The sequence below is a fragment of the Streptomyces sp. NPDC097107 genome (assembly GCF_044762405.1).
In the GTDB taxonomy this organism is placed as follows: domain Bacteria; phylum Actinomycetota; class Actinomycetes; order Streptomycetales; family Streptomycetaceae; genus Streptomyces; species Streptomyces thinghirensis.
The window spans coordinates 1-55,454 of record NZ_JBIWEF010000012.1; the positions used below are offsets into that span (position 1 = coordinate 1).

The following is a 55,454-nucleotide window of genomic DNA, read 5'->3' on the forward strand; positions in this document are numbered from 1 at the left end:
CATCGACCGGACCACCTACAAAGCCACCATCAACATCAACATGCTCACGAGCACCCCTTGACGCCTCCAGCCCCGCCCTAACTGAACGGCGTTGGTTCTAGTGGTCGTCGCAACACCCCAGTTCAGGGGACGCGATGGACTTCACGATTCGAGAGACCGGACGGGGCGGGGGCGTCGTCTGACCCGTGAGCGGGAGGCATACTCCCAGCTCATGAAGCAGGGCTACAGCAACACGGAAGCCCGCCGCGTCCTCGGTATCAACCGGCGGACCGGCAAGAGATGGCGCAACGGCTGGCATACGCCGAACAGCGGGAAGCCGAAGCCTCCGATCCACATGGCGGCTTCGGCTTCTTCCGGCCCATCCAGGTACCTGCGCGAAGAGGACCGCATCCACATAGCCGACCGGCTGCGGGAGAACGCCTCGATCCGGCAGATAGCCGCTGAGCTGGGCCGCAGTCCCTCCACCGTCAGCCGGGAGATACGCCGCAACGGAGCGCTGTGGCGGGGCAAGGACTGGGTCTACCGTCCACATGCCGCCCACCGTCGCGCCGAACAGCGACGTCCGCGCCCCAAGCCGGGCAAGATCGGCGAGAACCCCGAGCTGCGGGACTTCATCCAGCACCACCTCGAACGTCGCTGGAGCCCCGAACAGATCTGCCAGGCTCTCACGGCACGCTTCCCCGACCGGCCGGAGATGCACTTGACCCACGAGACCATCTACCAGGCCCTCTACGTCCAGGGCCGCGGAGAACTCCGCCGCGAACTGACCAAAGCCCTCAGGACCGGGCGGACGATGCGCCGGCCACACCGGCAGTCCTACAAACGTCTGCCCCGCAACATCCGGGACATGGTGATGATCAGCGAGCGACCCGCCGAAGCCGCAGACCGCGCCGTTCCCGGGCACTGGGAAGGCGACCTGATCATCGGCAAGGGCGGTAAATCCGCCATCGCTACGCTCGTCGAGCGCAGCACCCGCTACGTGATGCTCGCCCACCTCCCCGGCGAGCACAACGCCGCCGCCACTCGCGATGCCCTGGTCACGACCGTGCGGACGCTCCCGCCGCACCTGCGGCGGTCCCGGACCTGGGATCAGGGCTCGGAGATGGCCGCCCACAAGACATTCACCCTCGCCACCGACATGCCGGTCTACTTCTGCGACCCCGGCAGCCCCTGGCAGCGCGGCTCGAACGAGAACACGAACGGCCTGCTCCGACAGTACTTCGCCAAGGGCACCGACCTGTCCGTCCACACTCGCGAGCACCTCGACGCGGTGGCCGCTGAGCTAAACGGCCGCCCCCGCAAGACGCTCTCTTGGCAAACCCCAGCTCAGCGGCTCTCGAAGCTGCTCAACGCCATGGCCTGACCCAGAGGCATCATGGAGGCGTGGACATCGAACTGCTCTACTTCACCGGCTGCCCGAACTGGACCACCGCCCAGGAGCACCTCACCGAGGCCCTCGCCGCAGTGGGCCGCTCCGAACAGGAGGTGAAGCTCCACGCTGTCGAAACGAGCGAGGAAGCGGAGGCACTGCACTTCCCCGGCTCTCCCACGATCCACATCGACGGCCATGACCCCTTCCCAGCCGCCTCCGAGACCTTCGGCTTGACCTGCCGCGTCTACTCAACGCCGGGTGGCCTCGCCGGCGCACCCACCGTCGATCAACTCGTCCAAGCGCTCACCCACACCTCATAAGATCGTCGCAACACCCACCGGTGTTGCGACGATCCCTGGAATCCGCCACCCGGTTCCGGGGCCTTCTCAGCGGAGCGCTACGGCAACTGCGCCGTCCGCGCCTCCCGCCGGTTGTCCCTGAAGTTGTTCACCCTGCGAGCCGTGGCGAACAGGGGAATCACCGCGCCCATCACCAGCTGCAGCGCACACCCCGTCTGCAACAGCAGCTGTCCGCTCGGCGCGTCGAAGGCCCAGCCGGCCAGCAGGCCCATCGACAGGACGATCCACGAAAGCATCGCCACCGCGAGGCGTCCCCGCGGCTTCGGGTACTCGACCCGGCTCACCATCAGCCATGCCGTGCCGAGGATGGCCAGCAGCGTCGCCACGAAGGGCAGCTCCAGCAGCACGATCGACACCACCGTCAGCGCCCCGAACGGCGACGGCATGCCCTGGAAGGTGCCGTCCTTGACGGTGACGCAGGAGAACCGCGCAAGCCGCAGCACCACCGCCAGCAGCACCACGATCGCCCCCACCGCCGCCACCCGCTGGTACGCGTCGTCCGCGACCATGCCGTAGACGAGGACGAAGTACGCCGGCGCCAGCCCGAAGCTGATCAGGTCGGAGAGGTTGTCCAGCTCCGCGCCCATCGGCGAGCTGCGCAGCTTGCGCGCGACCAGGCCGTCGCACAGGTCGAAGATCGCCGCGCACAGCATCAGGATGACCGCGGTGGCCGCGCTGTGCCGGGCCATGCCCGACTCGTCGCTGCCCATGAGGTGCGGGATCAGGATGCCGGTGGTGGTGAAGTACACCGCCATGAAACCGCACGTGGCGTTGCCGAGCGTGAGCGTGTCCGCTATCGACAGGCGGAGCGAGAGGGGCATCTCCTCCTCGTCGTCCACCTCGTCGGCCTCGGGTACCCACCCGGCCTGGGTCTGTGGATCAACCACGGTCAATGCGAGTCACCCCAGCCACCGTCTTCTGACCCACCTCGACATCCACCTCGACGCCCTCCGGCAGGTACAGGTCGACGCGCGAGCCGAAGCGGATCAGCCCGACCCTCTCGCCCTGCTCGACCTTCGTGCCCTGCGGCACGTAGGGCACGATGCGGCGGGCCACCGCGCCGGCGATCTGGATCATCTCGATGTCACCGAGCTCGGTGTCGAAGTGCCACACCACCCGCTCGTTGTTCTCGCTCTCCTTGTTGAAGGCGGGAACGAAGCCACCGGGGATGTGCTCGACGGACGTCACCGTGCCCGACAGGGGCGCACGGTTGACGTGAACGTTGAGCGGGCTCATGAAGATCGCGACGCGGGTGCGGCCGTCCTTCCACGGCATGATGCTCTGCACCACACCGTCGGCGGGCGAGATGACCCGGCCCTGGGTGATCTCGCGCTCGGGGTCGCGGAAGAACCACAGCATCCCCGCCGCGAGCGCGGTGGCGGGGACGGCGACGGCCTTGGCGGCGCCGGAGCGGCGGGCACGGAGGAAGCTGACGGCTGCGGTGGCGACGGTCGGCAGAAGCCACGGCGATGCTCCGCGCGCGAGGCGTACGCCGGCCAGGCTGTCGCGAGATGCAGAGGTTTGGCTGTGGGGCATGGATGACCTTCGTAGCGGATGATGCCGCACACTGACGGGGGACGGCGGCTTTCCGGCGATCGTAGCGGCTCTCCGCCGCAACTGGGTAAGCCAGGAAGCCGAGTCGGCGGCCGAACACTGCCTACGGGGTGTGACCTTCTTCTCCAAGAAAACACCCCGTATCCGGACATCTAACCCTGGAATCGATACTCTTCGAGCAGTCGGCGGCCGATGATCATTTTCTGGATCTCGGCGGTGCCTTCACCGATCAGGAGCATCGGGGCCTCTCGGTAGAGGCGCTCGATCTCGTACTCCTTGGAGAAGCCGTAACCACCGTGGATCCGGAAGGCGTCCTCCACGACCTCTTTGCAGTACTCGGAGGCGAGGTACTTGGCCATCCCCGCTTCCAGGTCGTTTCGTTCGCCCGAATCCTTTTTGCGTGCAGCGTTCACCATCATCGCATGCGCCGCCTCCACCTTGGTAGCCATCTCCGCGAGCTTGAACTGAATGGCCTGGTGCTGGGCGATCTGCTTGCCGAAAGTGTGACGCTGCTGGGCGTACTGGACACCCAGCTCGAAGGCACGCTGGGCGACACCGCAGCCACGGGCCGCGACGTTGACGCGGCCGACCTCTACGCCGTCCATCATTTGGTAAAAACCTCGGCCGGTGGCGCCGCCGAGCACCCGATCGGCCGGAATGCGCAGGCCGTCCATGATGAGCTCGGTGGTGTCGACGCCCTTGTAGCCCATCTTGTCGATCTTGCCGGGGATGGTGAGGCCGGGGCGGACCTCGCCGAAACCGGGCTCCTTCTCCACCAGGAAGGTCGTCATCGACTTGTGCGGCGCCGTGCCGTCCGGGTGACCCTCGTCACTCTTCACCAGAACGGCCACCAGCGACGACGTACCGCCGTTCGTCAGCCACATCTTCTGACCGTTCAGGACGTACTCGTCACCGTCCCGCACCGCCTTCGACGTGATCGCCGAGACGTCCGAGCCCAGCGCCGGCTCCGACATCGAGAAGGCGCCCCGGATGTCCCCCGCGGCCATGCGGGGCAGGAAGTGGTCCCTCTGCTCCTGCGTGCCGTGCTGCTTGAGCATGTACGCCACGATGAAGTGCGTGTTGATGATGCCGGACACCGACATCCAGCCGCGGGCGATCTCCTCCACGCAGAGCGCGTAGGTGAGGAGCGACTCGCCCAGGCCCCCGTACTCCTCCGGGATCATCAGGCCGAACAGGCCCAGTTCCTTCAGCCCGTCGACGATGTCCTGCGGGTACTCGTCCCGGTGCTCCAGCTCCGTCGCGACCGGGATGATCTCCTTGTCCACGAAGTCCCGGACGGTGGAGAGGATCTCCCGCTGGATGTCCGTGAGGCCGTGGGTCTGGGCGAGGCGGCTCATCTACTTCCCCTGTTCCTTCAGCTCGGGGCGGCCCGGCTGCTCGCCGCCGCGCTCCTTGATGTACGTCTCGGTGGGCACCATCACCTTGCGGCGGAAGACGCAGACCAGCGTGCCGTCCTGCTTGTAGCCCTTGGTCTCCACGTGGACGATGCCGCGGTCGCTCTTCGACTTGGACGGCCACTTGTCGAGCACGGTCGTCTGGCCGTAGACCGTGTCGCCGTGGAAGGTCGGCGCCACGTGCTTGAGCGACTCGATCTCCAGGTTGGCGATCGCCTTGCCCGAGATGTCCGGTACCGACATGCCCAGCAGGAGGGAGTAGACGTAGTTCCCGACCACCACGTTCCTGCCGAAGTCGGTCGTCTTCTCGGCGTAGTTGGTGTCCATGTGGAGCGGGTGATGGTTCATGGTGAGGAGACAGAACAGGTGGTCGTCGTACTCCGTGACCGTCTTGCCCGGCCAGTGCTTGTACGTCGCCCCGACCTCGAACTCCTCGTAGGTGCGTCCGAACTGCATGGCCGTCACGCCTCCGGGATCTCGAACTTGCTGGTGCGCCGCATACCGGCGGCGCGTCCCTTGCCCGCGACGACCAGGGCCATCTTGCGGCTGGCCTCGTCGATCATCTCGTCGCCGAGCATCGCGGAGCCCTTCTTGCCGCCCGCCTCGGACGTGCAGTACTCGTACGCGTCCAGGATCAGCTCGGCGTGGTCGTAGTCCTCCTGGGACGGCGAGAAGATCTCGTTCGACGCCTCGACCTGGCCCGGGTGCAGCACCCACTTGCCGTCGAAGCCGAGCGCGGCGGCGCGCTGCGCGACCTCCCGGTAGCCGTCGACGTTGCGGATCTGGAGGTAGGGGCCGTCGATCGCCTGGAGGTTGTTGGCGCGGGCGGCCATCAGGATCTTCATCAGGATGTAGTGGTAGGCGTCCGCCGGGTAACCGGGCGGCTGCTCGCCCACGACCAGCGACTTCATGTTGATGGACGCCATGAAGTCGGCCGGGCCGAAGATGATGGTCTCGACGCGCGGGGAGGCCTGTGCGATCTCGTTGACGTTGTTCAGGCCCTGCGCGTTCTCGATCTGCGCCTCGATGCCGATGCGGCCGACCTCGAAGCCCATCGTCTTCTCGATCTGGGTGAGGAGGAGGTCGAGGGCCACCACCTGCTGGGCGTCCTGGACCTTCGGCAGCATGATGCAGTCCAAGTTGGGGCCGGCGCCCTCCACCACCGTCACGACGTCGCGGTACGTCCACTCGGTCGTCCAGTCGTTGACGCGCACCACGCGGGTCTTGCCGGTCCAGTCACCCTCGTTGAGGAACTTGACGATGGTGTGCCGCGCCTCCGGCTTGGCGAGCGGCGCGCACGCGTCCTCCAGGTCGAGGAAGACCTGGTCGGCCGGGAGGCCCTGGGCCTTCTCCAGGAAGCGCGGGTTCGAGCCGGGCACCGCCAGGCAGGAACGCCGGGGGCGAAGGCGGTTGACCGTGGTCATGCGGGGACCTCCAGGGGGTCGAGCTTGTTCGCTTTGCGGATCTCGTCGACGATGCGGCCGATGATCCCGGTGATGTCGAAGTCCTTCGGTGTGAAGACCGCGGCCACTCCGGCGGCCCGCAGCGCTTCGGCGTCTCCGTTCGGGATGATGCCACCGGCGATCACCGGAATATCTGTGGCACCGGCCACATGCAGCCGTTCCAGCACGTCCGGCACCAGCTGGGCGTGCGAGCCGGAGAGGATGGACAGGCCCACCGCGTGCACGTCCTCGGCCAGCGCGGCGTCCACGATCTGCTCCGGGGTGAGCCGGATGCCCTGGTAGACCACCTCGAACCCGGCGTCGCGGGCCCGCACGGCGATCTGCTCGGCGCCGTTGGAGTGGCCGTCCAGACCGGGCTTGCCGACCAGGAAGCGCAGCTTGCCGACGCCGAGGTCCTTGGCGGTCAGGTCCACCTTGCGGCGCACCTGGGACAGTGCCGAGCCCTCCTCGGCGGGGATCGCGACCGGTGCCGACGAGACACCGGTCGGCGCCCGGAACTCACCGAACACCTCGCGCAGCGCCCCGGCCCACTCCCCGGTCGTGACGCCGGCGCGGGCGCACTCCAGGGTGGCCTCCATGAGGTTGTCGGTGCCCTTGGCGGCCTCCTTCAGCCTCTCCAGTGCCTTGCAGGGGCGCGGGTGGTTGAAGGGTGGCTGGTAGCGGGTGTCGCGCCAGTTCTGGAGCGAGGCGATGACGCGGGCCTCCACCGCCGGGTCGACCGTCTGGATCGCGGTGTCCAGGTCGGCGGTCAGCGGGTTCGGCTCGGTGCCCTCGAAGGCGTTGACACCGATGATCTTCTCCTGGCCCGACTCGATCCGGGCCCGGCGCTCGGCGTGCGAGGCGACCAGTTGCGACTTGAGGTAGCCGGACTCGACGGCCGCCATCGCGCCGCCCATCTCCTGGATGCGCTCGATCTCGGCGAGCGACTCCTCGACCAGCTCGCCGACCTTCGCCTCGACGACCTTCGAGCCCTCGAAGAGGTCGCCGTACTCCAGCAGGTCGCTCTCGTAGGCCAGCACCTGCTGGATGCGCAGCGACCACTGCTGGTCCCACGGCCGGGGCAGGCCCAGCGCCTCGTTCCAGGCCGGCAGTTGCACGGCACGCGCGCGTGCGTCCTTGGAGAGGGTGACCGCCAGCATCTCCAGCACGATCCGCTGGACGTTGTTCTCGGGCTGGGCCTCGGTCAGTCCCAGGGAGTTGACCTGGACGCCGTAGCGGAAGCGCCGGTGCTTGGGGTCCTCGATGCCGTACCGCTCGCGGGTGACGCGGTCCCAGATGCGGCCGAAGGCACGCATCTTGCACATCTCCTCGACGAAGCGGACGCCCGCGTTGACGAAGAAGGAGATACGGCCGACCACGTCGCCCATCCGCTCCCGCGGCACCTGGCCGGAGTCGCGCACGGCGTCCAGCACGGCGATCGCGGTGGACATCGCGTACGCGATCTCCTGCACCGGCGTGGCGCCCGCCTCCTGCAGGTGATAGCTGCAGATGTTGATCGGGTTCCACTTCGGGAGGTGGGAGACCGTGTACGCGATCATGTCCGTCGTCAGGCGGAGGGACGGCCCCGGCGGGAAGACGTGCGTTCCCCGGGACAGGTACTCCTTGACGATGTCGTTCTGGGTCGTGCCCTGGAGCCTGGTGACGTCCGCGCCCTGCTCCTCGGCGACGACCTGGTAGAGCGCCAGCAGCCACATGGCCGTGGCGTTGATGGTCATCGAGGTGTTCATCTGCTCCAGGGGGATGTCCTGGAACAGCCGGCGCATGTCACCGACGTGCGCGACCGGCACCCCGACCCGGCCCACCTCGCCGCGGGCGAGGATGTGGTCGGAGTCGTAGCCGGTCTGGGTCGGCAGGTCGAACGCGACCGACAGACCCGTCTGGCCCTTGGCGAGGTTGCGCCGGTACAGCTCGTTGGACGCCTCGGCCGTGGAGTGACCGGCGTAGGTACGCATGAGCCACGGCCGGTCCTTCTGACGCTCAGTCATGTGTGGCCTCCGCCGTCCTCAGATGTTCCGGAAGCGGTTGATGGCGTCGACGTGCTGGGCGCGCTTCTCCTCGTCGCGCACGCCCAGGCCCTCCTCGGGCGCCAGGCACAGCACGCCGACCTTGCCCTGGTGGGCGTTGCGGTGGACGTCGTGGGCGGCCTGGCCGGTGTCCTCCAGGGAGTACACCTTGGAGAGGGTCGGGTGGATCTTGCCCTTGGCGATGAGGCGGTTGGCCTCCCAGGCCTCGCGGTAGTTGGCGAAGTGGGAGCCGATGATGCGCTTCAGGGACATCCACAGGTAGCGGTTGTCGTACTCGTGCATGTAGCCCGAGGTCGAGGCGCAGGTGGTGATGGTGCCGCCCTTGCGGGTGACGTAGACGCTCGCGCCGAAGGTCTCGCGGCCGGGGTGCTCGAAGACGATGTCGATGTCCTCGCCGCCGGTGAGTTCGCGGATGCGCTTGCCGAAGCGCTTCCACTCCTTCGGGTCCTGGGTGTGCTCGTCCTTCCAGAACCTGTAGCCCTCGGCGTTGCGGTCGATGATCGCGTCGGCGCCCATCGAACGGCAGATGTCCGCCTTCTGCTCGCTGGAGACGACACAGATCGGGTTGGCGCCGCCGGCCAGCGCGAACTGCGTGGCGTACGAGCCGAGACCGCCGCTCGCGCCCCAGACGAGCACGTTGTCACCCTGCTTCATGCCGGCGCCGTTGCGGGAGACCAGCTGGCGGTACGCGGTGGAGTTGACCAGGCCCGGGGCGGCGGCCTCCTCCCAGCTGAGGTGTCCCGGCTTGGGCATCAGCTGGTTGGACTTGACGAGGGCGATCTCCGCCAGGCCGCCGAAGTTGGTCTCGAAGCCCCAGATGCGCTGCTCAGGGTCGAGCATCGTGTCGTTGTGGCCGTCGGACGACTCCAGCTCGACGGAGAGGCAGTGCGCGACGACCTCGTCGCCGGTCTGCCAGGCGTTGACGCCCGGGCCGGTGCGCAGGACGACGCCGGCCAGGTCCGAACCGATGACGTGGTACGGCAGGTCGTGGCGCTTGGTGAGCTCGCTGACCCTGCCGTAGCGCTCCAGGAAGCCGAAGGTCGACAGGGGCTCGAAGATCGAGGTCCACACCGAGTTGTAGTTGACCGAGGAGGCCATGACGGCGACCAGGGCCTCACCGGGGCCCAGCTCGGGCAGCGGGACCTCGTCCAGGTGGAGCGACTTGCGCGGGTCCTTGTCGCGGGTTTCGAGGCCCGCGAACATCTCGGTCTCGTCCTTGTGCACGGTGATCGCGCGGTACGACTCGGGGAGCGGCAGGGCGGCGATGTCGGCCGGCGTGGAGTCGGTCGCCTGGATCGCGGCCAGGATGTCCTTCATGGTCACGGTGTTGCCTCCGGCGTCGAGCGCCCGTGAGGGAGGGGCGCTTGAGGGTTGCGTCGGTGCTGCTGAGGGGCGGGTGAGAGGGTGCCGTCGGTTCGGCGGCGGTGCTGTTCGGCGGCGCTTTGTGGCGCGGAGGGTGCCTGTGACGCAGGCGCCGGGCACGCAGACGATCGCTTGCGGGGACAGCCCGGACACCTTCAACGTATGACACCGCGTGTCACCCCGCAAGGCACTGAGTGCCAGAACCTGCTCTCAGATGAAATCTTTACCCGACAGATGAGCGATGATCGATCGAACGGGGGGTGCGAGGACTGCGAAAAGGGGCATTGACATGCGAAAACGGCCACCCGAAGGGTGGCCGTCGTCACCTACGGGACAGGGCCGGTCAGCGCTCCTTGAGCGCCTGCTCGATGGTGCGCATGACCTCGTGCAGCGGCGCGTCGGTACGCGCGACCGTCACCAGCACCTCACCCTGCACGGAGGCCGAGGAGGCGCCGGCCCGTGCGGAGGACGCCGTGTCGCGCCCGGCGCCGATGCCCGTGCCGAACGTCTTCCGTACGATCGCGAAGGCGTGGTCGAGCTGGGTCTCCACGTCCCCCTGCCCACCCGCCCGCAGCCAGCGCCGCAGCACGTGGTTGTGGGCGGTGACCACGGCCGACGCGGCGACCTCGGCCAGCAGCGGATCGTCGTTGGCGTCGTCGTCGTGGGCGTGCTCGTCGAAGTGGCCGAGCAGGTAGCGGGTGAAGAGGCGCTCGTAGCGGGCCACCGAAGCGATCTCCGCCTCACGCAGGGTGGGCACCTCGCGCGTCAGCTTGTAGCGGGCGACCGAGATCTCCGGCCGGGCCGCGTACATCTTCATGACTTCCTTGATGCCCCGGCACACGGTGTCGAGCGGATGCTCGTGCGCGGGCGCCGCGTTGAGCACCGCCTCGGCGCGCACCAGGGTGTCGTCGTGGTCCGGGAAGATCGCCTCTTCCTTGGAGCGGAAGTGCCGGAAGAAGGTCCGGCGGGCGACCCCGGCGCGGGCCGCGATCTCGTCGACGGTGGTCGCCTCGTACCCCTTGGTCGCGAACAGCTCCATCGCGGCCGCTGCCAGCTCCCGGCGCATTTTGAGCCGCTGGGCGGCGGCCCGGCCGCCGGCCGCGCTCTCCGGCGCGTCGGGCGTAGCTGGTGTACGTGAGGACCTGGCGGGCTGGGACATGACCCGAACGTACTGCATGTGCGCGCAACCATGCGCGTGACCGGGGATTCCCCCGTCCGCGGAGGGCGGGGGAATCCCGGCGGGATCGAGCAGTCCGCCCCAGTCCTCCTCGGACCGGAACCAGTCGCCGGGACCGGACTCAGCGGCGGGCATATTCGCGGAAGCCGCGGCCCGTCTTGCGGCCGAGGCAGCCCGCGGCGACCAGGTGTTCCAGGAGCGGAGCCGGGGCCAGGCCCGGGTCGCGGAACTCGCGGTGCAGGACCTTCTCGATGGCGAGCGAGACGTCGAGACCGACCACGTCCAGCAGCTCGAAGGGCCCCATCGGGTAGCCGCCGCCCAGCTTCATCGCCGCGTCGATGTCGTCGAGCGTCGCGTAGTGCTCCTGCACCATCTTCACGGCGTTGTTGAGGTACGGGAACAGCAGCGCGTTCACGATGAACCCGGCCCGGTCGCCGCAGTCCACCGCGTGCTTCCTGACCTTGGCGCAGACCTCGCGGACGGTGGCGTGCACGTCGTCCGCCGTCAGCACCGTACGCACCACCTCGACCAGCTTCATGGCCGGCGCCGGGTTGAAGAAGTGCATGCCGATCACGTCCTGCGGACGTGAGGTGGCGCGGGCGCAGGCGACGACGGGCAGGGAAGAGGTGGTGGTGGCCAGCACCGCGCCCGGCTTGCAGACCTTGTCCAGCGTGGCGAACAGCTGCCGCTTCACCTCCAGATCCTCGGCGACCGCCTCCACCGCCAGGTCGACGTCGGCGAAGTCGTCGTACGTACCCGTCGGCGTGATCCGCTCCAGCGTCTGCGCGGCGGCCTCGGCGGTCAGCCTGCCCTTGTCGACGCCGCGCGCCAGGGACTTGCCGATCCGGGCCTTGGTCGTCTGCGCCTTCTCCGCGCTGCGGGCGGCGAGCACGACCTCGTACCCGGCCTTGGCGAACACCTCGGCGATGCCGGACGCCATGGTGCCCGACCCGGCGACGCCCACCGCGCGGACGGCACGGCCGGCCACCGCGCTGTCACCGGTGCTCCGGGTCAGCGCGTCCGGCACGACGACCGCGCTGCCCGGCGCCTCGTAGGTGTAGAAGCCGCGTCCGGCCTTGCGGCCCGTCAGGCCCGCCTCGCTGAGCTGCTTCAGAATCGGCGCCGGGGCGTGCAGACGGTCGTGGGAGGCGGTGTACATGGCCTCCAGGACCGTGCGCGCGGTGTCCACACCGATCAGGTCCAGCAGGGCCAGCGGGCCCATCGGCAGGCCGCAGCCGAGCCGCATCGCGGCGTCGATGTCCTCGCGGGAGGCGTAGTTCGCCTCGTACATCGCCGCGGCCTGGTTGAGGTAGCCGAACAGCAGGCCGTCGGCGACGAAGCCGGGCCGGTCGCCGACCGCGACGGGCTCCTTGCCGAGGTCGAGCGCGAGGTTGGTGACCGCCGTGACGGCGCCCGGCGCGGTCAGCACGGAGGAGACCACCTCCACCAGCTTCATCGCCGGAGCCGGGTTGAAGAAGTGCAGGCCGAGCACCCGCTCCGGACGGGACGATTCGGCGGCCAGCCGCGTGACCGACAGGGCGTTGGTGCCGGTCGCGAGGATCGTCTCGGGGCGCACGATCCCGTCCAGCTCCCGGAACACCTGCTGCTTGATCTCGTACGACTCCGGGGTCACCTCGATCACCAGGTCGGCGTCGGCCGCCGCCCGCAGGTCGGTGGAGGTGCGGACGCGGGCGAGGGCGTCGGCGCGCTCCCGCTCGGTGAGGCGCCCGCGCTCGACGGCACGGGCGGTGGAGGACTCCAGCGCGGCGACGGCCGTCGCGGCCTGCGCCTCGCTGATGTCGATGCCGACGACGTCGCGGCCGGCCCTGGCGAGGACCTCGGCGATGCCGGTGCCCATGGTGCCGAGGCCGACGACGGCGATGGTCTGGAGGGGGGACAGAGGGGTGTCGGACAGGGGAGTGGCCATCGCGGGACTCCAGGAATGAGGGTGACGACGGGAACGCGCCCGGATGCGCCTGGGGCGCACCGGGTGCGTGAGGAATGGAGTGCGGGTGTTGCCGGGCTGACTGGCGCACACGCCCGGTGCCGTCGTTCGGGGCGTGCACACGCCCGTACGGCGGCGGTCTCCGACCGGCCCTGTCCCGAGGCCGAGTCGTACTGCGGTACCTGAATCCGGTACCGAACCGACTGCTCTCTGCTCTCACGACGGCCGCGTCACCAGACCGCCGCGAGGAGTACCGCGAGTGGGTAACTCGCTCGTCTGAGATTAACTCGCGGGTAACGAGCGCGCCAGCCCCCGGTGTTCGTGATGTACGTCCCACCCGGCCCGTGACGCACCCAGGGGTGTCGTTTGGATCCTGCCGGGGTCGCGGGGCCCGGCACGCCCATCTGCGGCGTTGTCGTCGTTGCCAGAGCTCCCCCCTGTCGCCCTCCTCCGCCTTGCGGAGCGCACGCACCAGGCCCCGCTCGGGTCGGTCGCAACGCACCGTTGCGAGGAGCCGGCCTGATCCAAACGACACCCCCTAACCTCGGTGTCATGGACGAAGAGTTGCGAACGCTCACGGAGCGTTTACGGGCCGAGTCGGCGGCCTCGGGCACGCCGGGAACCCCGGCGGCGTACGACCGTCTCGTGGCGACCGGGGACCCGGACGAGCTGGCCGCGGTGCTCACCGAGCCCGGGCACCCGCTCTGGGCCCGGGAACTGGCCGCGTTCCGGCTCGGCGTGGCGGGGGACCGGCGGGCCTTCGAGTCCCTCGTGCTGCTGCTGAACCACCGCGACCCGCCGCGCTGTGCCTCCGCCGCCCACGCCCTCGCCAGGCTCGGCGACCCCCGCACCGCCCGCGCCGCGGCCGCCCTCGCCACCAACGAACTGCGGGTCGCCTACGCCCTGCACCCGGTGCGGCTGCTGGTCGAACTGAGGGCTCCCGAGGCCGTACCCGCGCTGATCACCACGCTGGAGCGGCGGCTGCGCCCGCACGACCCCTACCGGCGTGTGGCACTCGCGTGTGTGGACGGGCTGGGCACGCTGGGCGACGACCGTGCCGCTCCGGTTCTGAACGACGCCCTGGCCCACCCCACCCTGGCGGAGGCGGCGGTACGGGCGCTGGCGCGGATCCCGGGACAGCGGTGAGCCGTCAGCCGCCGAGACGCCCGGCGTACCTCACCTCGGGCACCGCCACCCCGTCCACCTCGAACGGCTCCTCGGCCCCGTCGGCGCGGAATCCCGACCGTTCATAGAAGCGCCGGGCGCGGGCGTTGCCCTCGAGCACCCACAGGAGCATGCGCGCGTGCCCGGCGGCCGTGCACCGGCGCACCGACTCCCGGAGCAGGGCCTGCCCGACGCCGGTGCCGAACCGCCCGGTGTCCACATAGAGGGCGTACAACTCGGCGTCGGCGGTGAGCTGTTCACCGTCTCGGTACGGGCCGTGGCAGGCCCAGCCGACGACCTCGCCGCCGCCGTCCTCGGCGACCAGGTTCACCACCTCGTCCGGGGCGCGGGCGAACAAGTCACGGCGCCGCGCGGCGTCCTCGCTCACGTCGAGCCTGTCCAGGTACGGCTGCGGCATGAGACCCCGGTACGCCGTCTGCCACCCCCGGACGCGGATCGCGGACACGCGGTCGCAGTCGGCGAGCGTCATCTCCCGCACCCGTACCCCCGGACCGCTCGCCGGGCCGCGACTCACCGGGCCGCGACTCACGGGGACACGACCGCGAACGCCTCGATCCCCATCAGGAACTCGGGCCGGACCAGCGCGGCGACCTGTACCGCCGACGCGGCCGGCAGCCGGTCGTCGGGTATGTGCTCGGCGCGGGCGGCGCGGATCGCGGGCATGTGCGCCATGTCCGTGACGGAGAAGGTCAGTTTCACCACGTCGTAGAAGGACGCTCCCCCAACTGCCCTAAAGGCGTGGGAGGTAGCCCCAGCCGCCGTCAGACAACGGCGCAGGTTCTCGAACACCTGGCGGGCCTGGGCCGCCGGGTCGCTCTCGCCGACCAGCCCGCCGTCCCCGTCCAGGGCGAGCTGCCCGGAGACGGCCACGAACCGTCCGGTGCCGAGGACGTCATGCGTGTACTGGGCGGCGGGCGCGACGCCGCCGGGGGCGGCAATCCTGGTCAGCTCACACATGCGTCCATGGTGGACCATGGGACTGACAGCGCCCTCGACGGGCCGCCGAGCGGGTAGTCGGTCAGCCCCGGAAGCCGAGCAGCCCGTGCAGCGTCGAACCGCGTGAGGACGTCGAAGCCGCCTTGGACTCCAGCGGTTTCGGTGCGGGCAGCGCGGGGCACACCGCGTCCGCCTCGCCGTCGCCGCGCGGCACGGTGCCGTCGGCCAGGTACGCGGCCAGGTGCTTGTCCAGGCAGGTGCTCCCGCTCAGCGTGATGCCGTGGTTCCCGCCGCCCTCCTCGACCACCATGCTGGAGCCGCGCAGCAGCCGGTGCACGGTGACGCCGCCCTCGTACGGGGTGGCCGCGTCGCCGGTCGCCTGGAACAGCAGTGCCGGCGGCAGTTCGTGGTTGGTGACGTCCACGGGCTGCCGCGAGTCCGTGGGCCAGAACGCGCACGGCGCGTTGTACCAGGCGTTGTTCCAGGCCATGAACGGGGCCTTCTCGTACACGTCCCAGTTGTCGTCGCGCCAGTCGTCCCAGCCGCGCGGCCAGCCGGCGTCGCGGCACTCGACCGCGGTGTAGACGCTGTAACCGTTGTCGCCGGAGGCGTCCACGGCCCCGAAGTCCTCGTACACCTCGACGAGCGGGTCGGTGTTCCCGTCGTTCACGTACGCGGCGAACGACTCCGCCAGATAGGGCCAGTAGCCGTTGTAGTAGCCGCCGGGAATGAAGGTGTCCTCCAGCTCCGAGGCCCCGACCTTCCCGCCCGCGGGCCTCCTCGCCAGTGCCGTCCGCATGGTGTACCAAGCGGCCTCGATCCGCTCGGGGTCGGTGCCCAGCCCGTACGTCGCGTCGTGCTCGGCGATCCAGGCGAGGAAGGCCCGGTGACGGTCGTTGAAGGCGAGGTCCTGATGGAGGTTGGCGTCGTACCAGACGTCGGTCGGGTCGACGACGGAGTCCAGGACCAGGCGCCGCACCCGGTCCGGGTGGAGCTTGGCGTAGACGGCGCCCAGGTAGGTGCCGTACGAGTAGCCGAAGTAGTTGATGCTCTTCGCGCCGAGTGCCCGGCGGATCACGTCCATGTCCCGTGCGGCACTGACCGTGTCGATGTACGGCAGCACGTCCGCGTGCTTCTCGCCGCAGGCCTCGGCGAACGACTTCGCGCGCGCGAGGCCGGCCTTCTCGACGGCCGGGGTGGCGGGCAGGGAGTCGGGGCGCACCGGGTCGAAGTGGCCCGGCCGGCAGTTCAGGGCGGGCTTGCTCTTCCCCACGCCGCGCGGGTCGAAGCCGATGACGTCGTACTGGGCGGTCACCTCCGCGGGCAGCGAGGACGCCACGAACCCGGCGAGCGTCAGCCCGCTGCCACCGGGGCCGCCGGGGTTGACCAGCAACGGTCCCTGGTACTTCTCGGCGGTGTGCGGGACGCGGGACAGCGCCAGCGTGATCTGTTTCCCGTCCGGACGCGCGTGGTCGAGCGGCACCGAGAGGGACGCGCACTGGAGCGTGGGGTAGTCGGCGGTGCCGCACTTCTTCCAGCTGGGCTTCGCGGCCCGCGGGGTGCCCGCGGGAGGCGAAGCGCCCGCGAGGTGCGGTGCGCTCGCCTCGGCGGGGACGGCCGTGACGGTCCCGGCGGCGATGACGGCGGCGCCGCACAGCACGGCTGCGCGTTGTCTCATGGCGTCCTCCCGGACGGCGAGGCTGCGGTCCGCGCGGGTCGCGGTCCTCGCCGCATCGTTCCGGGGAGCGCCTCCGGAGGAACGCGATGTGCCCGGACTTGACCCGATTGCGTTGGCAGATGCCCTCGACTGGATGGCCCGACGGATGGCCCGATGGATGGCCCGACGGATGGCCTGATCCATGCGGTGGCCCTCATCGGCCCGGCCGTCGGCGCGGACCGGGTGCGCACACCGGGTAACTACCAAAGACGGGCCCCCCGATCGGAGGCTGACATGCCCCAACCATCCTGCCCGAGCGGAAGTCCGGCGCCCCCATGGTCGTGTCCGGAGCGTGCGTGATGGCCGCGCCGATGGGAGCGCGGAGCTTCCTGCGGGCACTCCGGGAAGAGGGCCTGGTCGTCGTCGAGGCCGGCGAATGGGAGGGACACAACCGCAACCACATGGGCCCCTGGGGGCCCGTGCACGGGGTGATGATCCACCACACCGTGACCCGGGGCAGCGCCCGCACGGTGGAGATCTGCCGCAAGGGCTACGCGGGACTGCCGGGCCCCCTGTGCCACGGCGTCATCACCAAGGACGGCAGGGTCCACCTGGTCGGCTACGGGCGGGCCAACCAGGCGGGCCTGGGAGACGACGACGTCCTGCGCGCCGTCATCGACGAAGCGCGGCCGCCGGCGGACAACGAGTCGAACACCGACGGAAACCGGCACTTCTACGGCTTCGAGTGCGAGAACCTCGGAGACGGCGACGACCCCTGGCCCGCCGTCCAGCTGGACGCCGTCGAACGCGCCGCGGCAGCCGTCTGCCGCCACCACGGCTGGAACGAGCGCTCCGTGATCGGCCACCTCGAATGGCAGCCCGGAAAGGTCGACCCGCGCGGCTTCACCATGGCGTCGATGCGCGCCCGGATCGAAGAACGCCTCACCCACCCCGCCGGCTGGACCCCCGGCGATCCCGAGGAGGACGACATGCCGCGAGCGATCGGCCGCTACTACAGCGACGACCAGCGGATCACACCCCGCAAGTGGACCACGCTCAACGTCGACGGGGTGGACCTGCTCAGCCGGGCATCCCACTACCAGGCCATGGCCCAGATACAGGCGGATGTACCGCCGGGCTCCGCCCTCCAGGGCTGCTTCTACCACCTGCGGCCGGGCGGCTCCCGCTGGAACGGGCCGATCACCGAACGAACGGGCACCGACGGCAGCAGCTTCGCCGACTTCCACAACAGCGGGTCCATCGTCACCGACGAGCGGCTGCGGTTCGAGTTCATGTACTACCCGGCCGACAGCGCCGACCAGCAGCCGATCACCATCACGGCGGCGTACGTACGCGGCCTCTACTGGGAGGCCTGACGAAAGATCCCACTGCGGGAAGGCAGCGCTCAGAGAAGCGAGAGCTGGACCGGATCGGTCGCCCCGAGCTGATCCGGCTCCGGTGGTGCCGGCTCCGCGAGCCGCCGCGGCATCCCCGCGCGCGTGGGACCGATGCCGTACTCCTGCGCCAAGTCGTGCACCTGGCGCGTGATCCGGCGCTGGTACCACTTCGGGGCGTAGGCGCCCTCCGTGTACAGCCGCTCGTACCGGCGCACCAGGTGGGGGTGATGCTGCCCGAGCCAGGCCATGAACCACTCCCGGGCGCCCGGCCGCAGATGCAGCACCAGGGGCGTCACCGACGTGGCGCCGGCGGCGGCGATCGCCCGTACGGTCGCTCGCAGTTGGGCAGGTTCGTCGCTGAGGAACGGGATGACCGGTGCCATCAGCACGCCGCAGCCGATGCCGTGCTCACCCAGGATCCGTACGACCTCCAGGCGGCGCTCCGGCGCGGGAGTCCCCGGCTCCACGGTGCGCCACAGCTCGGGGTCGGTGAAGCCGACCGAGACCGAGATGCCGACGTCCGTCACCCGGGCCGCCCGCGTCAGCAGGTCCAGGTCCCGCAGGATCAGCGTGCCCTTGGTCAGGATGGAGAAGGGGTTGGACCGCTCGGTGAGGGCCGAGACGATGCCCGGCATCAGCCGGTAGCGGCCTTCGGCGCGCTGGTAGCAGTCGACGTTGGTGCCCATCGCGACGTGCTCGCCCTGCCAGCGGCGCGAGGCCAGCTGGCGGCGGAGCAGCTCGGGGGCGTTCACCTTGACGACGATCTGTGAGTCGAAGCCCAGCCCCGTGTCGAGGTCCAGGTAGCTGTGCGTCTTCCTCGCGAAGCAGTACACGCACGCGTGCGTGCAGCCCCGGTACGGATTGACCGTCCATTCGAACGGCATGCGCGAGGCGCCCGGCACCCGGTTGAGGATCGAGCGGGCCCGCACCTCGTGGAAGGTGATGCCGCGGAACTCGGGCGTGTCGAACGTGCGGGTGGTGACCGCGTCCGCGCCGAACAGCGCGGGGTCGGCCGCCCGGGCGTGGTCGGAGTCCGTGAGGTTCTCCCAGCGCATTGACGCCTCCTCGGTAGCACTGCCCACACAATAGAACACTTGTTCCCTTGATCGTGCGGACGCGTCGCGCGGGGCCGCTTCGAGCCCCCCGATTTGGTGGCCGGGCGGCGGGGTGGTTGGCTTGCCCGGACCCCGAGAACCAGGCCCTGGAGGAACCCGATGGCGCAGGTCGAGGCGACTACGGAGCGGATCGTCGCAGCGGACGCGGAGACGGTGTTCGACACCCTCGCCGACTACAGCGGCAGCCGCGAGAAGCTGCTGCCCGAGCACTTCAGTGAGTACGAGGTCCGCGAAGGCGGCGACGGCGAGGGCACCCTCGTGCACTGGAAGCTCCAGGCCACCAGCAAGCGCGTCCGTGACTGCCTGCTGGAGGTCACCGAGCCGACCGACGGCGAGCTGGTCGAGAAGGACCGCAACTCCTCCATGGTCACCACCTGGCGGGTCACCCCGGCCGGGGAGGGCAAGTCCCGCGTGGTCGTCGTCACCACCTGGCAGGGTGCCGGCGGCGTCGGCGGATTCTTCGAGAAGACCTTCGCGCCCAAGGGACTCGCCCGGATCTACGACGCGATGCTCGCCAAGCTCGCCACCGAGGTCGAGAAGTAGCCAAAGGGCAAGTACGGGGCGGCCGTTGGTCGCCTCACCGATTCGAGTGATCTGCTCGGGTTACCGCCGAATGCCGTAACTCTTCGCACTTGTTCGCAGTTGTCGCCCCAGGTGGCAATTGTGAGCAGGTGTGATGAGGGGAGCGGGACGTGGGCGGGATCACTCTGGTGCAGGACGAACCGGCCACCGCACCCCCGACGCCTCCCGAGCCCCCCGCCCCGGAGCCGGAGGCCGGGGCCGGGCTCAGTCCGCGCCGGGTGCGGCTGGTCTTCGTCGGGCTGATGCTGGCGCTGCTGCTCGCCGCGCTGGAGCAGATGATCGTGGCCACGGCGCTGCCGAAGATCGTCGGCGAGCTGCACGGCCTGGAGAAGATGTCCTGGGCGATCACCGCCTACCTGCTCACCTCCACCGTCGGCCTGCCGATCTACGGCAAGCTCGGTGACCTCTTCGGGCGCAAGGGCGTCTTCCAGTTCGCCATCCTGGTGTTCATCGTCGGCTCGGCACTCGCCGGCCGGGCGCAGACCATGGACCAGCTGATCGCCTTCCGCGCGGTGCAGGGCGTCGGCGCGGGCGGCCTGATGATCGGCGTGCAGGCGATCATCGCGGACATCGTGCCGCCCCGCGAGCGCGCCCGGTTCATGGGCCTGATCGGCGCCGCCTTCGGACTCGCCTCGGTCGCCGGCCCCCTGCTGGGCGGCTACTTCACCGACCACCTCTCCTGGCGCTGGTGCTTCTACATCAACGTGCCCTTCGGGCTGGTCACCATGGCCGTCGTGGCCGTGGTACTGAAGCTGCCCAAGCCGACGGCCAAGCCCCGCCTCGACATCCTCGGCGCGCTGCTGCTCGCCGCCGCCTCCACCTGCCTGGTGCTGCTGACCAGTTGGGGCGGCACCGAGTACGAGTGGGGTTCGGAGGTCATCCTCGGCCTCGCCGCCGGAGCGGTCGCGGCCACCGTCCTGTTCCTGGTCGCCGAGCACTTCGCGCCCGAACCGCTGATCCCGCTGCGGCTGTTCCGGGACTCCGTCTTCAACGTCACCGGCCTGGTCGGCCTCGTCATCGGCGTCGCCCTGTTCGGTGCCGCCAGCTACCTGCCGACCTTCCTGCAGATGGTCGACGGCGCCACCGCCACCGAGTCCGGCCTCCTGATGCTGCCGATGATGGGCGGCATCGTCGGCGCCTCGATCATCTCCGGTCAGATGATCAGCCGGACCGGGCGTTACCGGTCCCACCCGATCCTCGGCAGTGCCCTGTCCGTCGTCGGCATGTGGCTGCTGTCCGGGCTCGACGCCGACACACCCCGGCTGCACTACAGCATCTGGATGGCCGTCCTCGGCGCCGGCATCGGCATGGTGATGCCCGTACTGGTCCTCGCCGTGCAGAACTCCGTGCGCCCCGCCGACCTCGGCACCGCCACGAGCGCCAACAACTACTTCCGGCAGATCGGCGGCAGCGTCGGCGCGGCCATCTTCGGCACGCTCTTCGCCGACCGGCTCACCGATGCCCTGGCCGACCGGATCCCCGCAGAGGCGGGCGCCGGGCTGCCCGACGCCGAGGCCATCACCCCACAGCTCGTCCACTCCCTGCCCCCGGCGCTGCGCGACGCCTACATCGGGGCGTACGCCGGCGCCATGCCGCGGATCTTCCTCTACCTGGTGCCGGTACTCGTCCTCGGGCTGCTCATCGCCTTCTTCCTCAAGGAGAAACCCCTGGTGTCCCACAACGCATCCGTCACCGAGCGGGAAACCGCCCAGTTGGCGCAGTCCGTCGCCCCCCTCCCGCAGGCCAGGTCGCCCTACGCCGCCGGCATCGCCGTCTGCGGCACGGTGCAGCACCCCGACGGCACCGTCGTGCCCCGTGCGGCGCTCACCCTCATCGACGCCGGCGGCCGGCAGATCGGCCGGGGCGCCAGCGGCGACGACGGACGGTACGCGCTGGCCACGCCCGGCTCGGGGACGTACGTCCTGATCGCCGCGGCCGGCGGTCACCAGCCGCAGGCGGTCTCCGTGACCGTCGGCGAACGCCCGGTGGAACTGGACGTGGTCCTCGGCGGCGCCGGCCGCCTCGCCGGCAGCGTGCTCACCGCCGACGGCAGCCCCGTGCGCGACGCGACCGTCACGCTCACCAACGTCCACGGCGAGGTCGTCGCCACCACCCGCAGCGGCCGCGAGGGCGGCTACGTCATCACCGAGCTGGTGGCCGGCGAGTACACCCTGGCCGGCAGCGCCCCCGCCTTCCGCCCGGCCGCGCTGCCCGTCAGCGTCCAGGCCGCCCGGGAGACCCGCCAGGACGTCGAGCTGGCCGGCGGCGCCGTGCTGCGCGGCACCGTGCGCGCCAGTGGCGGACGGGCCGTCGAGGACGCGCGCGTCACGCTGCTCGACGCGGCGGGCAACGTGGTGGACACGCTGACCACCGGGCCCGACGGCACCTTCCGGTTCGTCGACCTGTCGTCCGGCGAGTACACCGTCATCGCCGCCGGCTACCCGCCCGTGGCCACCGTGCTCCAGGTGGCCGGCGGCGGCCGCACGGAGCGCGACCTCCAGCTCGGGCACGAGGACTGAGGGGGGCACCGGCGCGCGGGTGTGCGCCGGTGCGTTTGCGCGCCGGCAATTCCCCCGTTGCCGCACATGGTCACCGGCCACCGCCGTACCGTGGTGACGGCGACACAAGTCTTGCGGAGCCGTGGGGAGAGAGGGCCTGACGCCATGGACCATGGCACCCAGCGCGACGCACCTCCAGGCCGCCGGGCCGGACCCGGCGCCGTGCCGGCGGACCCTGTGGCGGGCCGGGTCCCGCTGGCCGTAGTCGTGGTGGACCGCGAAGGGCTGGTCTCCCACTGGAGCCGGGGCGCACGGCGGCTGTTCGTTCTGCCCAAGGAAGAGGCGATCGGCCGGCCCGCCCCCGACCTGCTCCCCGTCTCGGGCGTGCTCCCCGAGGACGGGGACGTCACCGGGTACGGCTCGTACGCGGCCTACGACGGCCTCGGGCCCGGGCTGGAGTCCTCCCTCGACGGGCACTTGTCCTACCCGGCGGCGGGCCGCGCCCGCCTGACCGTGCCGGGCAACGACCGCGTCGACGTGCTGTGGTGGGCGTACCCGCTGGTGGGACCCGGTCGGGAGCGACTGCTGGTGCTGGCCGCCGACGCGGACGGCCTGCGCCGGGACCACGCCGGCGGCGGCGCGCAGGAGACGACCGTCGAGCGGATGGCGCCCGGCTTCGCGCTGCACACCGACTTCCCCGGTGCCGAGGAACTCGCCCGCCGCCTCCCCGAGATCCTGCCCAGCATGAGCGTCGGCGAAAGTGCCCGCATCGTCGCGCAGGTTCTCGAACTGGGCTATCCGATCCTGGAGTTCAGCCAGAACGAACGGGTGCCCGTCACCCCCGACTGGGGCGTGCCCCGGCGCGCCGAGCGCAGGGCGCGCCGCGAGCGGGCGGCCCGGGCGTTGGCGGCGGGCGAGCCGGTGCCGGACGAACTGCGGGACGAGACCGAGGACCTGGAGTACGCCGCCGTTCGCGAACGCCTGGAGTTTCTCAACGAGGTCAGCGGACGGATCGGCACCTCGCTCGACCTGTCCCGGACCATCGTCGAGGTCAGCAAGGCGGTCGTCCCGCGCTTCACCGACGTCGCCGGCACCTATCTGCGTGAACAGGTCGTCGCCGGCGAGGGCTTCCCCGACGGCGTGCCCGACACGACGACGATGTGGCACCGGGTCGCCCTGGAGCACACCGACGAACCCGGCCGCTGGGACGACGTCGTACCGGTCGGCGAGGCCATGCCGTTCCCGGCGCACACTCCCTTCTTCCAGTGCATGACCAGCGGCGAGCCGGTCCTGGTGCCCCGCATCACCGAGGAGATGGGCCACGCCGTCGCCTCCCAGTTCGAGAAGCGGGACATCCGGCCGCTCATCACGGGCCGCTCGATGCTGCTGGTGCCGTTGAAGGCGCGCAACGTCGTCCTGGGCTTCATGATCCTTCTCCGGCACCCGGAGCGGCCCGTCTTCAACGACATGGACCGGGTCACCGGCGCCGAACTCGCCGCCCGAGCGGGCCTCGTGCTCGACAACGCCCGCATGTACACGTTCCAGGAGAACGTCGCCGAGACGCTCCAGGACAGCATGCTGCCGCACATCCCCGCGCGCATGGCCGGCTGCGACATCGCCACCCGCTATCTGCCCGGTACGCTTCTGGGCCGGGTCGGCGGTGACTGGTTCGACTCGGTCAAGCTGCCCGGCGCCCGCACCGCCCTCGTGGTCGGCGACGTGATGGGCCACGGCCTCAACTCCGCCGCGATGATGGGCCAGTTGCGCACCGCCGTGCAGACCATGGCGGGGCTCGACCTGCCGCCCGCCCAGCTCCTGCGCAACCTCGACGACCTCGCCCAGCGGCTCGGCGACACCCACCTGGCGACCTGCCTGTACGCCGTCTACGACCCCATCGCCGGTGAACTGCACCTCGCCAACGCCGGTCACATCCCGCCCGTGCTGGTCCGGGCCGAGGACGGCTCCAGCGAGCTGATCGACCTGCCCACGGGGGCGCCGATCGGCGTCGGCGGGGTGCCCTTCGAGGCGGTACGCGTGCCGGTGGCGCCGGGCGACCGGCTGGTGATGTGCACCGACGGACTGGTGGAGGTGCGCGGCGAGGACATCGGCGTCGGCCTCGCCACCCTCTGCGAGTCCGCCGCCCACCCGGCCGCGTCCATGGACGACGCCTGCGACACCATCATCCGCGCGCTTGGCACCGGCGGCGGCCGCAAGGACGACGTGGCCCTGCTGATGGTTCGGCTGGGCGGCATCGAGTCCGACGCCGTCGCCGAATGGCGCCTCGCCCGCGACCCGGCCGAGGTCGGCCGCGCCCGCGCGGCGGTCCGCGAGCAGGTGCACGACTGGGGCCTGCCGAAACTGGCCGGCCCCGCCGAGCTGATGGTCAGCGAACTCGTCACCAACGCCGTACGGCACGCCCACTCCCGCCCGGTCGAGCTGCGTCTGGTCCGCGCCGACACGCTGCTGTGCGAGGTGGACGACGACGACCACGAACTGCCGACGCTGCGCAGCGCCGGCCCCGACGACGAGAACGGGCGCGGGCTGCGCGTCGTCAGCACCCTCGCCCGCGAATGGGGCGCGAGCCGCACGAAGGCGGGAAAGACCGTCTGGTTCGAGCTGACGCTGCCACGCCGTTGAGCCGCCCCGCGCAGTCAGGGGGCGCACTCCGTTCGCACGTCCGGTGAAGGAATGCGCCGGGCGCTTGTGGCCGTGCGCCGGGCGCGGTACACCGTACGGGCCCGTCACCTCCGACGGGCTGTACGTCGTCGGACCTGGGGAGACGGGCATGAGCGTGACGAGTCGGTACCGGGACGCCTGGGAGAGCTTCTGGAACGAGGCACCCGAGGGCCAAGGGGCGGTGTTCTGGGACGCGGAGCCCATGCTGACCGCCGGGCGCCACCTGGCCCACTTCGAGCCGCACCTGACCGACCCCGGCCTGCCGATGATCGACCTCGGCTGCGGCAACGGCACCCAGACCCGTTACCTCGCCGACCGCTTCCCGCATGTCGTCGGCGCCGACCTGAGCGCCGCCGCCCTCGACCACGCCCGGCACGCCGACCCCGCCGGCCAGGCGGCGTACCGGCAACTGGACGCCGCCGACAAGGCCGAGGCGGAGACACTGCACGCGGAGCTGGGAGACGCCAACGTCTATGTGCGGGGCGTCCTGCACCAGTGCGAGCCCCACGACCGGCAACCGCTGGCCGACGCCCTCGCCGCGCTCGTCGGGGAACGCGGCCGCGCCTTCCTGGTGGAGCTCTCCCAGGCGGCCAAAACCGTGCTGACGGGGATGGCCCAGGGGCCCGAGGGGCCGCCCGCCAAGCTCGCGCCCGTCTTCCGGCACGGCCTGACCCCGGGAGCGGTTCCCGACGAGGCGGTGCCGGAGTACCTCCGCGTGGCCGGACTCACCGTGCTGGCGAGCGGTGAACTGCCGCTGATCACCTCGGAGTACACACCGGACGGTACACGGATCGAGCTGCCGTCGACGTGGGTGGTGGCGGGGCGGATCCCGTGACGGGCGTACGGGGCGGCGGCGTGGGACGCGGTGGCAGGCGGCCCGCCCGGGCGTCACCACGCCTCCGTGTCCTTCGCCCCCTCCTCGGCGGACGCCGGCCCCGCCGTCCCGCCGGTCGCCGAGCGCAGCCGCGTCGCGAGCAGAGGCAGCACGAGTACGGAGATCATCGCGGCGCCGACCAGCGCGGCGGCCCGGTCCGTGCCGAGCAGGTCCTGGTCGACGCCGATGGTCGTGATCGCGACGACCAGCGGCAGACAGGTCGAGGCGAACAACGCGAGGGCCGACCGGTCCGTACGGCAGTCCGAGACCGGCGAGCGTGTCGACGGCCTCGCCGGGGTGCGCCCAGCCCAGGACCTGCGGGCCGATGAGGATGCCGAGGACGACCTCGAAGACGACCGGCGGAACGCGGAGCCGACGTCCCGTGGCGTGCACGAGAAGCGGCGCCAGGACGGCGGCGGCCTGATCAGGACGAGGGTGCCCGGGTGGGTCATGGCGCGCCGCCGTTCATGGACGCGGCGCGGCGGTACCTGGCCGTACCGGCGTGGACGTTCTCGCTGACGGCGTGCACAGTGCCACTCTTCCTCGCTCCGGGGGCCGGGACGACCGGGGTGTACGCCGTCGGAGGGAGGAGGAGGTCCGTGCGTCCGGTCCTATGATCGGTCGAACCCGTAGAAGGGCTGGTCGTAGGCCGTACGAGGTGAGTCCAGTGGTTCATACCACCGGTAGTTGTCCACAGCCCTGGCCGAGGCGGCCGGGCAGCGCGTACGGTTTCGAGACATGAAGATCCTCATCAGCGCCGACATGGAAGGCGCCACCGGTGTCACCTGGCCGGCCGACGTGCTGCCGGGGACGCCGCAGTGGGAGCGGTGCCGGTCGATGTTCACCTCGGACGTGAACGCCGCCGTGCTGGGCTTCCTCGACGGCGGTGCCGACGAGGTACTCGTCAACGAGGCGCACTGGACCATGCGCAACCTCCTCCTGGAACAGCTCGACGAACGTACGCAGATGCTCACCGGGCGGCACAAGGCGCTGTCCATGGTGGAGGGCGTCCAGCACGGGGACGTGGACGGCATCGCCTTCATCGGGTACCACGCGGGTGCCGGCATGGAGGGCGTCCTCGCGCACACCTACCTCGCCAACCAGATCACCGGCGTGTGGCTGAACGACGCGAGAGCCAGTGAGGGTCTGCTCAACGCACACGTCGTCGCCGAGTACGGGGTGCCGGTCGTGCTGGTCACCGGGGACGACGTGGCCTGCGAGGACGCGCTCGGGTACGCGCCCGAGGCGCTGAAGGTCGCGGTCAAGGACCATGTGTCACGGTACGCGGCCGTGTGCCGTACGCCGGCGAGAACCGCCTCCGACATCCGGGCGGCGGCCAAGGAGGCGGCGGCGCTCGCGGTGCGGTACGAGCCGGTGAGCGGCGGGCCGTTCACCGTCGCCGTGGAGTTCGACGCCGAGCACCTGGCGGCGGCCGCGACCGTCGTGCCGGGGGTGGCCCGTATCGCGGAGCGGAAGGTGGCGTACACCCACGACACCATGTTCGAGGCGATCCGTACCTTCAAGGCGGTCACCACGATCGCCTCGGCAGCGGTGGAGGAGCAGTATGGCTGAGCAGGTCGGAAGCACGCCCGAGGGCACGTCCGACGGCACACCGGGGAGTACGGACGCCCAGGCGCTGGACGAGGTCGTGCGCTTCACCTCCGAGCTGATCCGGATCGACACGACGAACCGCGGTGGCGGTGACTGCCAGGAGCGCCCGGCCGCCGAGTACGCCGCCGCGCAACTCGCCGAGGCCGGGCTCGAGCCCACCCTGCTGGAGCGGACCGAGGGCCGCACCAACGTCGTCGCCCGGATCGAGGGCACCGACCCGTCGGCCGGCGCGCTGCTCGTGCACGGTCATCTCGACGTGGTGCCCGCCGAGGCCGCCGACTGGAGCGTGCACCCGTTCTCCGGCGAGATCCGCGACGGCGTCGTCTGGGGGCGCGGCGCCGTCGACATGAAGAACATGGACGCGATGATCCTGGCCGTCGTGCGCGACTGGGCCCGGCAGGGGGTACGGCCGCGGCGGGACGTCGTCATCGCCTTCACCGCGGACGAGGAGGCCAGCGCCGAGGACGGCTCCGGCTTCCTCGCCGACCGGCACGCCGCGCTGTTCGAGGGCTGCACCGAGGGCGTCAGCGAGTCCGGCGCGTTCACCTTCCACGACGGTGCCGGCCGCCAGTTCTACCCGATCGCCGCCGGTGAGCGTGGCACGGGCTGGCTCAAGCTCACCGCGCGGGGGCGGGCGGGACACGGTTCCAAGGTGAACCGGGAGAACGCGGTCACCCGGCTCGCCGCGGCGATCACCCGCATCGGCGACCACGAGTGGCCGCTGCGTCTGACCCCGACCGTGCGCGCCGCCCTGACCGAACTCGCCACCGTCTACGGCATCGAGACCGACCTGCGCGACGTCGACGCGCTGCTGGACAAGCTCGGCCCCGCCGCGGGACTGGTCGAGGCCACCGTCCGCAACAGCAGCAACCCGACCATGCTGAACGCCGGTTACAAGGTCAACGTCATCCCCTCAGAGGCCGTCGCCTACGTCGACGGGCGCTTCCTGCACGGCTGCGAGGACGAGTTCCGCAGTACCCTCGACCGGCTCACCGGGCCGGACGTGGACTGGGAGTTCGCCCACCGCGAGGTCGCCCTCCAAGCGCCGGTGGACTCGCCGACGTACGCCCGGATGCGTGCCGCCGTCGAGGAGTTCGCCCCCGAGGGGCACGTGGTGCCGTACTGCATGTCCGGCGGCACGGACGCCAAGCAGTTCTCGCGGCTCGGCATCACCGGCTACGGGTTCGCGCCGCTCAAGCTGCCCGAGGGCTTCGACTACCAGGCCCTTTTCCACGGCGTCGACGAACGTGTCCCCGTCGAGGCGCTGCACTTCGGCGTCCGCGTCCTCGACCGTTTCCTGCGCACGGCGTAGGGGTCGGGCCTTCCGGGCCCGCCCGACAAGTATCGGAGAAGAAAGTGGGGGAGTCGGTGCGGACTCTGCCGTACGGATCGTGGCCCTCGCCCATCGACGCGGCCCTCGCCGCCGCGCACGACGGGCGCCCCGACGACGTGGCCTTCGTCGGCGACGAGGTGTGGTGGACGGCCCCCCGGCCCACCGAGGGCGGTCGGCGCACACTGGTGCGGCGGCGTCCCGACGGCACCGAGGAGCCGGTGCTGCCCGCGCCGTGGAACGCCCGCAGCCGCGTCATCGAGTACGGCGGCCGGCCCTGGGCCGCGCTCATGACCGACACCGGGCCGCTGGTGGTCTTCGTGAACTTCGCCGACCAGCGGCTGTACGCCTACCGGCCGGGCGGCGGCGAGCCGCGTCCGCTGACGCCCGTCTCCCGGGTGGGCGGCGGGCTGCGCTGGGCGGAGCCGGAGGTGCGTGGCGAGCGCGGCGAGGTGTGGTGCGTCCTGGAGGAGTTCACCGGTGACGGGCCCAGCGACGTGCGCCGGGTCCTGGCGGCGGTGCCGCTGGACGGCTCGGCGGCCGGCCAACGGGACGCGGTCCGCGAACTCGCCGGCGCCCGGCACCGCTTCGTCACCGGCCCCCGCGTCTCGCCCGACGGGCGGCGCGCCGCCTGGCTCGCCTGGGACCACCCGCGCATGCCCTGGGACGGCACCGAGCTGGTCGTGGCCGAGATCGGCCCCGACGGCACGCTCCGGGACGCCCGGACAGTCGCCGGCGGGCCCGAGGAGTCCATCGCCCAGGTGGACTGGGCGCCCGACGGCGCTCTGCTCCACGCCTCCGACCGCACCGGCTGGTGGAATCTCTACCGCGACGGCCGGCCGCTCTGCGCCCGCGAGGAGGAGTTCGGCGGGCCGTTGTGGAAGCTCGGGCAGCGCTGGTTCGCCCCGCTGGACAGCGGCCTGATCGCCGTCGTGCACGGCCGTGGTGCCGCCGCCCTCGGCATACTCGACCCCGAGACCGGCGAGGTCGTCGACGCCGCGGGCCCCTGGACCGAGTTCGCGGCGACCCTCGCCGCGCACGGCGAGCGAGTCGTGGCGGTCGGCGCGAGCCCGCGCAGCGCCTACGAGGTGGTCGAGCTGGACGCCCGTACCGGCCGGGCCCGGGTGATCGGCGCCCCGCACGACGACGCGGTGGACCCGGCGTACTACCCCGAGCCGCGGCTCCGCACCTTCACCGGGCCCGCCGGGCGCGACGTCCACGCCCACCTCTATCCGCCGCACAACCCGGGCTGCCTCGCACCGGACGATGAGCTGCCGCCGTACGTGGTCCGGGCGCACGGCGGCCCCACCAGCCGGTCTCCCCTCGTACTGGATCTGGAGATCGCCTACTTCACCTCGCGCGGCATCGGCGTCGCGGAGGTCGACTACGGCGGCTCCACGGGGTACGGCCGGGAGTACCGCAACCGGCTGCGCGAGCAGTGGGGCGTGGTCGACGTCGAGGACTGCGCCGCCGTCGCCCTCGCCCTGGCCGGCGAAGGCACCGCCGACCGGGAGCGGCTCGCCGTGCGTGGCGGCAGCGCGGGTGGCTGGACGGCCGCCGCCTCGCTGGCCACTACCGACGTCTACGCCTGCGGCACGGTCAGCTATCCGATCCTCGACCTGACCGGCTGGGGCACGGGGGAGACGCACGACTTCGAGTCGCAGTACCTGGAAAGCCTCATCGGCCCGTACGCCGAGGTGCCCGACCGGTACGTCGAGCGGTCGCCCGCCGAGCACGCGGACCGGGTCACCGCGCCGTTCCTGCTGCTCCAAGGGCTGGACGACGTGATCTGCCCGCCCGTGCAGTGCGAACGGTTCCTCTCCCGCATGGCGGGCCGGGGAGTGCCGCACGCGTACCTCACCTTCGAGGGCGAGGGGCACGGATTCCGCCGGGCGGAGACCATGGTGCGCGCCCTGGAGGCCGAACTCTCCCTCTACGCCCAGGTATTCGCTCTGCACCCGCACGGCATTGCGACCCTGGCGCTGAACCGGTGACGAGGGTGAGAGGCCTGACCCGCCCGGCCCGGCTCGCCCCCGGCGCCCGGGTGGCCGTCGTCGCGCCCAGCGGGCCCGTCCCCGAGGAACGGCTGCAGGCGGGCCTGGACGTGCTGCGCGGCTGGGACCTCGACCCGGTCGTGGGCCCGCACGTCCTGGACCGGCACGGCACCTTCGACTACCTCGCGGGCTCCGACGCCGACCGGGCCGCCGACCTACAGGCCGCCTGGTGCGATCCGTCCGTGGACGCGGTGCTGTGCGCCCGCGGCGGGTACGGCGCGCAGCGCGTGACGGACCTGCTCGACTGGGAGGCGATGCGCGCGGCCGGGCCCAAGGTGCTCGTCGGTTTCAGCGACATCACCGCGCTGCACGAGGCGTTCGCCACCCGGCTGGGTCTGGTCACACTGCACGGGCCGATGGCCGCGGGAATCGACTTCCTGAAGAACGCGCGGGCGCAGGAGCATCTGAGGGCCACCCTGTTCGCTCCGGAGACGGTCCGCGTGATCGCCTCCGGCGGCACGCCCATGGTCCCCGGCCGGGCGCGCGGCGTCACCCTCGGCGGTTGCCTGTGCCTGCTCGCCGCCGAACTGGGCACCCCGCATGCCCGTCCCTCCGCACGCGGCGGCCTGCTGTGCCTGGAGGACGTGGGGGAGGAGACGTACCGGCTGGACCGCTACCTCACCCAGCTCCTGCGCGCCGGCCGGCTCGACGGGGTCGGCGGGGTGCTGCTCGGCTCGTGGCACGCGTGCGAGCCCTACGAGCGGCTGCGGCCGATGCTGGCCGACCGGCTCGGCGGCCTCGGTGTGCCGGTCGTGGAGGACTTCGGCTTCGGCCACTGCGAGGGAGCGCTGACCGTCCCGTTCGGCGTAACGGCGGAACTGGACGCGGACGCGGGCACCTTGACGCTGGACCGGCCGGCACTGCGATGACCACGGTGCCGACCGGTCCCGCGCGCGGCGACAAGGCGTCGTAGGCTGGCGAGATGCCGCACAACGCATCCCGCCACCTCGCCGAGGGCCCTCGCGTGGGCATACGGCACTTCACCCACGAGGACGGCGCCGAGTTCACCGCCCGGGCCCGGGAGAGCAAGGACCTGCACCACCCGTGGCTCTTCCCGCCGGACAGCGCCCAGGCGTACGAGGCCTACGCCGCCAGGCTGATCGAGGACCGGACGAAGGCCGGGTTCCTGCTGTGCGAGAAGGACACGGGCGGGGCGGACGGCGACTCCATCGCCGGATTCGTCAACATCAACAACATCGTCGAGGGCGGTTTCCTCAGCGGCGCCCTCGGCTACGGCGCCTTCGCGCACGCGGCGGGGCGCGGGCTGATGCGCGAGGGACTGGAGCTCGTCGTGCGGTACGCGTTCGGACCGATGCGGCTGCACCGGCTGGAGATCAACGTGCAGCCGGGCAACTTCGCCTCGATCGCGCTGGCCCGGGCCTGCGGCTTCCACCTGGAGGGTTTCTCGCCGAGGATGCTCTACATCGACGGGGCCTGGCGCGACCACCAGCGCTGGGCGATCACCGCCGAGACCGTGACCTCCGGTTGACCTCCGGCGTTGCGCCGCGCAGGCGTCGACCGCACGACCCGCCGCCGCCGACACGGCACCCAGCGGTTCAAACGTGAGGGACGTCGCGCGAACGTGACCGACGGCGCCCCTGTTCACGGCACCGGTGAGCGGCTTCCATGGGGAAGCGTGACGACGATCCGACGTGAGGTACTGAGCCTGCCCGCCGCGCCGCTGGGGCCGGACAACCCGCTGCCGCCGCTGCGCCCCCTGGACGAGGCGCACCGCATCGACGAACGCGACCGGGCCGGCCTGCCGCGCGACATGGCCCGCCAGGTCGACTACGAGCCACTGCGCAGCCTGCTGCCCGTGCGCGTCCGGGACGGCTACGACCGGCAGCGCGAGACCCGGGAGATCGACGCCCTCGTCATCGAGAACGACCGGCTGCGGGCCACCGTCCTGCCCGGCCTCGGCGGCCGCGTCGCGTCCCTCCTGCACAAGCCGACCGACCGCGAGCTCCTCTACGTCAACCCCGTGCTCCAGCCCGCCAACTTCGCCCTCAACGGAGCCTGGTTCTCCGGCGGCATCGAATGGAACATCGGAGCCACCGGCCACACCACCCTGTCCTGCTCGCCCGTGCACGCCGCCCGCGTGCCCGCCCCCGACGGCGGCGAGATGCTGCGCCTGTGGGAGTGGGAACGGCTGCGCGACCTGCCCTTCCAGGTCGACCTGTGGCTGCCGGAGGGCTCGGACTTCCTCCGCGTCGGCGTCCGGATCCGCAACCCGCACGAGCTCCCGGTGCCGGCGTACTGGTGGTCCAACATCGCCGTGCCCGAGGAACGGCGCGTCCTCGCCCCCGCCGACGAGGCCTGGCTTTTCGGCTACGAGCGGCGCCTGCGCCGGGTGCCCGTCCCGTCGTACGACGGAGCCGACCGGACGTATCCGCTGAACAGCACGTACGCCGCCGACTACTTCTACGAGGTGCCGGACGGCCGGCGCCGCTGGATCGCCGCGCTCGACGAGGACGGCCGCGGACTGGCGCAGACGTCGACCGACGTGCTGCGCGGCCGCAAGCTGTTCGTGTGGGGCACGGGCCCCGGCGGACGGCGCTGGCAGGAGTGGCTCACCGAGCCCGGCACCGGCGGCTACTGCGAGATCCAGGCCGGGCTCGCCCGCACCCAGCTGGAGCACGTCAAGCTGGAGGCGGAGAGCGAGGTGTCCTGGCTGGAGGCCTACGGGCCGCTCGACGCGGCGCCCGAGGGCGAGTGGCACACCGCACTGCGCGGCGCCGAGGAGCGGCTGGAGGCGGTACTGCCGCGCGCCGACGTCGACGCGGCCTACGAGGCCTGGCGGCCGTACGCCGACGCCGAGCCCGGCGAGAACCTCGCAACGGGGTCGGGCTGGGGCGCGCTCGAAGTGCTGCGCGCGGGCTGGAAGCTGCCCGGCACGCCCTTCGAGGAGCACACCCTCGGCGACGACCAGCGGCCCTGGCTGCACCTGCTGCGCGCCGGGTCCCTGCCCGAACCGGGACAGCATGAACCGCCCGGGGACACGCTGGTCGCCCGGCCCTGGCGGGACATGCTGGAGACCACGGCCGCCACGCCGATCGCCGAGTACCACCTCGGCGTCGCCCAGTGGCACGGTGACGACCGGGCCCAGGCGGTACGCAGTTGGGAGCGCGGCCTGAAGACCGCCGCCGCCGGCTGGCCGCTGCTGCGCTGCCTCGCCGTCGCCGACCGGGAGGACGGCCACCACGAGCGGGCCGCCGACCGGTACGCCGAGGCCTTCGACGACCTGTGCGAGCGACTGCGCGAGCGGCGGGAGGAGACGGACGTCCGCGTCGACGACGCGGAGCGGACGGCCGTCGCCGCGGCGCTCGGCCGCGAGGCGATCGAGACGCTGCTCGCGGTCGGGCGCACGGCGGACGCCCGTGCGGTGTGGGACCGGCTGCCCCCCGGGGCCCGGGCCCGCGGCCGGTTCCGGCTGACCGAGGCGGAACTGCTGGCCGCCGAGGGCCGGCGCGAGGCGGCGCGGGCCGTCTTCGACGAGGGCTTCGAGGTCGCCGACCTGCGGGAGGGCGCGGAGAGCCTCGGCCGGCTGTGGGCCCGGCTCGGCGACGAACCGCTTCCGGCCCGCCACGACTTCCGGATGCGGCCGGACGGGGACTGAGCCGCCTGGCCCGTCGCTGTCCCGGCCCGTCGCGGCCCCGGCCCGTCGCTGCCCCGGACCGTCGCGGCCCCGGACCGTCGTGGCCCCGGCCCGTCGCTGCCCCGGACCGTCGTGGCCCCGGCGGACCCAGCTACCCTCGCCGGTCCACGTACTCGTAGATCGCCCCGTCCGGGTGCCGGGCGATCAGGTTGCGGCCCACGGGCGTCGGGACCGGACCCGCGATGACGTCCGCGCCCAGCGAGGTGAGGACACGATGGGTCTCCTCGACGTCCGTCACGGCGATCGTCGCGGCGACCTTGCGCAACACCTCGAGCTGGGACTCGGGTCCGCTCATCAGCAGGAAGCAGCCGACCGCGGCGACTTCGACACCGCCGCGTTCGAAGCGGTGGGCCCGACCGCCGGCCAGGCCTTCGTAGAAGGGGATCGCCTTGTCCAGGTCGTCGACGTAGATGCGCAGTGTGGCTCCCAGAATGTCCATGCGGACGAGCCTAGTTGGGAGAGGCGGGGTCCCACTCACGGTCCCGCCCATGGATGTTCCGCCCGCGGGTACCCGCAACGTATGGACCGCATGGATCACTTGGAACACCTGGACAAGCATCTGGTCGACGAACTGGCGCAGGTGGCACGCGAGACCGTGCGCGACGAGCTGCGGGAACAGACGCGGAAGCAGCGCCGCAAGGCGACGCTGTACGCCGCGTCCGGTGCCGCCGCCCTGTACGCGGGTGCCGCCCTCGCGCTCACCGTGGGCCTGGCCCTCGCCATCGGCCTGCCGGACTGGGCCGCCGCGCTGATCACGGCTGCCCTCCTGGGTGTCGTGGCCTACCTGTTGCGCGGTGCGGCCCGGCCCCACGCGTCCCGGCCGGGGGCCGGCCACGAGCACACCGTCGGTGGTGACGCACCGGGTGTGCCGCCGAGCGGGCTCGGCATGCCGTACCCGCCGATGCCGCCCGTCGCGCCCGGTGGCGTCGGCGGCGCGACCGGCGCCCCGGGTGCGGGCACGCCCGCGCCGGGCGGTACCGGTCCGGCGGCGCCGCGCCAGGACGACATCGACCCCGAGGCCCCGCACGGCCGCGGCTGACCTGCCGCGGCCAGAGCCAAGCCCCCCGGACACATGTCCGGGGGGCTTCACGCCGCGGCGGGGCGGGCCGCCTGAGTCAGGCCGGGACGGGGCGGGTCAGGCGCCCTGCTGGAGCTGCGGCAGCACCTTCGTGCGATAGAAGTCGAAGAAGCCGCGCAGGTCGGGGCCGATCTGGTTGACGTAGACGCGGTCGAAGCCGGCGTCGGCGAACTCCTTCAGTTCGGCGACGTGCTCGTCCACGTCGTCGCCGCACACCCGGCTGTCCCGGACCATGTCCTCGGTGACCAGGGTCTGCGCCTGCTCGAAGTGCTTCGGCGAAGGCAGCACCTGGCCCAGCTCGCCCGGCAGTTGCTCGTTGGCCCACAGCCGGTGCACGGTCCGTACCGCCTCGTCCCGGTCGGTGTCGTAGCAGACCTTGGTGCCGCCGCTGACCAGCTTCCCGCCGCCCCCGCCCTTGCGGTACTGCTCCACCATCGAGGTCTCCGGCATCATCGTGATGTAGCCGTCGCCCACCCGCGACGCCAGTTTGGTCGCCGCCGGGCCGAAACCGGAGATGTCGATCGGGACGGGCTCGTCCGGGACGGTGTACAGGCGGGCGTTCTCCACCGTGTAGTGCGTGCCGTGGTGGTTGACCTCCTCGCCGGTGAACAGCCGGCGCATGATCAGGATGGCCTCCTCCAGCATCTCCAGGCGTACGTGCGCGGCCGGCCAGGCGTCACCCAGGATGTGCTCGTTGAGCGCCTCGCCGGTGCCCACGCCGAGCCGGAAACGGCCGTCCGTCATGACCGCGCTGGTCGCGGCGGCCTGCGCCACCACCGCCGGGTGGATACGCACGGTCGGGCAGGTCACCGCCGTCTCGATGGGCAGCGACACCGCGTCGGACAGCGCGCCGATCACCGACCACACGAACGGGCTCTGCCCCTGCTCGCCGTTCCAGGGGTGGTAGTGGTCCGAGATCCACAGCGCCTGGAACCCGGCCTGCTCGGCCATCCGCGCCTGTTCGATGAGTTCCGCCGGGCCGTACTGCTCGCACGAGAGGAAATAGCCGTACTCGGGCATGGGGGATTGCCTCCGGGACATGGAGCGGGTGGGTCCCGGCCCGGGTACCCGGGCATCCGGCCGGAAACCGGCGGTGCGGGGCGTCGCACGGGCCAGGCGCACGTTTGGGTGCCCAGGCCAGGGGGACGCGTAAGGCTCACGAGGTACGCGACAGCCCGGAGGCGAACCGTGAGCCGACCCCGCATCGTGATCGTCGGTGCCGGCTTCGCCGGGTACCGGACGGCCCGCACCCTGTCCAGGCTCACCCGGCACCAGGCCGACATCACCCTGCTCAACCCGACCGACTACTTCCTCTACCTGCCCCTGCTGCCCCAGGTCGCCGCCGGAATCCTGGAACCGCGCCGGGTCAGCGTGTCCCTCTCGGGCACCCTGCCGCGCGTCCGGCTGGTGCTCGGCGAGGCCGACGGGATCGACCTCGACGGACACACCGTGCATTACACCGACCCCGAGGGCGGCGAGGGCACTCTGCCCTTCGACCGGCTGGTCCTGGCCGCGGGCAGCGTCAACAAGCTGCTGCCCGTCCCGGGCGTCGCCGAGCACGCCCACGGCTTCCGCGGGCTGCCGGAGGCGCTGTACCTGCGCGATCACGTGACGCGGCAGGTGGAACTGGCCGCCGCTGCCGGTGACCGCGAGGAGTGCGCCGCCCGGTGCACCTTCGTCGTGGTCGGCGCCGGGTACACCGGCACCGAGGTCGCCGCGCACGGCCAGATGTACACCGACGCGCAGGTCCGCAAGCATCCGATGCGCACCGGCATGCGGCCCCGCTGGATGCTGCTGGACGTGGCGCCCCGGGTACTGCCCGAGATGGACGAACGGCTCTCCCGCACCGCCGATCGGGTACTGCGGCAGCGGGGCGTCGACGTGCGGATGGGGACCTCCGTGAAGGAGGCCACGCATGACGGGGTCCTGCTGACCGACGGTACGAGTGTGGACACGCGCACGCTGGTGTGGTGCGTGGGCGTGCGGCCCGACCCCCTGGTGGAGTCCCTCGGGCTGCCCATGGAACGCGGCCGGCTGCTCGTCGACCCGCACCTCCAGGTGCCGGGACGGCCCGAGCTGTTCGCGTGCGGTGACGTGGCCGCGGTGCCCGACCTGCACCAGCCCGGCCAGTACACGCCGATGACCGCGCAGCACGCCTGGCGGCACGGCAAGGTCTGCGCCCAGAACGTCGCCGCGTCGCTCGGCATCGGCGAACGACGGGTCTACCGCCACCGTGACATGGGGTTCGTCGTCGACCTCGGCGGCGCGAAGGCCGCCGCCAACCCGCTCGGCCTGCCGATGTCCGGCCCGGCGGCGGGCGCGGTCACGCGGGGCTACCACCTCGCGGCGATGCCCGGCAACCGGGTCCGGGTCGCCGCGGACTGGCTGCTCGACGCGGTACTGCCCCGTCAGGCCGTCCAGTTGGGCCTCGTACGGTCCTGGTCCGTGCCGCTGGAGTCGGCGTCGCCGGAGGTGGCACGGGTGCCGGGCGGCGTGGGGAGCGCCGGGACACGGAAGAAGAAGGGCGCGGCGGCCGGAGACGACCCGGGGCGCCAGGACGTCCCCGAGGCCGCGGACGGCCACCGGTCCGGCACCGAGCCCGCCGACGCCAAGCCGACGACGGGCACGCCCGACGCCGAGGCGGCCAGGAATCAGCCGGGTGGTGAGCCCGCCGAGAATCAGCCGGGTGGTGAGCCTGCCAAGAATCAGCCGGGTGGTGAGCCTGCCAAGAATCAGCCGGGTGGTGAGCCTGCCAAGAATCAGCCGGGCGGTGAGCCTGCCAAGAGCCAGCCCGGCGGTGAGCCCGCCAAGAACCAACCCGGGGCTGAACCGGCCAAGGGTGGCCGCCCGGCCGGTGCCTCCGGCAAGTCGCGTCCCGCCCGTGCGCCGGCGAAGCCGCCGTCCACCGCCGCGCCCGCGAAGCCGCCCTCCGCCAACGCGCCCGCGAAGCCGCCCTCGGCCAAGTCGCCCACCCCGCCACGGCGGCCGGGAGCGGCGCCCGGCAAGCCCAGGCCCGCCGGCGCGGCGCCCGCCCGGTCCGCCGGTGCGCCCGGTGACCCCGGCCCCGAACCCCCGGCGGACCAGCCACTCCCCGGACCCGACATCGCCCCCGGCCCCGTCAAACGTTCCGACGACCGCGCCGCAGAAGGAGACTCATGAACACCGGTGAACTCGCCGACCTCGGACAGCAGTTGCGCGTCGACAGCGTACGGACGTCCGCCGCCGCGGGCTCCGGACATCCGACGTCCTCGATGTCCGCCGCGGACCTGATGGCCGTACTCCTCGCCAACCACCTCCGCTACGACTTCGAGCGCCCCGCCCACCCCGGCAACGACCGCTTCGTCCTCTCCAAGGGACACGCCTCGCCCCTCCTCTACTCCGCCTACAAGGCGGCCGGCGCCATCGACGACGAGGAGCTGCTGACCTTCCGCAAGCTGGGCAGCCGCCTGGAGGGGCACCCGACCCCGCAGCGACTGCCGTGGGTCGAGACGGCCACCGGTTCGCTGGGCCAGGGGCTGCCCGTCGGCGTCGGCATCGCGTTGTCCGGCAAGCGGCTGGACCACGCCGACTACCGCGTGTGGGTGCTGTGCGGCGACAGCGAGATGGCCGAGGGGTCCGTGTGGGAGGCCGCCGAGCACGCCGGGTACGAGAACCTCGACAACCTCACCGTGATCGTCGACGTCAACCGGCTGGGCCAGCGGGGCCAGACCCGGCACGGTCACGACCTCGACGCGTACGCGCGCCGCTTCCGGGCCTTCGAATGGCACACCATCGAGATCGACGGCCACGACGTCGACGCCATCGACCGCGCCTACGGCGAGGCCCTGTCCACCAAGGGCCAGCCCACCGCGATCATCGCCCGCACCCTCAAGGGCAAGGGCGTCGAGGCCGTGGAGGACCGCGAGGGCCAGCACGGCAAGCCACTGCCGGAGGCCGAGGAGGCCATCGCGGAACTCGGCGGGCCGCGCGACCTCACGGTCCGGGTCCAGGAGCCGCCGTCCGCGCGGGCACTGCACTCGGCAGACACCGGTCAGACCGAGCTGCCCCGCTACGACAAGGGCGACGAGGTCGCCACCCGCAACGCCTTCGGCGAGGCGCTCGCCGCCCTCGGCACCGCCCGCGGCGACGTCGTCGCCCTCGACGGCGAGGTCGGCGACTCCACGCGCGCCGAGTTCTTCGCCAAGGAGCACCCCGAGCGCTACTTCGAGTGCTACATCGCCGAGCAGCAGATGGTCGCCACCGCGGTGGGCATGGCGGCACGCGGCTGGGTGCCGTACGCCACCACCTTCGCCGCCTTCCTGACCCGCGCCCACGACTTCGTACGCATGGCGTCCGTCAGCGGCTCCGGCATCAACCTCGTCGGCTCCCACGCCGGCGTCGCCATCGGCCAGGACGGGCCCAGCCAGATGGGCCTGGAGGACCTCGCGATGATGCGGGCCATCCACGGCTCGACCGTGCTCTACCCGTGCGACGCCAACCAGACCGCCCGCCTCGTCGTCGAGATGGCCGGCCTGGAGGGCATCCGCTACCTGCGCACCTCGCGCGGCGAGAGCAAGGTGATCTACAGCCCCGACGAGGAGTTCCCCGTCGGCGGCAGCAAGGTGCTGCGCTCCTCCGACCGCGACCGGCTGACCGTCGTCGCGGCCGGTGTCACCCTGCACGAGGCGCTCGCCGCGGCCGACGCCCTCGGCGAGGACGGCATCCCGGTCCGGGTGATCGACCTGTACTCGGTCAAGCCCGTCGACCGGGCCACCCTGCGCGAGGCCGCCGAGGACACCGGCTGCCTGGTGACCGTGGAGGACCACCGCCAGGAGGGCGGCATCGGCGACGCCGTCCTCGACGCCTTCTGCGACGGACGGCCCGTGCCCCGCCTGGTCCGGCTCGCCGTGGGCACGATGCCGGGTTCCGCGACCCCGGCCGAGGAGCTGCACGCCGCGGGGATCGACGCCGAGTCCGTCGAGGCCGCCGTACGGATGCTGGTGGAGCAGGCGATCGTCCCGTGAGCGGTGGCACCGCGCGGACCGTCCGGGCCGGCCGGCACACCGGGGAGGTCCACCGGCCGGACAAGGTGCTGTTCCCCAAAGGCGAAGGAGGCGCCCAGGAGTACACCAAGGGTGATCTGGTCGACTACCACCGTGCCGCCGCCCCGTTCATGCTGCCGCACCTGCGGGGGCGCCCACTGATGCTGGAGCGGCACCCGGACGGCGTCGACGGTCCGCGGTTCATGCAGAAGAACACTCCGGAGCACTACCCGGACTGGATCAACCGCGTCGAGGTGGGCAAGGAGGGCGGCACCGTCTGCCACACCGTCTGCGACGACTCCGCCACCCTTCTCTACCTCGCCGACCAGGCCGCCCTCACCCTGCACCGCTGGCTGTCCCGGGCCGGGCAGGTGGACCGGCCGGACCGGATGGTCTTCGACCTCGACCCGGCCGGTGACGACTTCGAGGCGGTACGGGAGGCGGCTTGGCTGCTGGGCGAGCTGCTCGACGAGCTGAAGCTGGCCTCGGCCCTCATGACCACCGGGTCGCGGGGACTGCACGTCGTCGTTCCGCTGAAGGGCCATCAGGCCTTCGCCGACGTAAGGGAGTTCGCCCGAGAAGTCGCAGAGGCCCTGGCCGCGGCGCATCCCGACCGGCTCACCACCGCCGCCCGCAAGAAGGACCGCGGCGACCGGCTTTACCTCGACATCCAGCGCAACGCCTACGCGCAGACCGCGGTCGCGCCCTTCACCGTCCGGGCCCTGCCCGGTGCGCCCGTGGCCACCCCCATCTCCTGGGACCAGCTGGACGACCCCGCGCTGCACGCCCGCCGCTGGACGATCGCGGACGCCGTCGACCAGGCGCGCACCCGGCCGTGGGCCGGGGTCATGAGCCGCGCCCGGGCCATGGGGCCTGCTCGGCGGCGGCTGAACGTGCTGCGCGGCTGAGCCGGCCCGGGGCCGGGCGGGGGCGCCGGCGGGTGGCACATGCACGTGCCCGTGGAGGTTTCGCGAACAAACTTGCGGCCACACGGGAGGGGAGGTGGCCATGTCGAACACGAACAACACGCCCGAATCACAAGGCTCACAACAGAGTTCACGCAGAACGCAAAAGCCGCAGAAGCGTCAAGAGTCACAGGACTCCCAGGGGTCGCGCCGGCGGCCCCGGCCGATGGAGGTACTGCGCGAGGCGCGCGCCCAGCTCGCGGAGCTCACAGGAATGACCGCGGAGACGGTGTCGTCCTTCGAGCAGACGGAGGAGGGCTGGGCGCTGGAGGTCGAGGTCCTCGAGCTCGAGCGCGTGCCCGACACGATGAGCCTGATGGGGAGCTACCAGGTGGAGCTCGACGCCGAGGGGCAGCTCACGGGCTACCGGCGAGTCAGGCGCTACGAGCGCGGCCGGGCCGACGCCCGCGGGTCCCGAGGCCGCTAGACGGCCCGCCGCGGACCGGCTCACCCGCGACAAGACGACAAGACACGGAGGAACACCAGGCATGACTGTCGTACCGGCACAACAGTCCGGCGGTGGAGGCGGCAGCAGCGGCCTCTACGACGTACTTGAGCTTGTTCTGGACAGGGGGCTCGTGATCGACGCATTCGTCCGCGTCTCCCTGGTCGGCATCGAGATCCTCAAGATCGACGTACGTATCGTCGTCGCGAGCGTCGACACCTATCTGCGCTTCGCCGAGGCGTGCAACCGGCTCGACCTGGAGGCCGGGCCGCGCAAGGACCCGGGCCTGCCCGACCTGGTCGGACAGATGACCGAGTCCGGTGCCAAGGGCAAGTCGAAGGGGGCGCTGTCCGGCGCCGCCGAGACCATTTCCGACGCCTTCAAGCAGGCCCGTGACGAGGACGGCTCCGAGCGCGAGCGCGAGACCGCGTCGCGTCCGCGCGCCCGCAAGGCCGCGCCCTCGCGCCGGAAGGAGGAGCAGGAGTGAGTACGTACGTCTACGGCATCACCGCCGGCTCCCACCCCTCGCTTCCCGGGGGACTGGCCGGCGTCGGTGAACCACCGCGCGAGGTGCGTGTCATCGAGGCGGGTGGCCTGGCGGCCGTCGTCAGCGACGCGCCCGAGGGACTGCGCCCCAAGCGCAGGGAGCTGCTCGCCCACCAGAACGTGCTCAGCGAGGCGGGCGCGGGGGGCTGTGTGCTGCCCATGCGGTTCGGCAGCGTGGCCCCGGACGACAGCGCGGTCACCGGCGTCCTCGCCGAGCGGGCCGAGCACTACAAGGAACGCCTCGGGGCGCTGGACGGCCGGGTCGAGTACAACGTCAAGGCCAACCACGTCGAAGAGGCCGTGCTGCACCACGTGATGGCCGAGAACCCGGAGATCCGGGCTTTGGCCGAGTCCAACCGGCAGTCGGGTGGCGGCAGCTACGAGAGCAAGATCCAGCTCGGTGAGATGGTCGCGGCCGCGGTCCAGGGCAAGGAGGCCGAGGACGCCGTCGTGCTGGAGCGCGCCGTGGAACCGGTCGCCGACGCCGTGAGCGTGGGCCCCGAGTCCACCGGGTGGCTGGCCAACGTCTCGTTCCTGGTGAAGCAGGACTCGGCCGAGGAGTTCCTCGCCGCCGTGGAACGGGCCCGTGCGGACATGCCGCACCTGGAAGTGCGCGTGAACGGACCCCTGCCGCCGTACAGCTTCGTCGAGCCCGGCCCGGCCGAGCCGGCGGGCACCGCGGCCGGTGGGGCCGGCGCCGGAGCGGGGTGACGAGATGGGACTGCTCTCGGAGGTTCTGCTGCTGCCGCTCGCACCGGTGCGCGGCGCCGGCTGGGCCATCGGACAGGTATTGAGCGAGGCCGAGCGGATCTACTACGACCCGGCCACGATCAGAGCCGAACTGGCCCGTCTGGAAGAGCAGTTGGAGGCCGGTGAGATCTCCGAGGAGGAGTTCGACCGACAGGAGGACGACCTTCTGGACCGGCTGGAGATCGCTACGCGCACGAGCGCGGGATTGGGCAACGGGACGGCACCATGAATCGAGTGGGACTGGGCCTCGCGGTAGGGGCCGGATATCTGCTGGGACGCACCAAGAAACTGAAACTGGCCGTCGCCGTGGGCACCATGGTGGCCGGCAAGAAGATGAACCTGACGCCGAAGGGCATCGCCGAGCTCGTCTCCTCCCAGCTGCAGAACAACCCGCAGTTCAAGGAGATAGGGGACCAGCTGCGCACCGACCTTCGCGGCGTGGGCAAGGCGGCCTCGGGTGCCATGGTGGAGCGGCAGATCGACGCGCTCGCCGACCGGCTGCACGGTCGTACCGCCCAGGTCCGCGACCAGCTCTCCGGCGTGGCGTCCCAGGCGCCCGGTGTCGGCTCCGAGTCCGCAGAGTCCGCCGAGTCCGCCGAGGACAGGGACGACGCCCGAGACGCCCGAGACTCCCGCGACGCCCGAGACTCCCGCGACTCCGAGGCCTCGGAGGACTCGGAGGAGCGCGCGGAGTACGACGACGACCGCTACGAGGACGAGCCGGCGGACGAGCGGCCCGACGAAGAGCACGAGGAGGAGCACGAGGAGGAGCCCGAGCGGCGGCGCGAGCCACGGCGCGAGCGGGCGGCGAAGAAGGCACCGCCCGAGCCGCGCAAGGCGGCCAGGAAGGCGCCCGCGCCCGCGAAGAAGGCGGCAGCCAAGGCACCCGCGAAGAAGGCCGCGGCGAAGCGGGCGCAGCCTGCCGAGAAGGCGGCAGGCAAGAAGACGGCCGGCGCCAGGAGCGCCGCCCGCGGTGCCGGGAGCCGGCAGCCGAAGGGTGGTGGTGAGCGATGACCGACACGCTCGGTTCCGCGGCGTCCACGGCGGGCAAGGCCGCGAAGAAGAACCCGATCGCCGACGTGGCCCAGAGCGAGGCCGCCGACCGCCTCAAGGCGGAGGTGCAGGAGTACATCGCCGCGCAGGTCACGCGGCTGCTGACCGGCGTCGGCACCAAGCTCGGCGAGACCACCGGCAAACTGAACGACATCGCCGAGGGCAACAGCCCCGGATTCGGCAAGCTCGCCCTCGACGGCGGACGCAAGCTCGCCGAGGGCAAGGGCCCGATGCGGGCCGCCTTCGAGGTCGGCGCCGGCAAGGTGAAGGACAACGTGGTCGGCGCATTCAAGAACCTCACCGGCGGCAAGGGCAGGAAGAAGGGCGGCGGCGGCCAGAAGCCGACCGTCATCATCGAGTACGTCGACGTCGGCGTGCCGGTGCGCACCGCCTACGACCAGTGGACCCAGTACCAGGACTTCAGCACCTTCGCCAAGGGCGTCAAGAGCGCGAACCGCGCCGACGACACCTCGTCCGACTGGCAGCTGAAGGTCTTCTGGTCCAACCGCAGCTGGAAGGCGAAGACCACCGAGCAGGTGCCCGACGACCGGATCACCTGGACGTCGGAGGGCGCCAAGGGCACCACGAAGGGCGTCGTCAGCTTCCACAAGCTCGCCGACAGTCTCACCCGCGTGATCCTCGTCATCGAGTACTACCCCAAGGGCCTGTTCGAGAAGACCGGCAACATCTGGCGCGCTCAGGGCCGCCGGGCCCGCCTCGACCTGAAGAACTACGTCCGCCACATCACCCTCAAGGGCGAGGCGGACGACGGCTGGCGCGGCGAGATCCGCGACGGCGAGGTCGTCCGCAGCCACGAGGACGCCCTCGCGGAGGAACAGGAGCAGGAGGACCAGGCCCAGGACCAGGAGGACCAGGACCAGGAGCCCGAGGGCGAAGAGGGCGAAGAGGGTTACGAGGACGACGAGGAGGCGCCGTACGCCGAGGAGGAGGGCGAAGCGGACGCCGAGTACGAGGAAGAGCCCGAGGGCGAGTCGGAGGAGCAGTACGAAGAGGAGCCCGAGGGCGAGTACGAGGAGGACGAGGAAGCCGGCGAGGACGAGTACGCGTCCCGTGACGAGTACGAGGACGCCGACAGCGGGAGCCGTCGATGACCACACCCAGCCGGCTGCCCGATCCCTATGGCCAGGGACAGAGCGCCAATCTCGCCGACATCCTGGAGCGGGTGCTCGACAAGGGAGTCGTCATCGCGGGCGACATCAAGATCAACCTGCTCGACATAGAGCTGCTCACCATCAAGCTGCGGCTCGTCGTCGCGTCCGTCGACAAGGCCAAGGAGATGGGCATCGACTGGTGGGAGAGCGACCCCGCGCTCTCCTCGCGCGCCCGGCGCGACGAACTGACCCGGGAGAACGCCGAGCTGCGTGAACGTCTGAGGGAACTGGATCCGGGCCGCGTACCGAGGGAGGCGCCGTGACCGGACTGCGGTACGTCTACGCCGTCTGCCGCCCGTTCGGCGCGGCCCTCCAGTCCCAGCTGGCCGGGGTGGCGGGGGACCCGCCCCGGCTGCTGGCCCACGGCGACCTGGTCGCCGTGGTCAGCCATGTGCCGGAGGACGACTTCTCCGAGGAAGCACTGCGCGGCCACCTGGAGGACCTGGACTGGCTCGCCGGGACCGCCCGCGCCCACCAGCAGGTCATCGACGCGCTCACCGCCGTCACCACACCGCTGCCGCTCCGGCTGGCCACCGTCTTCCGGGACGACAGCGGCGTACGCGTGATGATGGAGGAGCGCGAGGAGGCCTTCCGGCGCACGCTCGACCGGCTGGACGGGCGCGTGGAATGGGGCGTCAAGGTGTACGTCGAGGCGGAGCCCGAGCGGGCCGCCGAGCCGGCGCGACCCGCCCCGAAGCCCGCCTCCGGCCGGGACTACCTGCGGCAGCGGCGCAGGCAGACACGGGCCAGCGACGACCTGTGGAGCAGGGCCGAGGAGTTCGCGACCCGACTGCACGAATCGCTGTCCTCCCGGGCCGACGACGCACGGCTGCACGCGCCGCAGAACCCCAGCCTTTCCGGTGCCGCCGGACGGAACGTTCTCAACGCCGCCTATTTGGTACGACGGGACGTTTCCGAGGAATTCGTGGAAATGGTGGACGGGACGAAGGACGACGCCCCCGGAATCCGCGTGGAACTCACCGGGCCGTGGGCGGCCTATTCCTTCGCCGGTGACGAAGCCGGTGAACGAGGGGCCGGCGGGGAAAGCACGGGGGAGGGATCATGACCGTCGTCGAACGCCGTGAGATCGCCCTGGTCGACCTGCTCGACCGGCTGCTGGCCGGGGGAGTCGTCATCACCGGTGACGTCACGCTGCGCATCGCGGACGTCGACCTGGTCCGCATCGACCTGAACGCGCTGATCAGCTCGGTCAACCACAATGTTCCATCGCCGTTCGGGGATTGACGTGAGTGAACATCCTGAGCCCCGCAAGCGCCTCGACCTCGACCCCGACACGGTCGAGCGCGATCTGATCAAGCTGGTGCTGACCGTCGTCGAGCTGCTGCGCCAGCTCATGGAGCGCCAAGCGCTGCGCCGCGTCGACGAGGGCGACCTGAGCGAGGACCAGGAGGAGCGGATCGGGCTCACCCTGATGCTCCTCGACGACCGTATGACCGAACTGCGCGACCGCTACGGCCTGCGGCCCGAGGACCTGAATCTGGACCTCGGGCCGCTGGGGCCGCTGCTGCCCCGGGAGTGAACCTCCCGGGACAGCAGCCTCGTCACCAGCGGTTCATCGGTTCACGGATTCCACCGATCAGGCGCCCGTCAGTCTTCCTTCCGGCACAGGATCTCCCCGTGCAGGACGCTGAACCAGCTCTCCGGCCGCTCACCCCACTCCCGCCAGGCAGCCGAGACGGCCCGCAACCGCTCCGTCGTCGCATGGCCACCCTCGATGGCGCGCTCGGCGTAGGCGGACGCCACGGTGCGGTCCGCCCACAGGTCGCTCCACCACCGGCGCTCCTCGGGGGTGGCGAAGGTCCAGGTGGCGGAGGTCGCCGTGATGTCGGTGAACCCGGCCTCGAGTGCCCAGGCCTTCAGCCGTCGTCCGGCGTCCGGCTCGCCGCCGTTGGCGCGGGCCACCCGGTGGTACAGGTCCAGCCAGTCGTCCATGCCCGGGGAGGCGGGGTGCCAGGTCATGGCGCCGTAGTCCGAGTCGCGGACGGCGATGATCCCGTTGGGCCGCGCCACCCGCCTCATCTCGCGCAGGGCCTGCACCGGGTCGCCCACGTGCTGGAGGACCTGGTGGGCGTGGACGACGCAGAACGTGCCGTCCGGATAGTCCAGCGCGTGCACGTCGGCGACCGCGAAGTCGGTGTTGGTGAGCCGGTGTTCGGCTGCCGTGGCCCGGGCCCGCTCGACGATCTCCGGCGCCCGGTCCACGCCGGTGACGTGCCCGTCCGGGACCAGTTCCGCCAGGTCCGCGGTGATGGTGCCCGGACCGCAGCCGATGTCCAGGATCCGCATGTGGGGCTTCAGTGAGCCGAGCAGATAGGCGGCGGAGTTGGCGGCGGTGCGCCAGGTGTGCGAGCGGAGCACGGACTCGTGGTGTCCGTGCGTGTATACGGCGGTCTCCTGCGGCTTCGGCAAGGTGGGTCCCCTCTCCCGACGATGCGATCACCGTACGCGCACCGGCCGAATGATGAGACGCGCGTTTCGCGATATGGGCTGACGCGCCGTCAGCAGCAGGTGCCGGCAAGGCCGTCGGGAAAGGGCGTCAGCAAACGCCGTCAGGAAGGAAAGGCCCCGTCAGGAAAGGAGCCCGTCGCCGGCCAGCGGGCGGTACACCGTGAGCGCCTCGGGCAGCTTCTCGAGCGTCAGGTCGCCCTCCGTCTCCGTCAGCTCGCCGTCGAAGGCCATCAGCGTGCCCGGCGCGATTCCGGACAGGCGCAGCCGGCTCACCTGCACCGCCGCGTGGGCGGGGGAGCGGGTCAGCGGACCGGCCAGGGCCGCGGACAGCAGCCGCAGGGCCGGCCGGCGGCCGCCGTGCACCACCCGCACGTCCAGCTGCCCGTCCGCCAGGTCGAGGCGGCGGCCGGAAGCGATGCCCCTGCGGTGGTACGTGCCGTTGCCCGCGAACAGCATCCACAGCGGGCGCCTGCGGCCGCGTACCTCGGCCTCCAACGGGTGCCGGTCGGCGCGCAGCACCCGCACGGCCGCCAGCACCCCGGCCGGCCAACCGCCGATCCGGGGGGACCAGCGCTCCCGCTCGCGCACCAGTTCCGGGTACACGCCGAGGCTGAAGGTGTTCAGGAAGACACCGTGCTGCCCGCCGGAGGCGAACCGGCCCACGTCCACGCGCACGCCCTCGCCCCGCTCCAGCGCCCGGCACAGATCCCGCACGTCCTCCACGCCGAGGTCGTAGGCGAAGTGGTTGAGCGTGCCGCCGGGCAGCACCGCGAGCGGCAGTCCGTGGCGGACCGCGATCTCGGCCGCGGCGTTCACGGTGCCGTCGCCGCCGCACACACCGAGCACCCGGGCGTGCTCCGCCGCCTTCTCCAGCTCGGCCCGGACGTCCTCCGGCTCGCACTCCACCACCTCCGCGTCGGGCAGCGCGTCGCACAGCGCCCGCACCCGGTCCGAGGTGCCCGAGCCGATGTTGGCCACCATGACGAGGCCCTCGCCCCCGGGCAGCGCCGGGACCTCGGCGCGCGGCCGGGCCGGCGGGGTGAGCTGCGCGCGCGTCGGCACCATGCCCCGTACGGCGAACGCGGCCCCCACCCCGAGCGCCGCACCGGCCACCACGTCGCTCGGGTAGTGGACGCCGGTGTAGACCCGGGAGAGGGCGACCGCGGCGGCCACCGGGGCCACCGCCGCGCCCCACGCCGGGGACTCCAGCGCGACGCCGGTCGCGAAGGCGGCGGCCGACGCGGCGTGCCCCGACGGGAAGGACGTCGTGACCGGCTGCCGCTTCAGCTGCCGGATCAGCGGCACCGGGTCCAGTACGGGACGGGCCCGGCGGACCGAGCGCTTGCCGAGGGTGTTGATCGTCAGCGATGCCAGACTCAGCGAGGCGAGGCCCCGGGCGGCGGCACGGCGGGCCCTCGGGGTGCGGGTCGCGGCCAGCGCGGCGCCGGCCGCGAACCACAGCACGCCGTGGTTGGCGCTACGGCTCAGCCGGGGGAGCAGGGGGTCGGCGCCGGGCCAGGTGCGGGCGGCGACGGCCTCGAACACGCGCTGGTCCAGCCGCAGGAAACCGTTGCGGACCGGATGCGGGCCGGGCGTCCGGGCGGTGAGGTCTACGTCGGGGCTCATGCCTTCCGCCTACCCTGCGGAACGCGTTTCCTGCGGGTGGCGCGCCCCACGTACCGCAGCCCCGGCAGCGGAGGACGAAAACGGTTTGCCCGGGGCGTGCCCGGAGCCGCAGAATCCGGTCCCATGGGTCATCTCGAAGCCGCGCACCTGGAGTACTACCTCCCCGACGGGAGGGCGCTGCTCGGCGACGCGTCCTTCCGGGTGGGGGAGGGGGCCGTCGTGGCCCTCGTCGGACCCAACGGGGCGGGCAAGACCACCTTGCTCCGCCTGCTGTCCGGGGAGCTGAAGCCGCACGGCGGGACCGTCACCGTCGGCGGCGGCCTCGGGGTGATGCGGCAGTTCGTGGGCTCCGTACGGGACGAGACGACCGTACGCGACCTGCTGGTGTCCGTGGCGTCGCCCCGCATCCGCGAGGCCGCGCGCGCGGTCGACGCCGCCGAGCACGGGATCCTGACCGTCGACGACGAGGCCGCCCAGATGCGCTACGCGCAGGCGCTCGCCGACTGGGCCGAGGCGCAGGGGTACGAGGCCGAGACCCTGTGGGACATCTGCACCACGGCCGCGCTGGGGGTGCCGTACGACAAGGCCCAGTGGCGGCAGGTGAGCACCCTGTCCGGCGGTGAGCAGAAACGGCTGGTGCTGGAGGCGCTGCTGCGCGGCACCGACGAGGTGCTGCTGCTCGACGAGCCGGACAACTACCTCGACGTGCCCGGCAAGCGCTGGCTGGAGGAGCGGCTGAAGGAGACCCGCAAGACGGTGCTCTTCGTCTCCCACGACCGGGAACTGCTGGCCCGCGCCGCACAGAAGATCGTCTCCCTGGAGCCCGGCCCCGCGGGCGCCGACGCCTGGGTGCACGGCGGCGGCTTCGCCACCTTCCACGAAGCCCGGCGCGAACGCTTCGCGCGCTTCGAGGAACTGCGCCGCCGCTGGGACGAGAAGCACGCACAGCTGAAGAAACTGGTACTGACCCTTCGTCAGGCCGCTGCGATCAGCCACGACATGGCCTCCCGCTACGCCGCCGCCCAGACCCGGCTGCGCAAGTTCGAGGAGGCCGGACCGCCACCCGAGCCGCCGCGCGAGCAGGACATCAGGATGCGCCTGAAGGGCGGCCGTACCGGCGTCCGCGCCGTCACCTGCGAGCAGCTGGAACTCACCGGCCTGATGAAGCCCTTCGATCTCGAGGTCTTCTACGGCGAACGCGTCGCCGTCCTCGGCTCCAACGGCTCCGGCAAGTCGCACTTCCTGCGGCTGCTCGCCGGCGACGACGTGGCCCACACCGGGAACTGGAGGCTCGGGGCACGTGTGGTGCCCGGACACTTCGCGCAGACCCACGCCCACCCGGAGCTGCTGGGCCGCACGCTCCTGGACATCCTGTGGACCGAGCACGCCCAGGACCGGGGCGCCGCCATGTCCAGGCTGCGCCGCTACGAACTGACCCAGCAGGCCGAGCAGAGCTTCGAGCGGCTCTCCGGCGGCCAGCAGGCCCGCTTCCAGATCCTCCTGCTGGAACTCCAGGGTGTCACCGCCCTGCTGCTCGACGAGCCGACCGACAACCTCGACCTGGAATCGGCCGAAGCCCTCCAGGAGGGCCTGGAGGGCTTCGAGGGCACGGTCCTCGCGGTCACCCACGACCGCTGGTTCGCCCGCTCCTTCGACCGGTACCTCGTCTTCGGCAGCGACGGACGCGTCCGCGAGACGCCGGAGCCGGTCTGGGACGAACGGCGGGTGGAGCGGGCCCGCTGAAGCCCGCGCGGAGGTCACTTCCAGCGCAGCAGCGCCCCCAGGCCGCCCACCGGGGCCTTCTGAGCGGCCTCGGACGGCAGGGCCGGCGTCACGGAGATCGCGGGGGCGCCGGTCATCACCGCCGAGCGCAACAGGGCGTCGTCCGCGCGGGCCGCCCACGAGTTCTGCTCGCCGAGCGTCTTCAGCTCCGTACGGCGCACCGCCAGCTGGTCGGCGTCCTCGCCGATCCACACCTCGCGGTGGGTGTCGGGGGCGTCCGGGATGACCAGCAGCTCGTCGATGCGGTGCTCCCGGGCCGCCTCGACCAGCGCGGGCACGCCCTCCGCGGCACCGGCCCGGCCCTCGCCGTCCGGCGTGCGGGCGGCCAGGAAACGGTCCAGGTCCTCCCGCGCGCGCGAGCGCACATGGTCGTCCCGCAGCCCCTCCACCTCGTCGTCCAGCAGCCTGCTGCCGGCACCGCGCGAGGCCTCGGCGATGCGGTCCTGCAGCCGCTTGGGAAGCCGCTCGTGCACGGACCGCCGCTCCCGGTCGTCACCCACCAGGACCAGCAGATCGGCGCCCGTCTCCTCCTGGCACACGGCGAGCGCGTCCGCGATCTCCGCCGCGTTGTGCTCCCAGGTGTTCTCCACCCGCAGCTGGAAGTGGCGCTCCGACCAGTCGACGCTGCTCGTGCGGTGCACCGGCCACGGCCGGCCGGTCACACCGCCCGCGTCCGAGCTGCCCAGCGCGCTGCGCAGCTCGAAGTCGGCGCCCTTGCGGTCGACGTACGCCACCACGCACACCGGGTCCTCACCGGCCAGGTCCAGCAGCGGTGCCACGTGCGGCAGCGGCGCCCAGTCGGCGGTGGTCCCGCCGTACGGGGGCCGGGCCAGCGGCGGATCGAGGACCACCCGCCCGGCGCACGCGAACAGGGCCCGCCCGTGCGGGTCGGTGGCGTGGCGCAATTCCTCCACCGCCTCCTTCACGGCCCGGCAGGTCGCGTCGTCCGCGCCCTGTTCCGCCAGCTCCCGGGCCACCGCCGCGGCCGTCAGCTCACGTTCGTGGGGGGTGTCCTCCGTGTGCCGGGAGAGATCGACGTACACGGAGGCCCAGGGCCCCTGATGCGCGTAGAGGGGATGCAGAAACGCGAGATCCATGGCTCCCTCCCGGGTGCCGCTCGGGGGTGGTAGTGCTCCGGGGGCGGGTACCCGGACCGCATGAACGAACACGACACGCGTGACGACACCACGGCCGGCGGCGTGGACCCCGGCCGCCTGGACGACCAACAGCTCATGAAGGAGCTGGAGACCATCCACCGCACGCGTCACGACACCCTGCTGTACGGGTCGAACGACGCGCTGCGAGCCCACAACGACCGGATGGCTCAGCTGGAGGGCGAGTGGCTGCGCCGCAACCCCCGGCGCCCGGTCGCCGCGGGCCGCACCCGTGAGGGAGCCCGGGAACGGGGCTGCGGGGAGGGCACCACCTCCGGCGGCTGACCGCGCCGCCCGGACACGCGTGCGCCCGGACACGCGTGCGCCCGGATACCCATGGGGCCCGGACACCCGTGGGCCCGGCCCTCCGGCGCGATCGGGGCGCACCGGCGAGCCGGGCCGGGCGAGAGGCCCGCGCCTCGTTTCTCAGCCGCCCGCCTTGGCGAACTCCGCGAGGAAGGTCTCGCAGAACGCCTCGAGGTCGTCCGGCTTGCGGCTGGTGACCAGCACGTTGTCGCCGTGGTCGCAGACCTTCACCTGTTCGTCGACCCAGGTGGCCCCGGCATTGCGCAGGTCGGTCCGCAGACTCGGCCACGAGGTCACGACCCGGCCGCGTACGACGTCCGCCTCGATGAGCGTCCACGGGGCGTGGCAGATCGCGGCCACCGGCCGGCCCTGCTCGAAGAAGTCCCTGACGAACGCCACGGCCTTCTCGTCCATCCGCAGGAAGTCCGGATTGGCCACGCCACCGGGCAGGACCAGCCCGCCGAACGAATCGGCCGACGTGTCGCCGACCGTCTCGTCCACCGGGAACGTGTCCGCCTTGTCGAGGTGGTTGAAGCCCTGGATCTCACCGGATTGCGTGGAGACGAGCACGGGCTCGTGACCCGCGTCCTTCGCCGCCTGCCAGGGTTCGGTCAGTTCGACCTGCTCCACGCCCTCGGGCGCGGTCAGAAATGCGATGCGCATGTGATTCGTATTCCTTTCCTGGCGCGTCGGCCGGTGTCGCCGCCCGGCGCGCGTGAGTCGTTCGGCCGCGGGGGAGGCGCGGCGCGTCTCAGCCGCCGCCCCGGGCGTCCGGTTCCGCGCGGCTGATGTCGGCGAGCGCCGACGAGGGGTCCCGGGCCTCGGCCAGATCGCCGAGGCTCACCATCCCGACCGGCAGCCCGTCCTCCACGACCGGCAGCCGCCGTACGGCGTGCTCGCGCATCAGCGCCACCACGTCCGCGACCGGGTCGTCCGGGGAGACCGTCAGCGGGTCGTGGGTGCAGATCGCCCGGACGCCCACCCCCATCGGGTCGAGTCCCTCGGCCACCGCCCGCACCGCGATGTCACGGTCGGTGAGCAGGCCCACGACCTCCTGCCCGTCCGCGACCACCACGTCACCGATGTTCTGCGTGCGCATCAGCTGCGCCGCCTCGACGAGGGAGGAGTCCGGACGGACGGCGGTCACGCCCGGCGTCATCACGTCCCGCACGTACTCGGCCGTGTGCTCGGCCATGGGAACCATCGAAGGCCCGCCCTTTCCGGCGACTAGGCGCCCTGCGTCCCGGTGGGTCCGGGCCCGCCGCTCTCGGTCAGGGCCACCGCCAGTTCCTGGACGTTGTCGTAGCGCGCCTTGTGCGGCAGCCGCTCCAGTCCCTCGACGAGGGCGTCGGGCGCGTGGCCGCGGCGCAGCGCCCGGGACAGTTCCGGCGGGCTCGCGGGGAAGGTGCCCCGGGTCAGGTTCCGGGCCAGTTCGAGCCGGAGGGCCTCCAGATACGTCGGTCCGCGGCCCGGTGTCACCGGTCCGTAGGTGACGTCGGGGTCGTCCTCGGCAGCAGGTTCCGGGTCGTGCCACTCCTCGGTACGGGTGGGGTGCCCGGACCTGAGCAGACCCTGCAGTTCGTGCTTCATCTCGTCGTCTCGGTGGACGCTCATCCGGTCACTGCCTCGCTGCATGTCTCCCTCCAGGTCCTTCAGGGGTGCCGACCGCGTACCCGGACACCGAAGGCCGACACGGATTCCCCCGGACGGGTCCGCTCCGATTTCCGCGGGCACCCTGCGTGCCTCCGCGTGCACCGCGGGTTTGCCCGGCGGGCCCGGGGAACCCGGCTCTCGCCACCACCCCCCACGCCCACCCCTTATCGGGAAGGACGGATCATGGCGGTGCTGCTCGCTGTGTTCATCCCGGTCCTCATGCTCGGCGTGGTGCTGGCCCTCGGCCGCTACGAGGAACTGATGCTGCCCGACCCGGCGGCCCCGCCCGACGACTCCGACGTGTCCGCGCGAACAGATCAGTAATCGAGAAGCAAGGCCCGCCGTGCTCCGTCTAGCGTGTCCCTGCCGACCCGCTCGACAGATGGAGACACCGATGAGCAGCGCGAGGAGAACGGACCAGCAGGCGGCCGCACCGCATGTCGCGGACAGCCACGACCTGATCCGTGTGCACGGTGCCCGCGAGAACAATCTCAAGGACGTCAGCATCGAGATCCCCAAGCGCCGGCTGACGGTGTTCACCGGTGTCTCCGGCTCGGGCAAGAGCTCACTGGTGTTCAACACGATCGCCGCCGAGTCGCAGCGTCTGATCAACGAGACCTACAGCGCCTTCGTGCAGGGCTTCATGCCGACGCCGGCCAGGCCCGAGGTCGACGTCCTCGACGGCCTGACCACCGCGATCATCGTGGACCAGCAGCGGATGGGCGCCGACCCCCGCTCCACGGTCGGCACCGCCACCGACGCCAACGCCATGCTGCGCATCCTCTTCAGCCGGCTCGGGGACCCGCACATCGGACCGCCCAGCGCCTACTCCTTCAACACCGCCTCCGTCCGGGCGAGCGGCGCGATCACCGTCGAGCGCGGCGACAAGAAGGCGGTCAGGGCGACCTACGAGCGCACCGGCGGCATGTGCACCAACTGCGAGGGCCGGGGCAAGGTCTCCGACATCGACCTCTCCCAGCTCTACGACGACTCCAAGTCGCTCGCCGAGGGCGCCTTCACGATCCCCGGCTGGAAGTCGGACAGCCAGTGGACCGTGCAGGTCTACGCCCAGTCCGGCTTCGTGGACCCGGACAAGCCGATCCGCGAGTACACCGAGAAGGAGCTGCGGGACTTCCTCTACGGCGAGCCGGTCAAGGTGAAGGTCAGCGGCGTCAACCTCACCTACGAAGGAC

Annotated in this window: 53 protein-coding genes and 2 pseudogenes (1 of these 55 running past the window's edge); 32 read left to right on the forward strand and 23 right to left on the reverse strand. The window is 71.7% G+C overall.

Annotated features, from left to right (window positions below; genetic code table 11):
- Nucleotides 1-334: 334 nt before the first annotated feature.
- Nucleotides 335-1,363 (forward strand): IS30 family transposase, encoded by a 1,029-nt coding sequence (locus tag ACIQ1J_RS26690; RefSeq protein ID WP_403561039.1) that lies wholly within the window; start codon nt 335-337, stop codon nt 1,361-1,363.
- Nucleotides 1,364-1,383: 20 nt separating this feature from the next.
- A complete protein-coding gene (locus ACIQ1J_RS26695) occupies nt 1,384-1,692 on the forward strand; it encodes a thioredoxin family protein (protein ID WP_403560682.1) in 309 nt (102 codons plus the stop codon).
- A 77-nt stretch (nt 1,693-1,769) separates the two neighbouring features.
- Here ACIQ1J_RS26695 and pssA read toward each other — a convergent pair whose 3' ends face one another.
- The 9 genes from pssA to ACIQ1J_RS26740 form a co-directional block, all read right to left on the reverse strand.
- Nucleotides 1,770-2,552, reverse strand: a complete 783-nt coding sequence (gene pssA / locus ACIQ1J_RS26700) for a CDP-diacylglycerol--serine O-phosphatidyltransferase (protein WP_403561041.1) — start codon at nt 2,550-2,552, stop codon at nt 1,770-1,772.
- A gap of 58 nt (nt 2,553-2,610) precedes the next feature.
- Nucleotides 2,611-3,267, reverse strand: coding sequence for a phosphatidylserine decarboxylase (locus tag ACIQ1J_RS26705; protein WP_403560684.1), 657 nt, complete (start codon nt 3,265-3,267; stop codon nt 2,611-2,613).
- 170 nt (nt 3,268-3,437) lie between these two features.
- On the reverse strand, nt 3,438-4,643 hold the full coding sequence (locus ACIQ1J_RS26710) for an acyl-CoA dehydrogenase family protein (RefSeq protein WP_210962384.1): 1,206 nt from the start codon (nt 4,641-4,643) through the stop codon (nt 3,438-3,440).
- Complete coding sequence (locus tag ACIQ1J_RS26715; RefSeq protein WP_210962385.1) at nt 4,644-5,156, reverse strand: MaoC family dehydratase; 513 nt, start codon at nt 5,154-5,156, stop codon at nt 4,644-4,646.
- 5 nt (nt 5,157-5,161) lie between these two features.
- Nucleotides 5,162-6,124, reverse strand: a complete 963-nt coding sequence (locus ACIQ1J_RS26720; RefSeq protein ID WP_210962386.1) for a CoA ester lyase — start codon at nt 6,122-6,124, stop codon at nt 5,162-5,164.
- On the reverse strand, nt 6,121-8,148 hold the full coding sequence (locus ACIQ1J_RS26725) for a protein meaA (protein ID WP_210962387.1): 2,028 nt from the start codon (nt 8,146-8,148) through the stop codon (nt 6,121-6,123). The genes ACIQ1J_RS26720 and ACIQ1J_RS26725 overlap by 4 nt, the downstream gene beginning before the upstream one ends.
- Nucleotides 8,149-8,166: 18 nt before the next feature.
- Nucleotides 8,167-9,504, reverse strand: a complete 1,338-nt coding sequence (ccrA, locus tag ACIQ1J_RS26730) for a crotonyl-CoA carboxylase/reductase (protein WP_403561043.1) — start codon at nt 9,502-9,504, stop codon at nt 8,167-8,169.
- 388 nt (nt 9,505-9,892) lie between these two features.
- On the reverse strand, nt 9,893-10,708 hold the full coding sequence (locus ACIQ1J_RS26735) for a TetR family transcriptional regulator (RefSeq protein ID WP_403560687.1): 816 nt from the start codon (nt 10,706-10,708) through the stop codon (nt 9,893-9,895).
- Nucleotides 10,709-10,847: 139 nt separating this feature from the next.
- Nucleotides 10,848-12,653, reverse strand: a complete 1,806-nt coding sequence (locus ACIQ1J_RS26740) for a 3-hydroxyacyl-CoA dehydrogenase family protein (protein WP_403560689.1) — start codon at nt 12,651-12,653, stop codon at nt 10,848-10,850.
- A 570-nt stretch (nt 12,654-13,223) separates the two neighbouring features.
- Here ACIQ1J_RS26740 and ACIQ1J_RS26745 point away from each other — a divergent pair.
- Nucleotides 13,224-13,817, forward strand: coding sequence for an adenylosuccinate lyase (locus tag ACIQ1J_RS26745; RefSeq protein ID WP_403560691.1), 594 nt, complete (start codon nt 13,224-13,226; stop codon nt 13,815-13,817).
- Between the two features lie 4 nt (nt 13,818-13,821).
- On the opposite strand, the gene ACIQ1J_RS26750 is transcribed toward ACIQ1J_RS26745, so the two are convergent.
- The 3 genes from ACIQ1J_RS26750 to ACIQ1J_RS26760 all read right to left on the reverse strand — a co-directional run bounded on the left by ACIQ1J_RS26750 (nt 13,822) and on the right by ACIQ1J_RS26760 (nt 16,470).
- The gene (locus tag ACIQ1J_RS26750; protein ID WP_403560693.1) at nt 13,822-14,325 is read right to left on the reverse strand and encodes a GNAT family N-acetyltransferase; all 504 of its coding nucleotides are present in this window, start codon (nt 14,323-14,325) and stop codon (nt 13,822-13,824) included.
- 56 nt (nt 14,326-14,381) lie between these two features.
- A complete protein-coding gene (locus ACIQ1J_RS26755) occupies nt 14,382-14,813 on the reverse strand; it encodes a RidA family protein (RefSeq protein WP_403560695.1) in 432 nt (143 codons plus the stop codon).
- Between the two features lie 61 nt (nt 14,814-14,874).
- Nucleotides 14,875-16,470 carry an alpha/beta hydrolase gene (locus ACIQ1J_RS26760; RefSeq protein ID WP_403560697.1) on the reverse strand — a complete coding sequence of 532 codons (1,596 nt, stop codon included), beginning with the start codon at nt 16,468-16,470 and terminating at the stop codon, nt 14,875-14,877.
- Nucleotides 16,471-16,820: 350 nt separating this feature from the next.
- Here ACIQ1J_RS26760 and ACIQ1J_RS26765 point away from each other — a divergent pair.
- Nucleotides 16,821-17,393, forward strand: a pseudogene (locus ACIQ1J_RS26765) (N-acetylmuramoyl-L-alanine amidase); the annotation flags it as partial.
- A gap of 461 nt (nt 17,394-17,854) precedes the next feature.
- Here ACIQ1J_RS26765 and ACIQ1J_RS26770 read toward each other — a convergent pair.
- Nucleotides 17,855-18,901: an Rv2578c family radical SAM protein gene (locus tag ACIQ1J_RS26770; RefSeq protein ID WP_403560699.1), complete on the reverse strand. Its 1,047-nt coding sequence runs from the start codon at nt 18,899-18,901 to the stop codon at nt 17,855-17,857.
- A gap of 159 nt (nt 18,902-19,060) precedes the next feature.
- Between ACIQ1J_RS26770 and ACIQ1J_RS26775 the strand changes: the two genes are divergently transcribed.
- The 4 genes from ACIQ1J_RS26775 to ACIQ1J_RS26790 all read left to right on the forward strand — a co-directional run bounded on the left by ACIQ1J_RS26775 (nt 19,061) and on the right by ACIQ1J_RS26790 (nt 25,552).
- Entirely contained in the window at nt 19,061-19,504 is a 444-nt protein-coding gene (locus ACIQ1J_RS26775; protein ID WP_310870141.1) for an SRPBCC family protein, read from the forward strand.
- A gap of 149 nt (nt 19,505-19,653) precedes the next feature.
- Nucleotides 19,654-22,062 carry an MFS transporter gene (locus ACIQ1J_RS26780; RefSeq protein WP_403560701.1) on the forward strand — a complete coding sequence of 803 codons (2,409 nt, stop codon included), beginning with the start codon at nt 19,654-19,656 and terminating at the stop codon, nt 22,060-22,062.
- Between the two features lie 144 nt (nt 22,063-22,206).
- Nucleotides 22,207-24,678, forward strand: a complete 2,472-nt coding sequence (locus tag ACIQ1J_RS26785; RefSeq protein ID WP_403560703.1) for a SpoIIE family protein phosphatase — start codon at nt 22,207-22,209, stop codon at nt 24,676-24,678.
- Between the two features lie 148 nt (nt 24,679-24,826).
- Nucleotides 24,827-25,552 carry a class I SAM-dependent methyltransferase gene (locus ACIQ1J_RS26790; protein ID WP_403560705.1) on the forward strand — a complete coding sequence of 242 codons (726 nt, stop codon included), beginning with the start codon at nt 24,827-24,829 and terminating at the stop codon, nt 25,550-25,552.
- A gap of 53 nt (nt 25,553-25,605) precedes the next feature.
- Here the strand turns inward: ACIQ1J_RS26790 and ACIQ1J_RS26795 are convergent, their stop codons facing one another.
- Nucleotides 25,606-25,824 (reverse strand): hypothetical protein, encoded by a 219-nt coding sequence (locus ACIQ1J_RS26795; RefSeq protein WP_403560707.1) that lies wholly within the window; start codon nt 25,822-25,824, stop codon nt 25,606-25,608.
- Between the two features lie 25 nt (nt 25,825-25,849).
- Nucleotides 25,850-26,043: pseudogene (locus tag ACIQ1J_RS26800) on the reverse strand (cation:proton antiporter); the annotation flags it as partial.
- Between the two features lie 286 nt (nt 26,044-26,329).
- Between ACIQ1J_RS26800 and ACIQ1J_RS26805 the strand changes: the two are divergent.
- The 6 genes from ACIQ1J_RS26805 (at nt 26,330) to ACIQ1J_RS26830 (ending at nt 34,202) form a co-directional block, all read left to right on the forward strand.
- On the forward strand, nt 26,330-27,163 hold the full coding sequence (locus tag ACIQ1J_RS26805) for a M55 family metallopeptidase (RefSeq protein WP_210962399.1): 834 nt from the start codon (nt 26,330-26,332) through the stop codon (nt 27,161-27,163).
- On the forward strand, nt 27,156-28,514 hold the full coding sequence (locus ACIQ1J_RS26810) for a M20/M25/M40 family metallo-hydrolase (protein WP_403560709.1): 1,359 nt from the start codon (nt 27,156-27,158) through the stop codon (nt 28,512-28,514). Before ACIQ1J_RS26805 ends, ACIQ1J_RS26810 begins: the two co-directional genes overlap by 8 nt.
- A gap of 56 nt (nt 28,515-28,570) precedes the next feature.
- Nucleotides 28,571-30,526 (forward strand): prolyl oligopeptidase family serine peptidase, encoded by a 1,956-nt coding sequence (locus ACIQ1J_RS26815; RefSeq protein ID WP_403560711.1) that lies wholly within the window; start codon nt 28,571-28,573, stop codon nt 30,524-30,526.
- Nucleotides 30,527-30,531: 5 nt separating this feature from the next.
- On the forward strand, nt 30,532-31,455 hold the full coding sequence (locus ACIQ1J_RS26820) for an LD-carboxypeptidase (RefSeq protein ID WP_403561045.1): 924 nt from the start codon (nt 30,532-30,534) through the stop codon (nt 31,453-31,455).
- A gap of 53 nt (nt 31,456-31,508) precedes the next feature.
- Entirely contained in the window at nt 31,509-32,075 is a 567-nt protein-coding gene (locus ACIQ1J_RS26825; protein WP_403560713.1) for a GNAT family N-acetyltransferase, read from the forward strand.
- A 147-nt stretch (nt 32,076-32,222) separates the two neighbouring features.
- Nucleotides 32,223-34,202, forward strand: a complete 1,980-nt coding sequence (locus ACIQ1J_RS26830; RefSeq protein WP_403560715.1) for a DUF5107 domain-containing protein — start codon at nt 32,223-32,225, stop codon at nt 34,200-34,202.
- Between the two features lie 130 nt (nt 34,203-34,332).
- Here ACIQ1J_RS26830 and ACIQ1J_RS26835 read toward each other — a convergent pair whose 3' ends face one another.
- Nucleotides 34,333-34,680 (reverse strand): VOC family protein, encoded by a 348-nt coding sequence (locus ACIQ1J_RS26835; RefSeq protein WP_121750033.1) that lies wholly within the window; start codon nt 34,678-34,680, stop codon nt 34,333-34,335.
- Nucleotides 34,681-34,761: 81 nt separating this feature from the next.
- Between ACIQ1J_RS26835 and ACIQ1J_RS26840 the strand changes: the two genes are divergently transcribed.
- Nucleotides 34,762-35,280, forward strand: coding sequence for a phage holin family protein (locus ACIQ1J_RS26840; protein ID WP_210962403.1), 519 nt, complete (start codon nt 34,762-34,764; stop codon nt 35,278-35,280).
- A 96-nt stretch (nt 35,281-35,376) separates the two neighbouring features.
- On the opposite strand, the gene ACIQ1J_RS26845 is transcribed toward ACIQ1J_RS26840, so the two are convergent.
- Nucleotides 35,377-36,339: an LLM class F420-dependent oxidoreductase gene (locus tag ACIQ1J_RS26845; RefSeq protein WP_403560717.1), complete on the reverse strand. Its 963-nt coding sequence runs from the start codon at nt 36,337-36,339 to the stop codon at nt 35,377-35,379.
- Between the two features lie 168 nt (nt 36,340-36,507).
- On the opposite strand from ACIQ1J_RS26845, the gene ACIQ1J_RS26850 reads away from it, so the two are divergent.
- The 13 genes from ACIQ1J_RS26850 (at nt 36,508) to ACIQ1J_RS26910 (ending at nt 46,811) form a co-directional block, all read left to right on the forward strand.
- Nucleotides 36,508-38,478 carry an FAD-dependent oxidoreductase gene (locus ACIQ1J_RS26850; protein WP_403560719.1) on the forward strand — a complete coding sequence of 657 codons (1,971 nt, stop codon included), beginning with the start codon at nt 36,508-36,510 and terminating at the stop codon, nt 38,476-38,478.
- Complete coding sequence (locus ACIQ1J_RS26855; protein WP_403560721.1) at nt 38,475-40,322, forward strand: transketolase; 1,848 nt, start codon at nt 38,475-38,477, stop codon at nt 40,320-40,322. The genes ACIQ1J_RS26850 and ACIQ1J_RS26855 overlap by 4 nt, the downstream gene beginning before the upstream one ends.
- Entirely contained in the window at nt 40,319-41,248 is a 930-nt protein-coding gene (gene ligD / locus ACIQ1J_RS26860) for a non-homologous end-joining DNA ligase (protein ID WP_403560723.1), read from the forward strand. Before ACIQ1J_RS26855 ends, ligD begins: the two co-directional genes overlap by 4 nt.
- 100 nt (nt 41,249-41,348) lie before the next feature.
- Entirely contained in the window at nt 41,349-41,732 is a 384-nt protein-coding gene (locus ACIQ1J_RS26865; protein ID WP_403560725.1) for a gas vesicle protein, read from the forward strand.
- Between the two features lie 61 nt (nt 41,733-41,793).
- Entirely contained in the window at nt 41,794-42,237 is a 444-nt protein-coding gene (locus ACIQ1J_RS26870; protein WP_403560727.1) for a gas vesicle structural protein GvpA, read from the forward strand.
- The gene (locus ACIQ1J_RS26875; RefSeq protein WP_403560729.1) at nt 42,234-43,007 is read left to right on the forward strand and encodes a GvpL/GvpF family gas vesicle protein; all 774 of its coding nucleotides are present in this window, start codon (nt 42,234-42,236) and stop codon (nt 43,005-43,007) included. The genes ACIQ1J_RS26870 and ACIQ1J_RS26875 overlap by 4 nt, the downstream gene beginning before the upstream one ends.
- A 4-nt stretch (nt 43,008-43,011) precedes the next feature.
- On the forward strand, nt 43,012-43,275 hold the full coding sequence (locus ACIQ1J_RS26880) for a gas vesicle protein GvpG (protein ID WP_403560731.1): 264 nt from the start codon (nt 43,012-43,014) through the stop codon (nt 43,273-43,275).
- Nucleotides 43,272-44,060, forward strand: coding sequence for a DNA primase (locus tag ACIQ1J_RS26885; RefSeq protein WP_403560733.1), 789 nt, complete (start codon nt 43,272-43,274; stop codon nt 44,058-44,060). The genes ACIQ1J_RS26880 and ACIQ1J_RS26885 overlap by 4 nt, the downstream gene beginning before the upstream one ends.
- Nucleotides 44,057-45,211 (forward strand): SRPBCC family protein, encoded by a 1,155-nt coding sequence (locus ACIQ1J_RS26890; RefSeq protein WP_403560735.1) that lies wholly within the window; start codon nt 44,057-44,059, stop codon nt 45,209-45,211. Before ACIQ1J_RS26885 ends, ACIQ1J_RS26890 begins: the two co-directional genes overlap by 4 nt.
- A complete protein-coding gene (locus ACIQ1J_RS26895; RefSeq protein WP_121750042.1) occupies nt 45,208-45,534 on the forward strand; it encodes a gas vesicle protein in 327 nt (108 codons plus the stop codon). The genes ACIQ1J_RS26890 and ACIQ1J_RS26895 overlap by 4 nt, the downstream gene beginning before the upstream one ends.
- Nucleotides 45,531-46,337: a GvpL/GvpF family gas vesicle protein gene (locus tag ACIQ1J_RS26900; protein ID WP_403560737.1), complete on the forward strand. Its 807-nt coding sequence runs from the start codon at nt 45,531-45,533 to the stop codon at nt 46,335-46,337. Before ACIQ1J_RS26895 ends, ACIQ1J_RS26900 begins: the two co-directional genes overlap by 4 nt.
- Nucleotides 46,334-46,516 carry a gas vesicle protein gene (locus tag ACIQ1J_RS26905; RefSeq protein ID WP_121750043.1) on the forward strand — a complete coding sequence of 61 codons (183 nt, stop codon included), beginning with the start codon at nt 46,334-46,336 and terminating at the stop codon, nt 46,514-46,516. The genes ACIQ1J_RS26900 and ACIQ1J_RS26905 overlap by 4 nt, the downstream gene beginning before the upstream one ends.
- Nucleotides 46,491-46,811, forward strand: coding sequence for a gas vesicle protein K (locus tag ACIQ1J_RS26910; RefSeq protein WP_403560739.1), 321 nt, complete (start codon nt 46,491-46,493; stop codon nt 46,809-46,811). The genes ACIQ1J_RS26905 and ACIQ1J_RS26910 overlap by 26 nt, the downstream gene beginning before the upstream one ends.
- A 68-nt stretch (nt 46,812-46,879) precedes the next feature.
- On the opposite strand, the gene ACIQ1J_RS26915 is transcribed toward ACIQ1J_RS26910, so the two are convergent.
- Together ACIQ1J_RS26915 and ACIQ1J_RS26920 are read right to left on the reverse strand one after the other, a co-directional pair.
- On the reverse strand, nt 46,880-47,701 hold the full coding sequence (locus tag ACIQ1J_RS26915; RefSeq protein WP_403560741.1) for a methyltransferase domain-containing protein: 822 nt from the start codon (nt 47,699-47,701) through the stop codon (nt 46,880-46,882).
- A 159-nt stretch (nt 47,702-47,860) separates the two neighbouring features.
- On the reverse strand, nt 47,861-49,366 hold the full coding sequence (locus ACIQ1J_RS26920) for a bifunctional phosphatase PAP2/diacylglycerol kinase family protein (RefSeq protein WP_403560743.1): 1,506 nt from the start codon (nt 49,364-49,366) through the stop codon (nt 47,861-47,863).
- 123 nt (nt 49,367-49,489) lie between these two features.
- On the opposite strand from ACIQ1J_RS26920, the gene ACIQ1J_RS26925 reads away from it, so the two are divergent.
- Entirely contained in the window at nt 49,490-51,109 is a 1,620-nt protein-coding gene (locus ACIQ1J_RS26925) for an ABC-F family ATP-binding cassette domain-containing protein (RefSeq protein WP_403560745.1), read from the forward strand.
- A gap of 14 nt (nt 51,110-51,123) precedes the next feature.
- Here the strand turns inward: ACIQ1J_RS26925 and ACIQ1J_RS26930 are convergent, their stop codons facing one another.
- Nucleotides 51,124-52,245 (reverse strand): Vms1/Ankzf1 family peptidyl-tRNA hydrolase, encoded by a 1,122-nt coding sequence (locus ACIQ1J_RS26930; protein WP_403560747.1) that lies wholly within the window; start codon nt 52,243-52,245, stop codon nt 51,124-51,126.
- Between the two features lie 60 nt (nt 52,246-52,305).
- On the opposite strand from ACIQ1J_RS26930, the gene ACIQ1J_RS26935 reads away from it, so the two are divergent.
- Entirely contained in the window at nt 52,306-52,587 is a 282-nt protein-coding gene (locus ACIQ1J_RS26935) for a DUF6158 family protein (RefSeq protein WP_403560749.1), read from the forward strand.
- 141 nt (nt 52,588-52,728) lie between these two features.
- Here the strand turns inward: ACIQ1J_RS26935 and ACIQ1J_RS26940 are convergent, their stop codons facing one another.
- The 3 genes from ACIQ1J_RS26940 to ACIQ1J_RS26950 all read right to left on the reverse strand — a co-directional run bounded on the left by ACIQ1J_RS26940 (nt 52,729) and on the right by ACIQ1J_RS26950 (nt 54,243).
- Nucleotides 52,729-53,271: a type 1 glutamine amidotransferase domain-containing protein gene (locus tag ACIQ1J_RS26940; RefSeq protein WP_403560751.1), complete on the reverse strand. Its 543-nt coding sequence runs from the start codon at nt 53,269-53,271 to the stop codon at nt 52,729-52,731.
- Nucleotides 53,272-53,359: 88 nt separating this feature from the next.
- Nucleotides 53,360-53,803 carry a CBS domain-containing protein gene (locus ACIQ1J_RS26945; RefSeq protein ID WP_121751074.1) on the reverse strand — a complete coding sequence of 148 codons (444 nt, stop codon included), beginning with the start codon at nt 53,801-53,803 and terminating at the stop codon, nt 53,360-53,362.
- A 32-nt stretch (nt 53,804-53,835) separates the two neighbouring features.
- Nucleotides 53,836-54,243: a DUF2795 domain-containing protein gene (locus ACIQ1J_RS26950; RefSeq protein WP_403560753.1), complete on the reverse strand. Its 408-nt coding sequence runs from the start codon at nt 54,241-54,243 to the stop codon at nt 53,836-53,838.
- A 201-nt stretch (nt 54,244-54,444) separates the two neighbouring features.
- Between ACIQ1J_RS26950 and ACIQ1J_RS26955 the strand changes: the two genes are divergently transcribed.
- On the forward strand, nt 54,445-54,585 hold the full coding sequence (locus ACIQ1J_RS26955) for a hypothetical protein (RefSeq protein WP_403560755.1): 141 nt from the start codon (nt 54,445-54,447) through the stop codon (nt 54,583-54,585).
- Between the two features lie 70 nt (nt 54,586-54,655).
- Nucleotides 54,656-55,454, forward strand: the 5' end (the start) of a protein-coding gene (locus ACIQ1J_RS26960) for an ATP-binding cassette domain-containing protein (RefSeq protein ID WP_403560757.1). Its footprint extends 1,592 nt past the window's final position; only the first 799 of its 2,391 coding nucleotides appear in the window; its start codon is at nt 54,656-54,658; the stop codon falls past the right edge of the window.

Coding starts and splice junctions, on each gene's coding strand:
- ACIQ1J_RS26840 (WP_210962403.1), top strand. CDS start 34,762: ATGGACCGCATGGATCACTTGGAACACCTGGACAAGCATCTGGTCGAC.
- ACIQ1J_RS26940 (WP_403560751.1), bottom strand. CDS start 53,271: ATGCGCATCGCATTTCTGACCGCGCCCGAGGGCGTGGAGCAGGTCGAA.
- ACIQ1J_RS26775 (WP_310870141.1), top strand. CDS start 19,061: ATGGCGCAGGTCGAGGCGACTACGGAGCGGATCGTCGCAGCGGACGCG.
- ccrA (WP_403561043.1), bottom strand. CDS start 9,504: ATGAAGGACATCCTGGCCGCGATCCAGGCGACCGACTCCACGCCGGCC.
- ACIQ1J_RS26885 (WP_403560733.1), top strand. CDS start 43,272: ATGAATCGAGTGGGACTGGGCCTCGCGGTAGGGGCCGGATATCTGCTG.
- ACIQ1J_RS26930 (WP_403560747.1), bottom strand. CDS start 52,245: ATGGATCTCGCGTTTCTGCATCCCCTCTACGCGCATCAGGGGCCCTGG.
- ACIQ1J_RS26825 (WP_403560713.1), top strand. CDS start 31,509: ATGCCGCACAACGCATCCCGCCACCTCGCCGAGGGCCCTCGCGTGGGC.
- ACIQ1J_RS26890 (WP_403560735.1), top strand. CDS start 44,057: ATGACCGACACGCTCGGTTCCGCGGCGTCCACGGCGGGCAAGGCCGCG.
- ACIQ1J_RS26945 (WP_121751074.1), bottom strand. CDS start 53,803: ATGGCCGAGCACACGGCCGAGTACGTGCGGGACGTGATGACGCCGGGC.
- ACIQ1J_RS26690 (WP_403561039.1), top strand. CDS start 335: ATGGCGGCTTCGGCTTCTTCCGGCCCATCCAGGTACCTGCGCGAAGAG.
- ACIQ1J_RS26920 (WP_403560743.1), bottom strand. CDS start 49,366: ATGAGCCCCGACGTAGACCTCACCGCCCGGACGCCCGGCCCGCATCCG.
- ACIQ1J_RS26925 (WP_403560745.1), top strand. CDS start 49,490: ATGGGTCATCTCGAAGCCGCGCACCTGGAGTACTACCTCCCCGACGGG.
- ACIQ1J_RS26865 (WP_403560725.1), top strand. CDS start 41,349: ATGTCGAACACGAACAACACGCCCGAATCACAAGGCTCACAACAGAGT.
- ACIQ1J_RS26895 (WP_121750042.1), top strand. CDS start 45,208: ATGACCACACCCAGCCGGCTGCCCGATCCCTATGGCCAGGGACAGAGC.
- ACIQ1J_RS26910 (WP_403560739.1), top strand. CDS start 46,491: ATGTTCCATCGCCGTTCGGGGATTGACGTGAGTGAACATCCTGAGCCC.
- pssA (WP_403561041.1), bottom strand. CDS start 2,552: ATGCCCCTCTCGCTCCGCCTGTCGATAGCGGACACGCTCACGCTCGGC.
- ACIQ1J_RS26955 (WP_403560755.1), top strand. CDS start 54,445: ATGGCGGTGCTGCTCGCTGTGTTCATCCCGGTCCTCATGCTCGGCGTG.
- ACIQ1J_RS26715 (WP_210962385.1), bottom strand. CDS start 5,156: ATGCAGTTCGGACGCACCTACGAGGAGTTCGAGGTCGGGGCGACGTAC.
- ACIQ1J_RS26745 (WP_403560691.1), top strand. CDS start 13,224: ATGGACGAAGAGTTGCGAACGCTCACGGAGCGTTTACGGGCCGAGTCG.
- ACIQ1J_RS26870 (WP_403560727.1), top strand. CDS start 41,794: ATGACTGTCGTACCGGCACAACAGTCCGGCGGTGGAGGCGGCAGCAGC.
- ACIQ1J_RS26755 (WP_403560695.1), bottom strand. CDS start 14,813: ATGTGTGAGCTGACCAGGATTGCCGCCCCCGGCGGCGTCGCGCCCGCC.
- ACIQ1J_RS26750 (WP_403560693.1), bottom strand. CDS start 14,325: ATGACGCTCGCCGACTGCGACCGCGTGTCCGCGATCCGCGTCCGGGGG.
- ACIQ1J_RS26880 (WP_403560731.1), top strand. CDS start 43,012: ATGGGACTGCTCTCGGAGGTTCTGCTGCTGCCGCTCGCACCGGTGCGC.
- ACIQ1J_RS26770 (WP_403560699.1), bottom strand. CDS start 18,901: ATGCGCTGGGAGAACCTCACGGACTCCGACCACGCCCGGGCGGCCGAC.
- ACIQ1J_RS26735 (WP_403560687.1), bottom strand. CDS start 10,708: ATGTCCCAGCCCGCCAGGTCCTCACGTACACCAGCTACGCCCGACGCG.
- ACIQ1J_RS26740 (WP_403560689.1), bottom strand. CDS start 12,653: ATGGCCACTCCCCTGTCCGACACCCCTCTGTCCCCCCTCCAGACCATC.
- ACIQ1J_RS26855 (WP_403560721.1), top strand. CDS start 38,475: ATGAACACCGGTGAACTCGCCGACCTCGGACAGCAGTTGCGCGTCGAC.
- ACIQ1J_RS26805 (WP_210962399.1), top strand. CDS start 26,330: ATGAAGATCCTCATCAGCGCCGACATGGAAGGCGCCACCGGTGTCACC.
- ACIQ1J_RS26950 (WP_403560753.1), bottom strand. CDS start 54,243: ATGCAGCGAGGCAGTGACCGGATGAGCGTCCACCGAGACGACGAGATG.
- ACIQ1J_RS26710 (WP_210962384.1), bottom strand. CDS start 4,643: ATGAGCCGCCTCGCCCAGACCCACGGCCTCACGGACATCCAGCGGGAG.
- ACIQ1J_RS26725 (WP_210962387.1), bottom strand. CDS start 8,148: ATGACTGAGCGTCAGAAGGACCGGCCGTGGCTCATGCGTACCTACGCC.
- ACIQ1J_RS26845 (WP_403560717.1), bottom strand. CDS start 36,339: ATGCCCGAGTACGGCTATTTCCTCTCGTGCGAGCAGTACGGCCCGGCG.
- ACIQ1J_RS26835 (WP_121750033.1), bottom strand. CDS start 34,680: ATGGACATTCTGGGAGCCACACTGCGCATCTACGTCGACGACCTGGAC.
- ACIQ1J_RS26720 (WP_210962386.1), bottom strand. CDS start 6,124: ATGACCACGGTCAACCGCCTTCGCCCCCGGCGTTCCTGCCTGGCGGTG.
- ACIQ1J_RS26810 (WP_403560709.1), top strand. CDS start 27,156: ATGGCTGAGCAGGTCGGAAGCACGCCCGAGGGCACGTCCGACGGCACA.
- ACIQ1J_RS26905 (WP_121750043.1), top strand. CDS start 46,334: ATGACCGTCGTCGAACGCCGTGAGATCGCCCTGGTCGACCTGCTCGAC.
- ACIQ1J_RS26790 (WP_403560705.1), top strand. CDS start 24,827: ATGAGCGTGACGAGTCGGTACCGGGACGCCTGGGAGAGCTTCTGGAAC.
- ACIQ1J_RS26705 (WP_403560684.1), bottom strand. CDS start 3,267: ATGCCCCACAGCCAAACCTCTGCATCTCGCGACAGCCTGGCCGGCGTA.
- ACIQ1J_RS26785 (WP_403560703.1), top strand. CDS start 22,207: ATGGACCATGGCACCCAGCGCGACGCACCTCCAGGCCGCCGGGCCGGA.
- ACIQ1J_RS26935 (WP_403560749.1), top strand. CDS start 52,306: ATGAACGAACACGACACGCGTGACGACACCACGGCCGGCGGCGTGGAC.
- ACIQ1J_RS26760 (WP_403560697.1), bottom strand. CDS start 16,470: ATGAGACAACGCGCAGCCGTGCTGTGCGGCGCCGCCGTCATCGCCGCC.